Raw genomic sequence first — 57029 nt, 5'->3', positions numbered from 1 at the left:
GCTGAATCGCACCGGTTTCGTTATTGGCCCACATGCAGGTGGCAAGATCGGCAGGTTTCGCGAAGGCGCCCCCATCGCTGATATGCCCGCTGCGGTCCACGGGGAGCAGGTCCACGGTGGCGCCGGCTTGGGCAAGCTTGCTCACGGTATCGCGCACGGCTGGGTGCTCAATATCCGTCGAGATGATGCGGTTGGTATTGCCTACAGCATAAAGGCCCTGGATAGCGATATTATCCGCCTCGGTGCCAGAGGAGGTAAAGACGACCTCGATGGGTTCGCACCCAAGGAGGGAGGCGACTTTCTCGCGGGCATCGTCAAGCACGGAGCGTGCCCTGCGGCCAGAGGCGTACTGGGCGCTGGAGTTGAGCGAGCCGGAGGCGGCAACCCATGCGTCGATGGCGGATTGGCGCATCGGCTGGGTTGCTGCGTAGTCGAAATAGTGCGGCATTACTGGCGCGCCTTCAATTCCTCGGTCAGGGCTGGGGCGATTTCATGCAGGTCACCGACGACGCCGAGATCTGCGATCTGGAAGAACGGCTCATCCTGGTCTTGGTTGACCACCACGATGGTGCCGGAGGTCTGCATGCCCGAGGTGTGCTGAATGGCACCGGAAATGCCCAAGCCAATGTAGAGATCTGGCGACACGGTCACGCCAGTCTGGCCCACCTGGTGGGTAGCGTCGTAGAAGCCTTCATCGACGGCGTCGCGGGTGGCACCGACGGCGCCACCGAGGGCATCGGCAAGCGGCTCGACGATCTCGGCGAAGTTATCGCCGACGCCGCGGCCGCCGGAGACCACGACCTTGGCTGCGGTGAGCTCGGGGCGGGCGGACTTCTCAGCGGGAGTAAAGGAATTAACCTTGACGTCTTTCTCGGTTGCCGCAGGCAGCGGCATGGGGGCCGGCTGGGCTTCCACCTGCTGGGGCTCCGCCGCAACGGAACCAGGCTGCAGGGTATAGATCGGGCAGCTGCCGGAAGCCTGCGAGGTGGTCTCGTAGGTGCCACCGAAAATGGTCATGGTTGCAGAGCCATCCGCCTTGATGGAATCCACATTCGCGAGCGCGCCGGAAGCCAAGCGGGCAGACAGGCGGCCCGCAATCTCGTTATTCGTCGGGCTGGCGGCCAGGACGATGGGCGCCGGATTGGCTGCGCCCAGGGCGTGCAAGGCATCAACCTCAGGGGTCACCAGGCGCTGGTCATAATCCTCCGCCGTTGCCTGCACCACCTGGGCGGCGCCGAGGGCAGCTAGCTCTGCATCGAAGGCATCTGCCTGCTTGCCGACGACCACCGCAGACACCGTACCCAATTCGCGTGCGGCGGTAATGAGCTCACCGGTGACGGGGAGAATGCTGTCTGCATCGTGTTCAACAAGTACGTAAACGTGAGACATTTTTACTCCTAAATCAAGTTCTTTGCGGCTAGGAAGTCAGCAATCTTCTTCGCAGCATCCTGCGGCTGCGGCTCCGAGATAACCTCGCCGGCCGTGCGCGGCGGGCGCTTGGAAGATTCGGTAACGGTCGTGGTGGGCGCAATGGCTTCGATGCCTAGGTCCGCCACGTTCAAAGTGGTGATCTCTGCCTTCTTTGCAGCCATAAGTCCCTTGAAGTTGGGGAAACGCGGCTTATCCGCCTTATCGGTGACGGAAATAATCGCTGGAAGGGCTGCCTCGAGCTCCCAGGTTCCGCGGGCGTCTTCGCGGCTGCCTTTTACCGTGCTGCCCGAAAGCTCCACCTGGTGCAGCTCGGTCAATGCGGGCAGTTGGCGGTATTCAGCGAGCAGTCCCGCGAGCGTTCCGGTGGAGGCATCGGAAGCCTCATTGCCCAAGGTGATCAATTGGACATCCTCTAGCGTGTTAATTGCTGCGTTCAGGGTCCACGCGGTAGACAGTGCATCGGCGCCGGCTAGGGCGTCATCGGATACGAGGACCGCGTCATCTGCACCCATCGCAAGCGCCTTGCGGAGGGCCTCATCTGCTTGTGCGGGGCCCATCGTTAAAGCGACAACACGGTAGTTTTCATCCGGATTTTCATCGCGCAGGCGTAGCGCCTGTTCCACGGAGTATTCATTAATTTCATCAATGATGTTGTCCACGGAGGTGCGATCCAGGGTGTGGTCATCCTCCAAAGATTTGGTGGACCACGTATCCGGTACATGCTTGACCAGAGCCACAATCGTTGGCATTGGGGGCACTCACCTTTCCGATAGATTTATCTTGCGTAATTATCTTCGGACGATAATACTCGGGGTTGGCAGAGCAAAGCGATACCCTGTGAGCCAATTCGCGTAATGATGACCGCGAAAGGCCGCGATCCCTTCAACTTCATCTGTTTTCTTAGCTGGTCAGGGTCAACATCGACGCCGCGCACAAGGATTTCTAGGCTGCCTGCACCATAGGCCTTTAGGACAGATTTTAGGCGCTTTAGGGGGACCTTTTCTATGAATGGAAATCCCGATGTTCCCTGCGGAATGCGCTCGCCCGTCAGGTACGCAATTCGCGGATCGATCTGCCACAAGCCCTCGCGCGCCGCATAGTGCTGCACGAGTCCAGCGCGCACCACTGCCCCATCTGGATCAATGAGGTAGGTTCCGATGTCGCCAGCCTCTGGCAGGTTCTGCTCTTCATCCGTGAGGACGTCAACTGACTCGCCCTGAATCATCACTGCCTGCTTGCCCGTTCCGAGGCCTGGTGTGTAGAGGCACGCTTCCTTAACTGCCCCATCGACGCTGCTGACGGTGACCAATCCTTCCCAGTCACTGAAATCAAGGCCGGGTGCGCACTTAATGGCCACGTGTGTGTCCCTGTGCGCGGCGATTAGATCCGGTAGCGGTGGCAGCAGATCTTCCGGGCGGGAGATACGACGCCCCGCCTTCCTACGGGCGGGATCGGCGATAATGACGTCCGCCGTGGTGGTCGTAGTGAGTGCATCTGCTTGAAAGAAAACGTTAGAAGCCAAATTGTGCCGGGCCATGGCAAGGCGCGAAGCATCGATATCGGAGCCGAAGTAGTCAAGGCTCGTTCCATAGCCTTCGGTACCGATGGAGCACGTGACATCGTGCACGGTGCGCATTCCCCGCTGCCGCAAGAACTCGGACCTATAGCGCGCAACCGACAGCGGGGTGGCTTGCTGGGCGGAATCGGCATCCATAAGCCAGGTCTCAGGCAGTTTTCCTCCCCGCCGGGCAGTAAGTAGCTCCATGGCGCAGCGCGCATAATCGCCGTAGGCGGCTTTCAGCTTTTCTAGATCCTTCAGCTGCGAAGCCTTGCTCAGATCCAAGTCCAAGCTAGCCAGTTCAGCGTTGTGCTCGCTTAAGAAACGGACTTCATCGAGGTTAAAACTCATATGCGCTCTGTAGGGGTGGTGGCGAAATATTCCGCATACTGCGGGTCATCGCGGGGATCGCCGATGACGGGGCGAAGGTCGGACGAGGAGGCATCATCAAGCACCTCCTGGACGGTGGAGTACTTGCATAACCGTTGCATTTGCGCCCATGTAGGAACTACGAGGCGGACGAGTCCGGCCCGCCAGCCCTCCAAGATCAGCTGCGGCGAAAACCATCCGGCATCATCTGCTTCGTGAGTGTCCCCGTCCGGCTCCTGCCCGCTCGGAAGCAGGCCAACGAAGAAAAAAGTATCAAACCAATGGTTTTTGCTTTGCCCCACCCACCGGGCCCATGGGAGGAGCATATCGGCATCGACGCGCATCCCGTTATTGCTAAGGAACTCGGTGAAGGAGATGGTGTGGCTTTCCAAGAGACGTCTCTCTCGGTGATACCGGCGCGCATTAGAAATCGTGCCGTCATCCCGGATCGCAAACAAGGTACCAGATTCCTCGAAGAGCTCGCGGGCCGCGGCGAAGACGAGGGCGTGGGCCTTGTATTTGGTGACTCCCATCCGCCGAGCCATAGCCACAACGGACTTTCCGGCCCACAAATCACCGGAATCCCACGAACGCGGTGGGAAATCGCGCGGGTCTACCCCACCGCCAGGAAATACGGCATGGCCTGGGTAGTTGCGCATGGTGCTCACGCGTTCTTGCACCCAGACCTCGAGCCCGTCGGGGCCATCGCGAAGCAAGAGCACAGTCGCTGCCATGCGCCCACCGTTAAACCCGGTGGTATCGCTGGCGTCGATCGCATCGAGCCGGTCATGAATCTCGTTGTTCATTAAGATATCCGGCGGGCAAAGTATCGCTGCCCAATGCGATCTACCTGAATGGGCTGGTGGAAGGCCTGGGATAGATTCTCCGAGGTCAGCACGGAGTTAATGAGACCCTTTGCTACCACTTCTCCTTCATCCAGAAGCATCGCGTGGGTAAAGCCGTACGGGATTTCTTCCACATGGTGGGTAATCATGACGATGGCTGGGGCGTCCGGATCCATCGCGAGATCGCCCAAGTATCCCACGAGGTCCTCGCGCCCGCCGAGGTCCATGCCGGCCGAAGGCTCATCGAGGATGAGCAGCTCCGGATTGGACATCAAAGCGCGGGCGAGGATGACGCGCTTCTTCTCGCCTTCCGAAAGCGTCGTCCACGTGCGATCCTTTAAGTGGCTGGCGCCGACCTGGGCCAAGATGTCATCGGCGCGGGAAAAGTCCATGTCTTGGTATTCTTCGCGCCACCGGCCCAAGACCGCGTAACCGGCAGAAATGACGAGGTCATAGACCCGCTCATCCGCGGGAATGCGCGATTGCACGGCGGCGGAGGAAAGACCAATCAGCGCGCGCAGATCACGCATATCGGTCTTGCCAATTTGCTCGCCCATCAAAAAGGCCGTGCCCTTGGAGGGAAATTCCTCCGCGGCCGCCATGCGCACCAGGGAGGTCTTTCCGGCACCGTTCGGCCCGATGATGACCCAGCGTTCATCGAGCTCGACCTGCCAGTCCACGGGCCCTACCAAGTTCTTGCCACCGCGGCGAAGCTCCACGCCACGGAAGTCGATGAGCCAGTCTTGATCAGTTGGGGTTACGTCGTTCACGCCTTCCATTGTGACTGATCTATTCACCGCCCGCAGTAATTGACACAGCTCTGCGGGCTTTAATACAAAGCGCTCGCCAGCTTCGTGCGCGCCTCAAGAACGCGCGGATCATTGCCGGCAAAGAGGCCGAAGAGCTCGAGCAGGCGTTCCCTGAGCTGCGCCTTCTCATCGCCGGCGGTGACTTTCATGGCCTCGATGAGGCGGTCAAAGGCCTTTTCAGGGGCGCCTGCCACCACTTCGGCATCGGCGGCACGCATTTGCTTGCCGATGTCCCCCTTATCCCCATCCGCAGCAGCAATCGGGTCCTCGGTTTGATTGGCCGGGTCCAGCCGCTTGAGAAGCTTCGTTGTGTCCCGCGCCTGCTTAATCTGCGTATTATCCGGTTCCGCTTCCAAGATGGATTCGTAGACCTTGATCGCGCCATCGAAATCGCCGGAGTTCAGGAAGGATTCTGCCTCCTGCAGGCGAGGGTCGTCCTCTTCTTCCTCCTCCGCTGCGGCCGGTGCAGCCTCGAGCCCCTTCAGCTGCGGTCCGACGTTTTCTACCAAGCTATCCAGCCACTGCTTGAGGGCCTCCTTCGGCTGCGCTCCCTCGAAATTGGTCAGCGGTTGGCCTGCGCCAATGGCTACCACGGTGGGCAGGTTCTTCACGCCGAAGGCCTGCGCGACCTGTGGAGTGGCATCCGCATCCACGTAGCCTACGAGGAAGCTTAGGTTTCCCGCCGCAGCTAATTCCTGCAGGTCCTGCTTCAGCTGGTCGGATTGGGTAGAGCGCGAGGTGCCAATGAGGACGACGACCGGCACCTCAGTGGAGCGGCGCACCACCTCGGTCTCGAAATTCGCCTCGGTGACGGTAAAAAATGGCTGGACTCCGTTAGACTGCGGCTGCTCTTGCGCCTGCTGGCGGGCTTCCGCACGGGCCTTGACCTGGCTGAGATCGAGGGCGCCGCCTACATAAGCATTATTCGCAGAAGTCATTAATCCTCCTTAGCTAAACGACGATTCACGGCGTCTACTTTATCTGTCAACTGATTCGTCACGCCTTCGCGGATATCGGCCTTAATAACCAACGAGGTGCGCGGCGATACCGCACGTACCGCTTCGGTGGCCTTCTTAATCGTGCCGAAAACCTCGTCCCACTCGCCTTCTACAAGGGTAAACATGGCGTTGGTTTCATTAGGCAGGCCGGATTCCCGCACCACGCGGACCGCCTCCGCCACGGCATCGGCCATCTCGCCGGAGTCATTATCCACCACTGCGGGTGCTACTGAAAATGCAACAATCATGCCCGTAAGTCTACCTTCGCTCCCAGCAATGCCGGTGCCAATGACGGCGGTCATCGCCCTGCCTGCCGGTATCGCGCGGCCAGGCGACGATGTGGGCAACCCCAGGCGGAATATTTTGGTTACACCCCGGGCAAATATAGAATTTTTGCGCCCGCGCTGAACCGATGTGCCGCATGATATACGGCTCCCCGTGCGTCCAGCTGGGGCCCTCGACCGTCTGCGAACCAAGGAAGGTAGAGCCGTCCTTGGGCAGCGGCCGGAATTCCTGTGGTTTCCGCCTATTTCGCCGTGGCATTAAAACAACCGCAATTCTTTCGACTCGAGCCCGCGCAGCTCTTGGTAATCCAAGACCACGCAGCGGATCCCGCGGTCTTCGGCAAGCGTTCGAGCTTGCGGCTTAATCTCTTGCGCAGCAAAAATGCCAGATACCGGAGCGATTAGTTCATCGCGGTTCAATAGCTCAAGGTAGCGGGTTAATTGCTCTACGCCGTCGATGCCACCGCGCCGCTTGACCTCCACGGCAACATTCCGGTTATCAGCATCTTTAGCCATGATGTCCACTGGGCCAATAGCCGTGGGGTACTCGCGGCGCACAAGGGTGAAATTGGAGCCCAAGGTGTCGATCTTTTCGGCCAAAAGCTCCTGTAGGTGCGCCTCCACGCCGTCCTTTACCAGGCCGGGGTCTTCGCCCATCTCGTAGGAGATATCCTCGTGGATTTCCGCGATAGTGATGCGCAATTGCTCACCTTTTGGGTTTTCCACTAGCCACAAGACCTCGCCGGTGTCATTGCCATCCACGTCCTCGATGACGGATTCACTCACCGTACACGGCGGCGTCATCCAATTGAGGGGCTTATACGCGCGGTCATCGGCATGCACCGATACCGAGCCGTCTGCTTTGACGATGAGCAGGCGGTCCGCCAAGGGCAGGTGGGCGTCGAGCCGTCCCACGTAATCAACTGAACAACGGGCGATTACTAAGCGCATGGCTACTACCCTAGCCTGTTGCTATTGGCGCTTGGACTGCCGGGTGGCTCGCTCCCGCAACTGCTTGTAATCAAAGCGCTGTTGCCGCTTGGACGGCGCAGCCTCAACCCAGGCTTCGAAGGCCATGATCCCTCGGGCATCGGAAGCCAGCTCGTATTCCGCATCCCCGGTGCTAAAGTGCACTACCTCGGTGGCATCAGACATGAAAGAAGCCTCGTCATCATCCAAAGAACGGGAGTTCAAAATGGTGATGTCGAGGCGATTAAACCACAGGTTATAGCGCGGAAATACAGAGCGCAGTTTGAAATATTCAACAACTTCTCCGGTATAGCGCAGCACGCCATGGCGCCAAGAAAAGCTATCCTTCGCCGGCATTGAGCGCAACAACACCGCGGTTCCGCGCGAGCGCAGAGTAAAAAATCGCAGGGCCGCCAGCAGAACTACTAGCAATACCACCAACGCTAAGGCCCACAGGACCACCGAGATAACCGTTGAATTCATGGGCTCCACACGCCATCCTTGGTTAGTGAAAGAACAATTATTTGGATTGTAGCGCCTGATTCCGCCTCCGCGCCAATAAGAAAAGGCAAAGAAAACGTGAAAAGCGCACCGGATACATTCCAGTGCGCTTTTCTGAGAGCAGGAAGGGCGGCTATTGCTGCCCTCTCCTACCAATCCAAGGTTTATTCAGCCTTTGCTGCGCGGCGAAGTGCACGCAATGCAGCCTCACCGCGGGACTTGGTGAGCTCATGAGCCGAAGAGGAATCCTCTTCCGCCTGGGCCTCATCCACCTCATCGGACCAGATGGCCCAATCAGCGAGGACGGTAATCTTGTCCTGGGTAACGGAGAGGAAGCCACCCTGGACGGCGGCAACGCGCCGCGCGCCATCAACTGGGTGGATGGTCACTACGCCATTGTCGATCAACTGACCGATCACAGGCTCGTGACCGGGAAGCACGCCGATCTCACCCTCGGTGGTCTCAGCCGTCACTATGGAGGCCTGACCAGACCACAATGAGCGCTCGACGGAAACCAATTCGGCGGTGATGTCAGCCATGTGCCTCTCCCTACTTCTCGTTCAACTTCTTGTATGCAGCTTCGACGTCGTCCAAGCCACCCAAGCCGTTGAAGGCCTGCTCTGGGTAGTGGTCAAACTCACCGTTGCAGATGCGCTCGAAGGCATCGATGGTGTCCTGCAGCGGCACGTAGGACCCCTCCAGACCAGTGAACTTCTGCGCGACGAAGAAGTTCTGGCCCAGGAAGCGCTCGATACGGCGGGCACGCTGCACGGTCACCTTGTCTTCTTCAGACAGCTCGTCCATACCAAGGATGGCGATGATGTCCTGCAGTTCCTTGTTCTTCTGCAGAATACCGATGACGCGCTGTGCTACCTCGTAGTGCTTCTCGCCCACAATGCCTGGCTCGAGGATACGAGAGGTAGAGGTCAGCGGGTTCACTGCCGGGTAAATACCCTTAGAAGCAATGGCACGGTCCAGCTCGGTCGTCGCATCCAAGTGGGCGAAGGTCGTGGCTGGGGCCGGGTCAGTGTAGTCATCGGCAGGCACGTAAACGGCCTGCAGAGAGGTAATGGAACGACCCTTGGTGGAGGTAATGCGCTCCTGCAACACACCCATCTCATCAGCCAAGGTTGGCTGGTAACCCACGGCGGAAGGCATGCGCCCCAGCAGGGTGGATACCTCGGAGCCGGCCTGGGTGAAACGGAAGATGTTGTCAATGAACAGCAGCACGTCCTGGTTCTGCACATCGCGGAAGTACTCCGCCATGGTCAGGCCGGACAGGGCCACGCGCATACGAACTCCTGGTGGCTCGTCCATCTGGCCGAAGACAAGGGCGGTATCCTGCAGAACGCCCATCTCTTCCATTTCCAGGAAGAGGTCGGTGCCCTCACGGGTGCGCTCGCCGACGCCGGCGAAGACCGACGTACCGGAGAACTCGCGGGCAATACGGGTAATCATTTCCTGAATCAGGACCGTCTTACCCACACCTGCACCACCGAAGAGGCCAATCTTGCCACCCTTAACGTAAGGGGTCAGCAGGTCAATGACCTTAATACCGGTCTCAAGAATCTCGGTCTTGCCCTCGAGCTGGTCGAACGCTGGTGGCTCGCGGTGGATACCCCACTGCTCGCCATCGCGGCCGAGGCCTGGCTCATCGAGGCAGTCACCGAGGGCATTAAAGACGTGGCCCTTGACGACGTCGCCGACCGGAACGGAGATAGGCTCTCCGGAGTCGACTACCTCGGCGCCACGGACGAGGCCATCGGTAGGTGCCATGGACACGGTACGAACGAGGTTGTCACCGAGGTGCTGAGCGACCTCGAGGGTGACGGTCTTTGCCACAGCTTCGAGCTTAATCTCGACGTGGAGTGCGTTGTACAGGGCCGGAAGTGCCTCGCGTGGGAATTCCACGTCCACCACCGGACCGATGACGCGCACGACACGACCGGCGACTGCCGAAGACTGTGCATTCTGCTCTTGCAGAGCTGTAGTCATAATCTAGTCACTTTCTGCGCTGTCAGATAGCGCGCCAGCGCCACCGACGATCTCTGAAATTTCCTGGGTAATCTGCGCCTGACGGGCCTGGTTGGCCACGCGAGACAGGTCATTGACCATCTCGGTTGCGTTGTCAGTAGCAGATTTCATAGCTGTACGGCGTGCAGCGGACTCGGAAGCCGAAGCCTCCAAGAACATAGCAAACAGGATACGCGAGACGTACTGCGGAAGCAGCGCTTCCATCAGGGTATCCGCGTCCGGTTCGAACTCGAAGTCCGCGGAAATGTTTTCCGTCGGCTCCGGATCTTCCAGTGCGGAGTCACCCATCTCGTACTCCTCGCCCTGCACGACAGGCTCAACAGGCAAAAGCTGCTGCGCACGCGCGGTTTGAGTCAGCATGGATTCAAACTCGGTGTAGACGACGTGTACCTGGTCGAAACCGGTAACACCTGCGCCTTCACCTTCCGCATGCAGGCCCTCGCGGCCCTTGGTAGTGCCCTTCGAACCAGCAACGAAGCCATCGATCATGTGGCGACGCACATCGTGGGTGCCCTCCCAGGTTGGATCCTGAGAGAAACCATCCCAGCTGCCTGCTACCTCTTCCTCGCGGAAGTTGTAGTGGCCGATGCCCTTGCTGCCGGTGACGTAGCGAACTACCTCGTAGCCCTTGCTTTCGAGGAGGGCCTTGAGCTGGGCTGCCTTCTTGAAGACGTTGTTGTTGTAGCCACCGCACATGCCTCGGTCAGAGGTGATTACGAGAATCGCGGCGACGTTGCCGTCTTCACGCTCGCGCAACATAGGGTGCTCTAGCGTCGACGCTGCAGCCAACCTGTTCATGACATTGGTCAGCTCAGTCGCGTACGGCTGAGAGGCTTCCACCCGAGCCTGCGCTTTGGTAATGCGCGAGGTAGCAATGAGCTCCTGGGCTTTAGTGATCTTCTTAGTCGAGTTCACGGACCGAATGCGGTCGCGCAATTCGCGAAGATTAGCCATCGTTTCTCCTCCCTTCTTTCATATAGACGGTTAATTACGAGAGCTGAACTCTACTTAGCCGTCTTCCGGGAGACGTTGAGCTCGGTGCTTTTCACGTCATTTTCGTCCAAAGGATCTACAGGCTCTTCGGTACCCAAGTTGTGGCCCTCGGAGGTGCGGAACGTAGGAGCGAACTCCTTGGCTGCGGCCTCGAGTGCTTCCTTGGACTCATCGCTGAGCGCCTTGCCGCCGGCGATCTGCTCAAAGACCTCTGGAGTATTGGCGTTGAGGTACTCGTGCACCTCGGCCTCGAAGCGGCGAACGTCTTCGACGGGAACGACGTCGAAGATGCCTGCCTCGGCGAGGTAGATGGATACCATCTGGTATTCCACCGGCTGCGGCGAGGATTCGGACTGCTTCAGCAGCTCGACCAAGCGAGAGCCGCGCTCCAGCTGTGCCTTGGAGGCAGCGTCCAGGTCGGATGCGAAGGCAGCGAATGCCTGCAGGTCACGGTATGCAGCCAGGTCAAGACGGAGGTTACCGGCAACCTTCTTCATACCCTTGGTCTGTGCCGCACCACCAACACGGGAGACGGACACACCGACGTTAATAGCCGGGCGAACACCCTGGTTGAAGAGGTCGGACTCCAAGAAGACCTGACCGTCAGTAATGGAAATGACGTTGGTCGGAATGAAGGCACTGACGTCATTAGCCTTGGTCTCGATGATGGGCAGTGCGGTCATGGAGCCGGCACCCATGTCATCGGAAAGCTTGGCAGCGCGCTCCAGCAAGCGGGAGTGCAGGTAGAAGACGTCGCCTGGGTAAGCCTCACGTCCCGGCGGGCGGCGCAGCAACAGCGAAATTGCGCGGTATGCCTCAGCCTGCTTGGTCAGGTCATCGTAGATAACCAGGACGTGGTTGCCCTGGTACATCCACTGCTGGCCCAATGCAGCACCGGAGAACGGTGCCAGCCACTTGTAGCCGGCGGAATCAGAAGCTGGGGCCGCCACGATGGTGGTGTAATCCAGCGCGCCGTGCTCCTCAAGGGTGCGGCGCACGCTGGCGATGGTCGAGCCCTTCTGGCCGATGGCGACGTAAATACAACGGACCTGCTTGTCCTTGTCGCCGGACTCCCAGTTAGCCTTCTGGTTCAAAATGGTATCGATGGTAACCGCGGTCTTACCGGTCTTACGGTCACCAATGATCAGCTGACGCTGACCACGGCCGATCGGGGTCATCGCATCGATAGCCTTGATGCCGGTCTGCATTGGCTCTTCAACCGGTTGGCGCTGCAGCACCGAAGGTGCCTGCAACTCGAGGACGCGCTCCTCTTCGCTTTCGATTGGGCCCAAGCCGTCGATGGGCTGGCCCAGTGGGTTAATAACGCGGCCGAGGAAGTCCTCGCCCACGGGGATGGAAAGGACCTCTCCGGTCCTCTTAACCTCGTCGCCCTCCTTGAGGGACTCGTAGTTACCCAGGACCACGACACCAATGGAATTGGTGTCAAGGTTCTGTGCGACGCCAATTACGCCGCCGGGGAACTCGAGCAGCTCATTCGCCATAACGGATGGCAGGCCAGAAACCTGCGCAATACCGTCAGCTGCCGAAATGACCACGCCGACCTCCTCACGGGAGGCCTCCGCGGAGTAGCTCGAGGTGTAGTTCGCAATCGCACTACGGATCTCGTCGGAGGAGATCGTCAGCTCCGCCATGTTCTTCCTGCTCTCGGTAGTATCTTCCAGCACTTACTTAAATCGTTTCTGTCGTTTCGGCTACACCATCTGGGCACGGAAGCGGGCAATCTTGCCTGCCGTCGAGCCGTCAATGATTTCATCGCCGACGCGGATGCGCATGCCACCGAGGAGGCTGGTGTCAACCTCAGAGTGAATGGACATCGCACGACCATAAATTTTGCCCAGCTTCTCAGCGAGTACTGCCTGCTGGCCTTCATTCAATTCACCCGCAGCGACAACGCGCGCGATGGTGCGATCCTGCAGGGCTGCTGCAGTATCGGCCAATCCGGCTACGTCATCAATCGGGTTTTGCTCTGGGCGGCTGATGGCCTGCAGCGCGAGCGCCTCAGTAAACATCGTTACCTTGCCGTAGAGCACGTTTGCCAGCAATCCGCGCTTGCGTGCGGATTCAGCAGTTCGATCGGAAAGCAGCTGGGTAAGCTCGCCCTCGCGGTCCAGAATCTGCGCCAAGCGGAAAAGCTCGTCTTCGACCTGGCCCAATTGGCCCTGCGCCTCGGCGGCGCGCAGCAATGCGCGGCGGCCCAAGGATACAAGCCCGTTGACGAAGTCCTTCGGCGAAGACCATTGGTTCGCCGCAGCTTCCTGCAGGATGCTCAGTGCACCGGCAGAAATCTTGGAGCCAAAGAGATTCTCGGCCAAGGACTTGCGTGCTTCAGCCGGGGCTGCAACGTCGATGAAGGATACGCGCAATTCGCGGTCCCCATCCAAAACGTCGACGACCTCGAAGATATCCAGGCCCGCTTGGACTGCACTAGCGACATTCTTATCGCCAGCGAGGATTTCATCCACACGGGATTGTGAGTTCGCGAGTGCTTCGCGGCTAGCTGCCTTCATAGTTGCCTACTTTCCGGCCGGTGCCACAGAGTCGAGCTCGGACAAAAAGCCATCGATGGTAGAGGACTTCTTGGAAGCGTCAGAAAGCTCGCCGCCCAGAATCTTTTCTGCCAGGTTGATGGAGTTCTGTCCCATTTCGGAACGCAGCTCAGTAACAACCTGCGCACGAGAAGCTTCCAACTGCTTTTCGCCATTGGCGACGATGCGGCGGGATTCCTCTTCCGCTTGGCTCTTCGCGTCAGCCTCGATCTGCTTGCCGCGCTCGCGCGCCTGCTCGCGGATCTCGGCTGCCTCTGCGCGGGCATCAGCCAGCTGAGCATTGTACTTTTCTAGAGCAGCCTTGGCCTCGGCCTGCTGGGCCTCAGCGCGCTTCATGCCGCCCTCAATCCGGTCTTCACGCTCTTCGAGCAACTTGGTGTAACGAGGAAGCACGAACTTCCAGAACAACCAGAGAATTACGATGAAGCACAGCAAAGACCAGAAAATGTCATAGTTCTTGGGCAGAAGAACGGAGAAGCTACCCGAACCTGGGTTCTCCTCGCCCTCTGCTGCAAGCATATAAACGACGTTATTCATAGGTCTCCCGTCTTAAAAGTTTCGGTTTGGAAAACTCGTACTTTTAGAACAGGAAGCCGGCAACCAGGCCGATAAGGGCCAGGGCCTCGGTGAAGGCGATACCAAGGAACATGGTGGTACGCAGCTGGCCGGCCATCTCCGGCTGGCGAGCCATAGCCTCAACGGTCTTGCCGGCGACGATGCCGATACCGATACCTGGGCCGATAGCAGCCAGGCCGTAGCCGATGGTGCCGAAGCCTTCGAACGTCGTAGCAGCATCCTGTGCCAGAATGATTTCGTTCATGGTGAAAGTCGTTCCCTTTCGTAAAAATCTTCAGTCCGAACCGGACCGAATGTCAGTGTTGTGTAATTAGGTGGATTACTCGGTCGCGCTCGTCGACCTCGTCCTTAGTGCGAATCAGCGTGCAAGGACAACTCGATGTACACCGCCGTCAACAAAGCGAAGATGTACGCCTGCAAGAAGATAACCAGAATCTCGAACAGGCTCATAGCCAAGCCCAAGACCACGGTCAGCCCAGACAGGACGGTCCAACCATTTAGCTGCCAGAAGAAGAAGTTCGTAGCAGAGAAGAGAAGAACCAGGATGATGTGTCCAGCAAGGAAGTTCGCCATGAGACGAATTGCAAGGGTAACCGGTCGCAGAATGAACGTAGAGAAGAACTCAATCGGTACCACCAAAAGGTGCAATGCCGGTGGCAAGTTCGGAATCACTACGGAGGAGCGAATGAACTTACCAAAGCCGTAGCGCTTGGCGCCGGCGTAAATCATGACGATGTACGAAACGGCTGCCAACACAATTGGCATACCAATACGACCGTTGGGCGAGACGTTAAGTCCCGGGATAACGGTCGCGACGTTCATAAACAGAACCGCGAAGAAGATGCTAGCGATAATTGGCAGGAATCGCTTTCCCTCCTTCTTACCCAAAATGTCCTCGGCGATGTGGACGCGGACGAAGTCGACCGCGTTCTCGCCCACATTCTGAATGCCAGAAGGAACCAACTTAGGGTTCTTAAAGGCAGCCCAGAAAAGGATCACCACAATTAGCGTCATCAAAATGCGAATCAGCATCAGGCGATCAAGCGCGAACCATCCGTCGGCGAAGTCACCGAAAAACAGATGGTCGGCATCAATTTGCCCCGGGAAGAATTCTTCACCTAGATCGGGCGTATGGAAGTGCCCTTTCATAGCCAATGTTGTAACGCTCAGCGTTCTCTCCCGTGTTCGGGCCACACAGCCAATAGCTGGCTTCTGTGGTGCGATGGACGTCTCAAACTCTCTGCCTTGAACACGGACTCCGTCGCACATCAGCGTGAACAAGACAGGGATTTACCGTGCAGGATAAAAGCGCAACACTTAACCCCGCGGTAACCCGAAGCAAATCGTATCAGCTGGATCAACAGTTTTCGCACGTGGGGGCCCCATAAGCCACACCCGATACCGCCATATCCGCCTTTTGGCAGACAAAACCGCGCTATTCCTGCCTAATTCACAAACGTGCAGTTGATCACACCCCTAAGCCAACACACCTCCTCGGGGGTGGTCACCTTCCATTAATGCCAGCATGCAGGCACAAAAAGGCCGTCGCGCACCACCCCAGTGCGCGACGGCTAAGCCCTAATGTGGGCGCGAGCTAGGACACGTAGGTGACCCGAGAGGTGACCACGGCCCAGACTTCGGAGCCTAAGGTAACGATGAGCGCGACGACGACGGTAAGAAAGAGCGCCCACGTGTCATAGAAATCCATGTCCCGGATAATGGCCAGCACGCCGATAAGCACGATCAGCTTGATAAGCCAGCCGCCCAATACCACCGCGATGGTGGTTGAGGGCGTCGAGTTCGCGGTAAAGAGGACCGACAGCGCGGTAAACAAGACAAAGCCGCCGCCGAGGGCAGCGCCGACGATAACGCCCCAGAGCCCGGCGACACCTTGTGCCCCTCCCCAGACGGCGAGGGAAATGATGGTAAAGATGCCGAGGGCGGTAGCCCCCTTCTTTACGGCGCGCTGCAGCGGCACGCGCGGGTCATCGAAATTAGCATTTTCCGTTGTGTCACTCACGGACATTCACCCTACATCACGCGCTCGCAGAGTCATGCAATACGCAATCATCCGATGACCGGAGGCCAATCTTGCCCTGCCGCAGTGGAATCAAGGTCGTGCCAAAGGCAACCAATAATGCCGTGATGGACAAGCCGACCGCTACCGGGGCCGGCACGATGGAAAAGGACACCGCACCGAAGGCCACCGCGGATACCCAGAGGTACAGCACGAGCACAGTGCGCCGGTGCGTATGCCCCAACGACAACAGGCGGTGGTGGATATGCGCCTTATCCGCAGAAAATGGCGAACGGCCCTGGGATAGGCGGCGAATAACCGCCCAGACAAGGTCTAAGACTGGAATAAACACCGCTGCGATCACCACGAGGATGGGCGACATTAGCGCCACCATGTCCACGGTGCCGTAGAGAGACATATTGATCTTGCCCGAGGCCGAAGTAGAAGCCGCGGCGAGCAAGAGCCCGATAAGCATGGAGCCGGAATCGCCCATAAAGATTCGCGAGGGTTCAAAGTTATGGGGCAAAAAGCCCGCACACATCCCCACCAGAGCGGCGCTGATAATAGCGGGTGGATAGGCCGATACCGCCCCGCCCTGGTCATGCAGGACGGTGAGCGAAAAGACTAAGATGGCGCCACCGGCGATGAGGCCAAGTCCTGCTGCGAGGCCATCGAGGCCGTCGACGAAGTTGATGGCATTGATAAGGAGCACGGTGAAAAACGCGGTAAGCAACGTGCTTTGAATCTGGTCGAGCACTACCGTGGTGCCGCCGCCGAAGGGGATGAAAAGCAGCGTCCACGTCAGGCCCAGGCCACTCATGAGCGCGGCGGCAAAGAGCTGCCCGAAAAGCTTGATGAGGGCGCCGAGTTCCAAGTAGTCATCGGCAACCCCGACAAGCACGATGGCCAGCGCCGCCCACATCACCGCGCTCATCTCCGGGGTGACGGGCATAAACCCGCGAGTCAAGGCTGGAAGCTGGGCTGCGAGGAATATCGCCGCGCCAAAACCGGTAAACATGGCGAGCCCGCCCATGCGGGGCGTGGGCTGGGAGTGGGAATCACGCAGGCGAATTTCTGCCACCCGGCCCGTGCGGACCAAAAAGGATCGCACCACTCCGGTGGTCAGGTAGGTAAATGTCGCTGCTACGAGGATGACCAAGGCCAACTCGCGCAGCGGTACGCCAGTGCCGCTCACGCGAAATGCTCCTTCTATCCTTGGGGCCGGGTCCGCAGGGAATCAGCGGAGACGCCGAGGACCTCACCGATTTCCTCCGCGGATAATGCACCCTCGCGCAGTAGGTATGGATGATCACCGGAGAGATCGATAATGGTCGAGGGCTTGCCGATGTCCGTTTCTCCCCCATCCAAGTACACGGTGACGGCCTTGCCCAATTGGTCCTTGGCCATTTGCACGGTCGTCGGCGGTTGGTGTCCGGAGATATTGGCAGATGAAACCGCCATCGGTCCTACCTCGCGCAAGAGCTCGATGGCAATCGGGTGAAGGGGCATCCGCAGCATGACGGTGCCGCGGGTATCGCCTAAATTCCATGGCAAGGAGGGCGCCTGCGGCACGACGATGGATAGCCCGCCTGGCCAAAAGGCCTCGACGAGGTCGCGGGTGGAATCGGAGTACGAGGCGACGAGTCCGCGCACGGTATTCCACGAGCCAACGAGCACGGGAACCGGCATATCCGGCCCGCGCTGCTTGGTGGCGAGCAGGTTGGCTACCGCGTCATTATCGAAGGCATCGCAGCCCAAACCGTACAGCGTATCGGTGGGCATGACCACGAGCCGCCCAGACTTGGCGGCCTTGGTGGCGATGCTCACGCCTTCCTCACGCTCGGTGTCATCGGCGCAATTATAAATTTTTCCTTGCATCAATTATCCCCTTCTTGCCCGACGGTGATGCCTTAGTCTACCGCGCGCTGTGCAGTAATAAAGCGCGGCGTGCCTGTTAAGTCCTTAAGCGGAGCGATATGGGAAAAGCCGCCGTGGCCACGCACCGCATCGCGCACGGCATCGCCAGTCGTATCGTCGTGTTCAATCGCCATGACCCCGCCCGGGCGCAAAAGCCTGGCGATGGTGGGAATCAACCCGCGGATTACTCCCATGCCGTCATCGCCACCGAAGACGGCCACGTGCGGATCGTGATACACCTCCAGTTGCAGGTTCGGATCTTCCGGTACATAAGGCGGGTTGGTCACTACGAGATCGACCGTGCCATTCCAGTCCGCCAGAGTCTGACTGTCGGTGGCGTCCGCCTGCACCACCTCTACCCCGGTGCCGAGAGTATTGGCGCGGGTGAACTCGAGGGCGGCATCGGAAAGCTCTACTGCCTTAACCTCCGCCTGCGGTACGTAATGCTGCAGGTAGAGCGCCAGCGCGCCCGAACCCGAGCACAAATCCACCATGCGCGGGCCTGGTGCGTGGTGGACCGCCCAGTCCGCCATCACCTCCGTTTCCGGGCGCGGAATGAACACGCCTGGGCCCACCTTTAGGTCTAGGGGCCCAAACCACGCCGTACCCAGCACGTATTGCAGCGGCTCGCGCTGTTCCCGCCTGCGCAAAAGCGCCTCAAAAGCCACCTCGAAGCCGGGCATGGGTGGCTCGTGCAGCGGGATATCCAAATGCCCGCAGTGAATGAGGTGGGAGATGAGGATCCGCGTATCCCACTCGGGACTTCCTACTCCAGCAACGCGAAGGCGCTGCACCCCATGGCGCAGCGCCTCACCGTACGATTCCATCGACCGCGATTACCCCTCGGCCTCAAGGCGCTCGGCGCGCTCCTGGTCCTGCAGGGCCTTGATGAGATCCTGCATATCGCCGTTTAGCACGGAATCCAGGTTATTGGCCTTGTAGCCAATGCGGTGATCCGTGATGCGGTTTTCGGGCCAGTTATAAGTGCGCACGCGCTCGGAGCGATCCATGGTGCGCACCTGGGAGGCGCGCTGCTCGCCAGCCTCGGCCTCGCGGGCCTCGCGCTCCATCTGGTCCAGGCGAGCCTGCAGCACCTGCAGGGCGCGGGCCTTGTTCTGGATCTGCGAACGTTCCTTCTGGCAGGTAACAATCAACCCCGTGGGCAGGTGGGTAATGCGCACCGCGGAGTCGGTGGTGTTCACGCCCTGACCACCCTTACCGGAGGAGCGGTACACATCGACGCGGATATCCTTGTCATCGATATTGACCGATTCCACCTCTTCGGGCTCCGGGTACACCAGCACGCCAGCAGCGGAGGTCTGGATGCGGCCCTGCGATTCCGTGACCGGCACGCGCTGCACGCGGTGCACGCCGCCCTCGAATTTGAAGACGGACCACGCGCCATCGCGCGTCGGAGACTTAGCGCGGAAGGAAATGGTCATGTCCTTTACGCCGCCCAAATCGGACTCGTTAAGGCCCAAGACCTCCCACTTAAAGTCGATCTTATCGGCAAAACGCTCGTACATGCGGGCCAAGTCGCCGGCAAAGAGCGCGGCCTCTTCGCCGCCGGCGCCGGCCTTGATCTCCATGATGATATCTTCCGAGTCCTGCTCATCGCGCGGGGCGAGCAGGTCAGCCAGCTTTTCTTCCAGCTCTTCCACCGACGCTGCTAGGCGGTCCGCTTCTTCCTGGAAGTCGTGGTCTTCATAAGCCATCTCCTTGGCGTCCGCGAGATCCTCGCGCGCCTGGGTCAGCTCCTCGTTGACCTTGATGATGGGGCGCAGCTCCGCGTACCGCTTGGATAGCTTGCGAAAAGCCTGCTGATCGCCGGCGATTTCTGGGTCGCCCATCTGCATTTCAATGCCCTGGTATTCCGACACAATGTCATCAACCATGGAAACTTGATTAGACATAGTCTTCCTCGTCCTTATCCGCAGCCATCGGTGCAGAAGAAGCCACCTGCATGAGGAACTCGCCATTCGAGCGGGTCTTCTTAAGCTGCTTGATCAACAGGTCAATTGCCTGGTGGGAATCCAGGGCCGACAGGATGCGGCGCAGTTTGGTCATAATGCGCGCCTCTTCAGGCACCAGCAGGAGCTCGTCCTTGCGGGTTCCGGAGGGGTTGACATCCACAGCTGGGAATACGCGGCGTTCCGAGATCCCGCGGTCCAGCTTCAATTCCGCGTTGCCCGTGCCTTTGAATTCCTCGAAGATGACGGTATCGCCGGTCGAACCGGTCTCCACCATCGCGGTGGCGATGATGGTGAGCGAACCGCCCTCTTCGATATTGCGGGCAGCGCCCAAGAAGCGCTTTGGCGGGTAGAGCGCATTGGAATCCACACCACCGGACAGGATGCGGCCCGATGCCGGGGAGGAGTTGTTGTACGCACGGCCCAAGCGGGTGATGGAATCCAGCAGCACCACAACATCCTTGCCCTGCTCCACCAGACGCTTTGCGCGTTCGATGGCCAGCTCGGAAACGGAGGTGTGCTCTGATGGCGGGCGGTCAAAGGTCGAAGAAATGACCTCACCCTTCACGGAGCGCTGCATGTCCGTGACCTCTTCAGGGCGCTCATCCACCAGCACCACCATGAGGTAGCACTCAGGGTTATTGGTGGCAATCGCATTCGCGATATTTTGCAAAATCGTGGTCTTACCGGCCTTTGGCGGCGAGACGATGAGCGCGCGCTGGCCCTTACCAATCGGCATGATCAGGTCGATGACGCGGGTGGTGAGGATCTTTGGATCCGTTTCCAAGCGCAGGCGCTGGTTGGGATACAGCGGCGTGAGCTTATTAAAGTGCGGGCGCTGCTTGGCCTCTTCTGGATCGATCCCATTGACGGTATCGACCTGCACCAACTGGTTGTACTTGCGGCGGTTGCGGCCATTGCCGTGGGTGTGGGTAGGTCCAGCCACCTTCACCTGACCAGTAATGGCATCGCCAGAGCGCAGGCCCAGCCGGCGCACGATGTTTTTATTAACAAAGACGTCCGCATCGCCCGCGCGGTACCCGGTGGTGCGCAGGAAGGAGACGTTATTGTCTACAACATCCAAGATGCCGCCGACTGCCTGCAGCTCATCGCCCTCGCGCACCTGCAGGTCATTGCCGCCGCCGTGGTTATCATTATTACCCCGGCCACCCCGGCGATTCCGGCGGTTGCGACGGCCACGGCGGTTACCGCGGTCAAAATTATTATCGTCATTGCGATTATTGCGGTGATTATTATCGCCGTTCTTCTCGCCCTGCTTGTCTCCCTGATTATCGGAGCCATCCTGGGAGTCATCGCGGCGATCCTGGTGGCGATTCTGGTTCTGGTTGTGCGCGTCGCCCCGGTTGTTGTCACTCCGGTTATTCTCGCCCCGGTTATTATCGTCCTGCTCTAGACGCTCCTGGCGGCGGGCGCGGTTGCGGCGGGCACGGCGGGCCTGCGACCGCGATTCATAGCGCTGGTCGTCGCTGTTGTCCTTGCGGTCTTTGCCGCGATTGTCCTGTTGGTCGCCGGACTTGCCGTTATCGCTCTCGCCGCGATCGTCCTTCTTAGACGGCTTATCTTTCTGCTTGGCAGGCGCCGCATCCTTAGCGGATTTCTCGGCCTTTTCTGCCTGCTCTATTTTTGCCTTCGCCTTTGGGGGAACCTGACCGGTCTTAATGGCGGTGATGAGATCCCCTTTGCGCAGGGCAGAGACGCCGCGAAGGCCGCGCTCAGCGGCCATTTTGCGCAATTCCGGCAGCTTCAGGGATGCGAGATCCTGTGCCGCGGTGTTGTCCGTATCGCTCACGGATATCCTTTCGTTGCTTGACCAGGTCCATAGTTGGGATCCGCCCTCCCCCTCTTCAGGGAAGCTTGGGCGGGTGCACTGGAAGCCGATGTGTATTTTTCTTATCTTTTCGCCCTCGTGCCAAGGCGCTAGCGCACCCTGCCGGGCAATAAGCATGAGGCCTCTTCCGGTTACCGTATGGGAATTCCCCCTTGTAGCTCGTACGCGGGGGCGGAAGAATTCAAGAAACGACTGTGGGCAATGTTTAACGATGGGACCTGTCACTGGGCCCGATTGCATAGGATTGGGAAGATTTCCCGCTTTCCTATCAGTCGATGGCAAGTATAGCGCATTCGCTACACCGTGAGTACTTGGACACCGCTACAGTGGAAGCATGCTTTCCACGATGATGGATATTCCCCTGTCTTTAACCCGTATTTTGGAATACGGCGCGTCGGTGCATGGCAATACCACTGTTACCACCTGGCACGGTGAGGGCACCGGATCCGAGTTTGGCCCCGCAGAAAAGGTCACCTTCCGCGATATCGCCGCCCGCGCGGCGGCCTTTGCCCATATTTTACACGATGACCTTGGCATTACCGGTGATCAGCGCGTGGGCAGCTTCATGTGGAATTGCGCCGAGCACCTCGAGGTCATGTTTGGCTCCGCCTGCAAGGGCGCGGTTTTTACCCCGCTGAATAAGCAGTTGATGAATGACCAGATCCGGCACATCATTAGCCACGCTGAGGTCTCCGTCATCGTGTGTGATCCCCGCCTCGCCCCGCAATTGGGCACGGTTTTAAACGGCGCGCCGTCCGTGCATTCTGTGATTTTTACCGGATCCCAATCGCCGCAGCGCTTTGCCCACCATTTCCCGCGCGGCATCGAGTTTTATTCCTACGAGGCCCTGCTGGATGGCCGCTCCACCATCTACGATTGGCCCGAGCTCGATGAGCGCACCGCCGCCGCACTGTGCTATTCCACCGGCACCACCGGCGCACCGAAGGGCGTTTTATATTCCCACCGCTCGCTCTACCTCGAGGCCATGCAGCTGCGTTCCTCGGATTCGCTGTGCATTACCCACGGCGAGACCTTCCTGTGCTGCATTCCCATCTATCACGTACTGAGCTGGGGCGTTCCCTTTACCTGTTTCATGACGGGCACCCCGCTCGTGCTTCCCGATGCCGATGTCTCCGCCCCCACGCTTGCCAAGGTCATTGCGGCCACATCGCCGCGTGTGGCCCATGGCGTGCCCACCATCTGGATCCAGCTTTTCGTGCACTACATGCACAATCCGCCAGAGCGCATGACGCTGACGGAGATTTTCGCTGGCGGCTCACCTGTGCCGCCGCAGCTTATTAAGATGTGGGAGGAACATTACGGCGTCGACGTCGTGCACGTCTGGGGCATGGTGGAAACCTCGACGGTCGGCAGCGTTGCCCGCCCGCCGCAGGGTGCCTCCGGCGATACCCGCTGGGCTTATCGCATCTCCCAGGGCAAGATCGCTGCCTCGCTGCAGTACCGCGTGGTTAATGACGGCCAAGTGGTATCCAAGACCGACCGCAATGCCGGTGAGCTCCAGGTGCGCGGCAACCTCGTGACCGGTTCTTATTATCATTCGCCCACCGCCGAGCCGGGCGAGGTGGCCTCCGAGTTCCGCGGCAAGCCGGTCGAGGCCGCGGAATCCAAGTTCACCGCGGATGGTTGGTTGCGCACCGGCGATGTCGGTTCCGTGACGAAGGACGGCTTTCTTACCGTTGAGGACCGCGCCCGCGATGTCATCCGCTCCGGCGGCGAGTGGATCTATTCGGTACAGCTGGAAAACCTCATCATGGCCAATTCCGATGTGGTGGAGGCCGCGGTGATCGGCTACCCCGATAAGCAATGGGTGGAACGCCCCCTTGCCGTCACCGTCTTGGGCGAGCAGGCCTCGCCCACCATCGAGACCGCCGAAAAGTTGCGCCAGAGCCTGCGCAAGGAATTGCCCAGCTGGATGCTGCCGGAGTACTGGACCTTCGTAAAATCTATCGATAAGACGTCAGTGGGCAAGTTCGATAAGAAGGATTTGCGCGCCCACTTGGCCGAAGGCGATTACAACATCATCCGCCTCAAGGGCCCGGGTGAAGCCCAGCGCCTTGACGATATCGACGAAAGCGATTTTAACCGGGAAAACGAGGAATAATCCCCGGCCAGGTGGCGTTGTAGCTTGGTGTACCTTGTTCCCCACTCTTAGACTGGCAGCAATGACTTCACCAACGCCTTCTTCTTCAGCGGTCTCCCTGCCCCTGCCCACCGTGGGCCGGTCGCAGCCGCCGGAGGACTTACCTGCCGCAGCAAGCGACGGCACCCGCGCCTTGGTTGATCGCTACGGCCGCAGGGCCCGCGACCTGCGCGTGTCGCTTACGGATCGCTGCAACCTGCGCTGCACGTACTGCATGCCGGCCGAAGGCTTAGAGTGGATGCCCACGCAGCAAACGCTATCCGATGAAGAAACCATCCGGCTTATCCGCCTCGGCGTGGAAAAGCTCGGCATCCGCCAGGTGCGCTTTACCGGCGGCGAACCGCTGTTGCGCAAATCCTTGGCAGATATCATCGCCGCCACCAAGGAACTCACCACGGATGAAGGCATCGCACCGTCCACGGCGCTGACTACCAATGGGTTGGGTCTGGAAAAGCGCGCCGCAAAGCTTGCCGCCGCGGGGCTCGACCGCATCAATATCTCGCTGGATACCATCGATCCTCAGCGCTATGCCGCACTCACCCGCCGCGACCGCCTATCCCACGTGCTCGAGGCCATCGCCGCTGCGGCCGATGCCGGATTGAATCCCGTCAAGATCAATGCCGTGGTCATGCCCGGCGTCAACGAGGAAGATATCGTCCCGCTGGCGGACTATGCCCTGCACCAGGGCGCCCAGCTGCGCTTTATCGAGCAGATGCCGCTCGGCCCGCGCGAAAAGTGGCGCCGCCAAGACATGGTCACCGCCGATGATATTTTGCTCAGGCTCCAGGACCACTTTTCCATGCGCCCGGCGCGGGAGCCGCGCGGATCGGCCCCGGCCGCGTTGTGGGATGCTATCGCCCCCGATGGCACCGCCGGCAAGCTGGGCATTATCGCCTCGGTAACCCATCCCTTCTGTGGCGACTGCGACCGCACCCGGCTTACCACCGATGGCGCCGTGCGCAACTGCCTTTTTGGCAATTCCGAAACCCAATTGCGGGATCTCATGCGCTCTGGCGCGAGCGACGAGGAGTTGATGGAGGCATGGGCCGGGGAAATGTGGACGAAGAAACCCGGCCACGGCATTGATGATGAAGGCTTTTTGCAGCCGGATCGTCCCATGTCAGCCATTGGCGGCTAATCTAATTATTTATGTCCGCATCGCGTTCCATTTCTGAGCACCTTTCCGCGGTTCTGGCGCTGGCGCCGGCCCCGCGCGCAGAGTCCGTTCCCGTGGGCCCAGCGCTGCGCGGCCGAGTATTAGCAGAGGATGCCACCGCGCGTTTTCCCGTCCCGCCGTTTGCTAATTCCGCCATGGATGGATTCCTCGTCCGCGCCACTGATATTTCGGGCACGGGCCCGTGGACGCTGCCGGTCGCAGGCGATGTCCCCGCCGGTGCAACCGCTCAGGCAGTTCCCGCCGGCCAGGCCGTTCGAATCATGACCGGTGCGCCGGTGGATGATACCGCTGGCCTGCTCGTCGTCCCAGTAGAAAACACCACCGTCCCGCCCGGGCCTACGGAGCTGCCGCGCAGGGTCACCATCACCGAAGCGCCCGCAAAAACGCATATCCGCCCCGCCGGCGAAGATATACGGCCAGGCACCGTCGTTGCTACGGCCGGGACCACCGCGAATGCCGCGGTTATTGCAGCGCTTATATCCACCGGCATCTATTCGGTGCAGGCCTACCGGCGCCCACACATTGCGGTGATTTCTTCCGGCAATGAGCTTTCTTCGTATCCAGACGAGCTTTCCCCAGGGCGCCTGCCAGATTCCAATGGGCCGATGCTCGCCTCCCTCGCCCACACGGAGTCCTACTTCCACGTCGGCGACGACCCCGCGGAGTTATCCAGATTGCTCGATGAGCTCAGCGCATCCCACGATCTCATCATTACCTCCGGCGGGGTATCGGCCGGCGCCTTCGATGTGGTGCACGGGGTGCTGGGCACGGGCGATAATTCGTGGTTCGGGCACGTTCACCAGCGGCCCGGCGCGCCGCAGGGCATCGGCACGTGGCGGGGTGTTCCAGTGCTTGCGCTGCCGGGCAATCCGGTGGCGGCTTTCGTTGGTTTCCAGCTTTATGCCCGCCCGCTTATCGCCGCCTTATCGGGCCAGCCACATCCGCGCGAGACCGTGCAGGTGCGTGCGGAGGTGGCGGTGCCACTGCCACCCGCAAGCACGCGCCCCTTCATCGTTCCTGTAACCGTAAGTTTTGCGGGAAAGCCCAGGATAACTGGCGCGTTAAGCCGCGGCAGCCACCGCGTGGTCTCGCTGGCAGGTACGAATGGGTATTGCATCATCGATGGACCTGCCCCCGCCGCGGGCGAAGAAACCACCGTCTATCTGTACTAACGAGGAGAATTTTTCATGGAGTTTACCCACCTCAATTCCGCCGGCACCGCCTACATGGTCGATGTGACCGAGAAGAAACCGACCGTGCGCACCGCCACCGCTGAGGGCGAGGTCGCCTGTTCCCCGGAGGTCATGACCGCGCTGCGCGAGGGCACCGTGCCCAAGGGCGACGTGCTGGCGGTCGCGCGCATCGCCGGCATTTCCGCGGCGAAGAAGGTCCCAGAGCTCCTGCCGCTCGCGCACACCATCGGCGTGCATGGCTGCGCGGTGGATCTCGAGCTTGCCGATGCCCACGTGAAGATCACCGCCACCGTGCGCACCGCCGACCGCACCGGCGTGGAAATGGAGGCACTGACCGCGGTCAACGTTGCCGCCTTAGCGCTCATTGACATGGTCAAGGGCGTCGATCGCTCTGCTTTTATTCGCCGCTGTGGCATCGTGGCGAAATCGGGCGGGCGCTCCGGCGATTGGTCTAGGACCCTCCCGGAGGCTTAATGGATGGCGCGATCATTTTGGCCGGCGGGCAATCGCGCCGCATGGGCGGGGCCGATAAGGCGCAGGTGCGCGCTTTTGGCCTGCGCCTGGTGGACCGCCTGCGGCGCCAGCTTCCCTATGGCATGCCGTCTATCGTTATTTCCCCGCATTACCTCGGTATGCCGCAGGTCTGCGAGTCGCCGCTTTTTGGTGGCCCCGTCGCCGGCATCGAGGCAGGTGCGCGCGCTTTGTCGCATTGTGACCGCCTGGCACTCTTCGCGGTGGATGCTCCCGATTCCCCGCAACTGCTCCCACACCTGAACGGAGCGTTGCATGCCGCGCCCACCGCCGGTGCCGCGATTACCCGCGCCGCGGACGGGTATTTACAACCCCTGTGTTCGCTGTGGCATACCGATGCGCTCTTTGGGTGCCTAGGTGCGTTGGAGTCCACCCGCAATGTCTCCGTGCGAAGGCTGGTTCGCGGCGCCGATTTCGTCGAGGTGGCCGGCACCGGCGCCGAGCGCGATTATGATACCCCGGCCGAATTGCAGGACATTCCGCCGCACCCCTCCCTTCGCGCTCACCGGCACGGCTAATCTAGCCACACTCCCCTCTCCCCGTGAGCGCGAAGGGAGGGCTACGGGGAGGGGTGAGGAGGAGATTATTCGCCGCGGGAGCGGAAGACATCGGCAAGCAGCGGCGCAATAACCCCAAGGGCATCTGCCACGGCGCCGGTGGATGAGGCGCAATTGATGATGAGGCTGCCGCCGCCGTGCTCGGTCATGCCGATGATCCCGCGAGACAGGCCAGCCTTGGGCGAGGACTCGAGCCCGCGCAGGAGCACCTGGGTCTCTAGGCCATAGAGGCGGGCCTTGATATAGCGCTCGGTGACCTCTGGGGTCAGGTTCGTCGCCCCGATGCCGGTACCACCGATGACCACGACGATATCGGTGCCCGTGCCTACGGCGGTGCGCAGCGCGTCGTCGACGGGCGTAAAGCCCTCCGGCACGATGCTGGGTGGTGCCACATCGATGTCATGCGCGCGCAGGATTTCTGCCGCTTTCTCCCCGGCGCGGTTCGATTTTTCACCGGCCAGGATGCGGTCCGAGCTGACGATTATCTGCGCCTTTCTTTGGGACATGAGTCTCATTCCTTCCCCACTATAGAGTGTGGTTAATATCACATTATTCTGTTTTCGATACCAACACACCTGGGGCACGGGGCTAACCAGCAACATCGGAATCGATCAAGAATTATGCAACATTTGTGTGTCGTAATTAGATACGGATTTTATCGGTTTTATTTACCTTTTTGAGCATAGTCGCCGGTAGATTAAAGAGTTGAACAACCTACTATCTGTGAGGAAATCATGACTGCTCTTGATACCTCAGGCAAAGTCATCCAAGGTTGGGATCCAGAAGATTCTGACCACTGGGACTCTAAAATTGCCTGGCGCACGCTGTGGATCTCCACATTCGTCCTTATCATTGGCTTTGCCACCTGGTACCTCGTATCGGCAATTGCCCCACAGTTGAACCAGATCGGTTTCGACTTATCCCGCAGCCAGCTCTACTGGCTGACCGCCATCCCCGGATTGGCGTGCGGTATCTTCCGCCTCATCTTCATGTTCCTGCCGCCCATCCTCGGCACGCGCAAGCTCGTCTTCAGCTCCTCGCTGCTGTTTATCATCCCCATGCTGGGCTGGTTCTTCGCGGTACAGGACTCCTCCACCCCGTACTGGTGGCTGATGACCCTCGCCTTCCTCTCCGGCATCGGCGGCGGCGTGTTCTCCGGCTTCATGCCCTCGACCGGCTACTTCTTCCCCAAGCGCCTGTCCGGTACCGCGCTGGGTATCCAGGCCGGCATCGGTAACTTCGGTATCTCCTTTATCCAGCTGGTTGCCCCATGGCTCATGGGCTTTACCCTGTTGGGTGTAGGTTTTGTTGCCCCGCAGCGCACCGATGACGGCGAAATCTTTGTCCACAACCCCGCCATCTTCTTGGTCCCGTGGGCCATCGTCGGCGCATTCCTCGCATGGACCCTGCTCAAGGACGTTCCCGTGAAGGCGAATTTCCGCCAGCAGATGGACATCTTTGGCAATAAGAACACCTGGATTCTTACTGTCGTCTACTTCATGACCTTCGGCGCATTTTCCGGCTTCGCGGCACAAACCGCGCTGCTTATTAACCAAATCTTCGGCGAAGGCTCCGAATTTGCCGGCACCTACGACAACCTTCCTGCCGGCGCGAGCTACGCCTTCCTCGGACCACTCATCGGCGCGCTCGTCCGCGCGCTGTGGGGTCCACTGTGCGATAAGTTCGGCGGCGCCATCTGGACCTTCATTGGCTGCCTGGGCATGACCATCTTTACCGTCGTGGCCACCTTCTTCCTCACCCCGGACGAGCCGGATGAGGTCTGGTGGTTCCTGGGCACCATGCTCATATTCTTCTTCTTCACTGGCCTGGGCAATGCCGGCACGTTTAAGCAAATGCCCATGATTTTGCCCAAGCGCCAAGCAGGCGGCGTTATCGGTTGGACCGGTGCCATCGGCGCCTTCGGCCCGTTTGTCGCAGGTGTCTTGCTCTCCATGATGTCTGCACCGACGTTCTTCTGGGGCTGCGCCGTCTACTTCGCCATCACCACCGTGCTGGTGTGGATCTACTACGCCCGCCCCAACGCCCCATTCCCCGGATAATTAGGAGCTTTCATTCCCCATGACTGCATACTTCGCGCCCGAACAAGGCAACTCAAATCCACTCTTTAAGCTTGGCGCCTACCTGCGCAAAGGCGAAGCTACCGATTCCGGCCAGCAGCTTTTCTTAAAAGGCGGCCGCCAGGCAGACGTCTTCTACCGCAACCGCTGGGCCTTCGACAAGATGGTGCGCTCCACCCACGGCGTGAACTGCACCGGTTCATGCTCGTGGAAGGTCTACGTCAAAGACGGCGTCATCACCTGGGAATCCCAGGCGGTGGATTACCCCACCACCGGCAATGACATGCCAGAGTACGAGCCCCGCGGCTGCCCGCGCGGTGCATCCTTTTCCTGGTACACCTACTCTCCTACCCGCGTGCGCTACCCGTACGCCCGCGGCGTGTTAGTGGATATGTTCCGCGAGGAAAAGGCAAAGCACGGCGATTCCGTCCTGGCATGGCGCGCCATCCAAGAGGACCCAGAAAAGCGCAAGGCGTATATCTCCCAGCGCGGCAAGGGCGGGCTTATCCGCATCTCCTATGAAGAGGCCATCGATATCGCCTCGGCCGCGCACGTCTACACCATCCGCAAGTACGGGCCGGACCGCATCAACGGCTTTACCGTGATCCCGGCCATGTCCCAGATCTCCTATGGTGCCGGCATGCGCTTCCTGCAGACCATCGGCGGCGTCGCGCTCTCCTTCTATGACTGGTACGCCGACCTTCCCCCGGCATCGCCGCAGACCTTCGGCGACCAGACCGATGTCCCCGAATCCGGTGACTGGTACAACTCTTCCTACCTCATGATGTGGGGCTCGAATATCCCGGTTACCCGCACCCCGGACGCCCACTTCATGGTGGAGTCGCGCTACAAGGGCACCAAGGTCGTCGTGGTCTCGCCCGACTTTGCGGATAACACCAAATTCGCCGATGAATGGGCCCGCATCGAGCCCGGCACCGACGCCGCCCTCGCCTTTGCCATGGGCCACGTCATTTTGAAGACCTTCCACGTGGACCGCCAGGAACCGTACTTCCTGAACTACATGCGCAAATACACCGACTCGCCCTTCCTGGTATCCCTGGAAGACCGCGGCGACGGTACCTACACACCGGGCAAGTTCCTCACCGCCTCGCAGCTTGCCGATGCCACCTTGAACTCCTCCCCCAACGCCACCCACCGTGGCCTGGTAATGGAGGAAGACGGGCGCATCGTTGACCCAGGCGGCACCGTGGCAGACCGCTGGGATAACGAAAGCGCCAAGTGGAACCTGGCGCTGGACAACGCCGATCCGGTCATGTCCATCGCAGAAACCGATAGCTTTGACACCGCCGAGGTGCTCTTCCCCCGCTTTGACCTCGATACCAACCCAGAGGACGTGGGAACCGATAAGCCGATTGGCGCGGGCATCGTCCACCGCGGCGTCCCCGTCCGCGAGGTCGACGGCAAGCTCGTTACCACCGTCTTCGACATCATGCTCGCCCACTACGGCGTCAACCGCGAGGACCTCCACCTGCCGGGTAGCTGGCCGAAGGACTTCCACGACTCCAGCGAAGTCGGCACCCCCGCTTGGCAGGAAGAGCTCACGGGCGTGGCCGCCGATACCGCCATCCGCATCGGCCGCGAATTCGCGCAAAACGCCGCGGATTCTAAGGGCCGCTCACAGATCATCATGGGCGCTGGCGTCAACCACTACTTCCACGCCGATAATATCTACCGCACCTTCTTGGCGCTGACCTCCATGTGCGGCACCCAGGGCGTTAACGGCGGCGGTTGGGCGCACTACGTGGGCCAGGAAAAGCTGCGCCCGATCAACGGCTGGACCCAGTGGGCCATGGCCGCCGACTGGCAGCGCCCGCCGCGCCACATGATTTCCACCGGCTTCTACTACTTCGCCACCGAACAGTACCGCTACGATAATTCGCGCGCCTCTCACTTGGGTTCGCCGCTTGCTAGCCACGGCTCCATTGGGGACAAGATGGTCTCCGATACCATGGCGGAATCCATGCGCCGCGGCTGGATGCCGGCCTACCCGCAGTTCAACCGCAACTCCCTCTTCCTTGCCGATGAAGCCGATGAGGCCGGCATGGACATCAACGACTACGTGGTCCAAGAGCTAGAAAATGGCCGCCTGGAATTCTCCTATGACAACCCGTCCGCCGAGGAAAACTGGCCGCGCATCCTGCTCAACTGGCGCACCAACCTGCTCGGCTCGTCCGCCAAAGGCACCGAGTTCTTCCTGCGCCACCTCTTGGGCATCGACTCGGATGCCACCGCGGAAGAACTAGCCCCCGAAGACCGCCCGCGCAGCATCAAGTGGGTGGATAAGGCACCGGAGGGCAAGTTGGATCTGATGATGACCACGGACTTCCGCAATACCTCCACCACGCTGGTCTCGGACCTCATCTTCCCGGCCGCTACCTGGTACGAAAAGCACGATATGTCCTCTACCGACATGCACCCGTACCTGCACTCGTTTAACGCGGCGATTAACCCGCCGTGGGAGGCGCGCTCGGACTACGAGGTCTTCCGGGACTTGGCCGCAGCGCTCTCCGATAAAGCCACCAAGTGGCTCGGTGTGCAACGCGATGTCATTACCCAGCCGAGCCACCACGACAGCCCGGACGAGCTCGGCATGCCCAACGGCATCGTCCCCGACCCCGAAGAACAGGGCCTTATCCCTGGGGTCACAATGCCGAAGCTGCATGTGGTCGAGCGCGATTACACCAAGGTCTACGAAAAGTGGGCTCACTTAGGCCCGCTTCCCGCCAAGGCCGGCACCGGCGTGCACGGCACCAAGTTCAACGTGGAAAAGCAGGTCAAGGAGCTCGAGCTCATCTGCGGCACCACGGAGACCTCCATGGGCGAGCTGGTGGATCTGTCCAAGGACACCAAAGTCATCGACGCCATCTTGCACCTGTCTGGTGTCTCCAACGGTGAGCTAGCCAAGCAAGGTTTTGAGTTCCTATCCTCACGCACCGGCAAGGATCTGACGCCACTGGGCACTCCCGATGAAGACGTACGCATCACCTGGGATGACATCAAGGAACGCCCGAAGGAGGTCATCACCTCTCCCGAGTGGACCGCCGATAAGCGTAATAAGCGCCGCTACACCGCCTTTTCCATCAACGTCGAGTTTGATAAGCCCTGGCACACGCTGACCGGCCGCATGCAGTACTACATCGACCACGACTGGTTCATGGATTACGGCGAATCGCTGCCGATTTTCCGCCCGCCGCTCGATCACGTCCACATGCACGGCGAATTCGCGCCGGGCACGGAATTGACCAATGACCGCGGCGAGGCTGAAGTCACGCTGCGTTACTTGACCACGCACAATAAGTGGTCCATCCACTCGCAGTACTTCGACAACCTGCACGTGCTCTCCATCTCGCGCGGTGGCCAGGTGGTCTGGATGTCCAATAAGGACGCCGAGAAAATCGGCGTCACGGACAACGACTGGGTTGAGGTATATAACCGCAACGGCGTCGTCTCCGCCCGCGCCATCGTCTCCCACCGCATTCCGGAGGGAACCATGCTGTGCAACCACGCGCAGGAGCGCACCGTGGGCACTCCGATCAACGAGCACACCGGCCGCCGCGGCGGCACGCACAACTCGCTGACCCGCATTTCCATCAAACCGGTGCACATCGCTGGCGGCTATGGCCAGCTGACCTACCACTTCAACTACATCGGCCCTACCGGCAATAACCGCGATGAAGTCACCCGCGTACGCCGCCGTTCCCAGGAGGTATCCTACTAATGAAAGTCATGGCCCAAATCTCCATGATCATGAACCTGGACAAGTGCATTGGTTGCCACACGTGTTCAGTTACCTGTAAGCAGGCATGGACCAACCGCGAAGGCACCGAGTACATCTGGTTCAATAACGTCGAAACCCGCCCCGGCCTCGGCTACCCGCGCACCTGGGAGGACCAAGAAAAGTGGAAGGGCGGCTGGGAGCGCACGACATCCGGCAAGATCAAGCCCAAGGCTGGCGGGCGCCTCAAGAAGCTTGCCACTCTCTTCCACAACCCCAACCTGCCCACCATCCAGGATTACTACGAGCCCTGGACCTACCAGTACGAGGACCTGATGGGCGCCGAGGCGGGTCAGAAGACCCAGCCCACCGCCAAGCCGGTCTCCCAGATCGATGGCCGGGACATCGGCAAGATCGAATGGTCTTCCAACTGGGACGATAACCTGGGTGGCTCTACTGCCACGCTTGACGATGACCCCGTGCTCCACAACATGAACCTCGAGGTCAAGAAGGAAATCGAGGACTCGTTCATGTTCTACCTGCCGCGCATTTGCGAGCACTGCATGAACCCGACCTGCGTATCCTCCTGCCCCTCTGGCGCGATGTACAAGCGCACCGAAGACGGCATCGTCCTGGTGGACCAAGACCGCTGCCGCGGCTGGCGCATGTGCGTATCCGGCTGCCCGTATAAGAAGGTCTACTTCAACCACAAGACCGGCAAGGCCGAAAAGTGCACGCTGTGCTACCCGCGTCTCGAGGTGGGACAGCCCACCGTGTGCTCCGAGACCTGCGTGGGCCGCCTGCGCTACTTGGGCGTCATCCTCTACGATGCCGACCGCGTCGCCGAGGCCGCCTCCACCGAGAATGAGCAGGACCTTTTCGAGGCCCAAAAGTCGATCATGCTCGACCCCCACGATCCAGAGGTAGTCCGCGCGGCCCAAGCCGAGGGCATCCCGCACTCCTGGATCGATGCCGCGCAGCAGTCGCCGATCTACGACCTCATCTTCAAGTACGGCGTCGCTCTGCCGCTGCACCCGGAGTACCGCACGCTGCCGATGGTTTGGTACATCCCGCCGCTGTCGCCCATCGTTGACAAGGTGACCGCAACCGGCAACGACGGTGAGGACCACAAGATCCTCTTCTCGGCGCTATCGAATATGCGCATTCCTCTGGAATACTTGGCGGGCCTATTTACCGCCGGCGATACCGTCCCGGTGGAAAAGTCCCTGCGCAGGCTCGTCGCCATGCGCTCGTATATGCGCGATATCAACCTGGGCAATGAGCCGCAGGAGGAGATCGCGCAGGCAGTCGGCATGACGGGCAGGGACATGGAAGGCATGTACCGTCTGTTGTCCATCGCTAAATACGATGACCGCTACGTCATCCCCACCGCCTCGCCGGAATCCCCGCGCGGCATTACCGACTTGGACCCGTTTGGCGATGTGGACCCGGCCAAGGCCTCCGAGGACGTCTTCCACGACCTAGGCATGGGTGCGCCCGAGGCCTGTACCCACGGCGCGGAACCACAGGGCAAGGTCTCGCTGCTCTCCTGGAGCGGCGACCGGCCCGATGCCATGTTCCCGCCGCGGAAGTAGGTTAAGCCGTGAATATCTTCGATAAACTCCGCAAACGCCAGGAATCCCTGCAGCGGCAATCGGCCCAGCAGGGTGGCGATGCCCCCGTGGCAGGATTCGGAACACCCGCCGGCATCGGTTCCATGGGCGGTGCCAATGACGTCGAAAAAACGCTGCGCACCCACACCGGTCAGGTCCCTAACGAATTCGTCACGCCGGTCGAGGTCACCGAAGACCAGCGGCGAATCGTCGCCATGGCCGTGTCCGTGCTGCTTAATTACCCCGGCGAAGACATCTTTGACCGCCTCTCAGTGGTCGAAGACCAGGTAGATGACCTGCCGCTGGCCATTGCCACCGACTTCATCAACTTCGCCGAATGGGCCCGCAGCATCGGCCCCCGCGGCTTGGAAGAGCACTACGTCGAGACCTTTGACCAGCGCCGCCGCTGCGCGCTGTACCTGTCCTACTTTGCTGTTGGCGATACCCGCCAGCGCGGGATGGCTATTTTGTCCTTCCGCCAGCAATTGGAGTCGCTCGGCTTCGAAATTTCGGATGAAGAACTACCGGATCACCTCTGCGTCGTCCTCGAAGCCCTCGCCATGAGCGAGGGGGACACGCACGAGCGCGCCGTTGAATTGGTGGCCAGCTACCGCGAAGGAATCGAGGTGCTGCGCGCTGCCCTCGCTCACGAGCGCTCGCCGTATGTCAGCTTGATCGTCGCGCTGTGCAAGGCCCTTCCAGAAGTCGATTCTGATACCGCGCAAAAGTACGTCGATCTCATCCGCACCGGCCCACCCGCCGAGATGGTCGGCATTGCAGACCTTCCCTTCCCCACTACCCAACCAGACCTCGTCTAGGAGCCACATCATGTTTGATAACTTCCTCTGGGGTGCCTTCCCGTGGTTAGCCATCGCGGCATTCTTCGTGGGCATCTTCTGGCGTTGGCGTTCCGACCAATTCGGCTGGACCACCCACTCCTCCCAAATCTATGAATCCAAGCTGCTGCGTTTATCCTCGCCGCTTTTCCACTGGGGCATGGTCTTCGTCGTCATCGGCCACCTGATGGGCTTGGCATTCCCCAAGTCTTGGACCCAGGCCGTTGGCATCAGCGACCACGCCTACCACCTCCTGGCCACCATCCCAGGATCCATTGCTGCGCTGGCGGTCCTGCTGGGCTTTGCCGGGTTGCTGTACCGCAGGCTAAAGAACCGCTCCGTATTCTTGTCCACGTCCACCTCGGATAAGGTCATGTACGCGCTGCTCGGTCTCGCGCTGGTATCGGGTTCCTTTGCCACCTTTACCCTGCAGCTTTTTGACCTCGCCGGCACCGGCGGATACGACTACCGCGAAACCATTTCCCCGTGGCTGCGCCAGCTGTTGATCTTCAACATCCAGCCCGATCTCATGGCCAGTGCCCCGTGGCAATTTAAGGTCCACGTCCTCTGCGGTTTCACCATCATCGCCGTGTGGCCCTTTACCCGCCTGGTCCATGCCTTCTCGGCGCCGGTCGGCTACGTTACCCGCCCGTACGTGGTCTACCGTTCCCGCGATGAGCGCACCACCCCGATGCGCTCCAATACCGCGTGGGAGCCTATCCGCTCCAACCGGAAGCAATTGGAAGGAGAAACCCCGGGCCACGGTGCCTAGGTAGTTCCTCGGTCCTTTCACCGCTGCGCGCTGTCCAATATTTGGATGGCCCGCGGCGGTTTCCTTATGTCTACGTTTACTCCGGCGCTCCCCATGCACCCACCACTCGCCCTTCACGCTCACCGGCACAGCGGTACGACCGCAATCACAGCCGCCCTGTGAGCGCCAAGGGAGGTGGGCAATAAAGAACCCCCGCCCTTCGCGCTCACCGGCAAGGCGGTGCGCCCGTAGATACTTCCACCCAGTGAGCGCCAAGGGGAGGAAGCGATCGAAGAACCCACCCGCCCTTCGCGCTCACGGTAAGAGGTGGAACTACCTCTCGGCAGTGCCCTGGTGAGCGCGAAGGGCGGGGGTGGGGACGGGAAACTAAGGCCGCTTTATTCGGTGACGACGAACTTGCCGTGCTGTCCCTTCTCGGCGTTGGTCATGATGTGGTTGACAAAGGAATAGGTTCCGGGCTCGTTGAAGGTCATTTCCACAAACCCGCCTTGCGCGGGAAGCAGGTCGAAGGCCTGCGAGCCGGTCTTTTCCTCGTCCTTGATGAGATAGGCGCCTTCCTTGTAGGCGGTATCGAATTGCTCGCCCACCACGTGGAAGCTAAGCGGCTGATCGGGGCCCACGTTCAGGATCCACAGGCGAACGGTATCGCCTACCTTGGCCTTGATGGGATCGACGTCGTACTGGCTGGGGTAGTAATTAAAGGCCATGAGGTCGAACTCGCCATCGGCCACGCGCTGGGCGTCGGCGCCGGTCTTTTCCTCACCGAGGAAGACATCGTTGGCGATGAAGTTGTACTCGGCATCCACGTCCTTAAGATCTGGTGGATCGATAATGACGTTGCCGGCCATGCCGTTGGCGATGTGCAGGGACATCGGGGCAGTTGAGCAGTGGTACATCCAGATTCCGGCGCGATTTGCGGTGAACTCGTAGGTCAGTTCTTCCCCGGGCTGGATGGACTTCATGTTTTCATCGGGGCTGACCTCACCGGCGTGGAAGTCGATGGAATGGGCCATGCTGCCCTCGTTCTTGATGGTGATCTTGAACTTATCGCCCACCTTGCCGCGCAGCGTCGGCCCGGGCGCTTGGCCGTTAAAGAGCCATTGCATCTGCTTGACGCCGGGGGCTACCTCAACGATTTCCTCGGTCATAGACCAGGTTTCTTCATGCGTGGTGGTATTGGCCGCTGGCGCGAGGGAGGCGTCATGGGCTTTAAAACCTTCGCGGGAGGCGCCAAGCTCGGCGGCGCTGGGCACATCAACGTGCGGGTTGGATGCGCCTGCCACGGCGTGATGGTGGTGATCGTGCCCGCCGGTGCTTGGCGCGGAGTCGCCCACGTTGACGTCAAAGGTCATGCCTTGCAGGCGGTGACCAGCGATGGTGCAGTAGCCTTCGATGCTGGATTCGATCACACCGGCATCAAGCTGCACGGTATCGCCGGGATCGACGCGGCCGGTTTCGGCATCGCCAATCTTGAGATCGTGGACTTGGTCCCCGGTATTGGTGAAGTTAACCACCAAGTGAGTGCCGGGATCCACATCGACGTGGTTGGGGACGAAGGCCATGCCATCGACTTCCACGTCAATGGTGTGGGTTTCGCCTTCGGCCACAGAGCTCGACGGCTGGGAGTCCTTAGAGGTGGTATTGACTAGGGCCAGTGCGATAACCGCGGCAAGCGCGATGCCGATGAGCAACCACGAGGCCCACTGGGAGTTACCGGACTCCGGCGGCTTATCCTGTGGCTGTGGGGAAGAAACACTAAGCATTTAATTCTCCAGATTCTGTTGTTGGTAAACGGCGCGGCCCACGGCAAGCACGTTTAATGCTAAGCCTATCCCCATGAGGATAAGCCCGGCAGCCAGGGCATTGACAAGGCTCAGCAAGGCGCCGAGGTTGATGAGGACGAGTCGGGCAAAACCCGCGCGGTCCGCGGTAGCCCGGCCGTGGTGCACCTTGGCAGAACCGCCTCCCACCAGCGTGGGCAAGAGGTGGTGCAATACGCCCGTGACCATTTGCAAGACTCCACCACCGATGAAGGCCGGGACCAAAAATAGCGTGATGACGCGCGGATAGGCACCAAGCGCTGCGGCCACGGCATCCCCGGCACACAGGGCCACCATCCATAGCAGCCCCGCGATGACGGAAACCGATGCAGTGGTCAGCCGGGGGTTGCGCCCCAGCACGGTGGCCAGTACCGGTTGGATGATCATGATGGCGGCGAGCACGACGAGCAGCTGGGCGATGCCCGCCGCGCGCGTCCACCCCACCGCGCCGCAGACCATGGTCAGTGCCAGCCCGGCGCAGTGGACGATGAGCCCGCGCGTGCACCTGGTGCGCGCGGTGGGCGAAATCGCGGTGCTGGACAAGGTGGGAAGCAGCGTCACGATGGTGCCCACGATGGTCAGCCATGCAAATCCCCACACCATGCCGCGCGAATGGGCGGCCACCAAAAAGGAATAGTTGCCCACGCCATTGCCGCTTAAGATCACGAGCACCACGGAGGCGATCATGAAGATGGACGCGGCCGCGTAAAACGGCACCGTGACCGCGAAGGACCCGGAAAGCGATCCGCGCAAACGCGTGTAAGTGAAGGCGAGCTGCCAGGCAAGGGCGGCGATGATGAGGAGGGAGGCGGCATCGGCAAGCAGGCCCCAGTCATACCCCGCGCGATCGATAATGAGCAGGATAAGGCCCACCTGGATGAGCGCCACGCGCGCGCCCACGCCGCGGTAACCGTTATTGGCGGTGCGGGTAAGCGCCTCGGTGAAGTGGGTGGAAAATACGAGAATGGCCGTGGTCAGCGCGCCGATGGTCAGCGGGTGGATGAGATCCCACCACACCACGGGCGCACCCAGGTGACCCGCCACGTTGATACCGATGCCGATGAGCACCCACGCGCCGATAAGCGCAGCGGTCACGATGTGCCAGCGGCTGCGGGCGGCCAGGGAGATGTCATTAATGTGCACGGTGGGCCTCCTTCACCGACAAACTAATCCCGCAGGCGAGGAAAACCAAGACGGCGGCGATGGTAACCAGACCGCCCACCTGGTAGGCGACGGTATGGCGGGCGACATCGGCAAGAATGCGCAGCGCCAGCCCGCCGTGCAGGACCGCTACGGGAAGGAAGAGCACCGGATGGTAGGGCAAGTGGCGGCGGATGACGGAGGTAATGATGATGGGGGCATGGGCGAAAATCATGGATATGACAAAGCCCAAAAAGATGGCGTGCACCGAGGCGTCGTAGGCAAAGCCGGAGCTTTCCCCGTAGAGCAGCCAGAAATATCCGCCGAGGGCCAGCCAGAAATACCCGGCGAGCATGCACGCGGCGGAATAGCGCGGCAGCCCGCGCGAGCGCACCAGGTTTTTCGCCACATCCACGCGCACGGTGGAAACCGCAACGCCAATAAGCGCCACGCCCATGGCCCGATAGCCCACTGCCGGGGAGAGGATATAGACCACGCTGAGCGTCCCCAACCCCAAAACCCACAGCGTAATCCGCTTTTCTGCCTGGGTACCGGCCATAGTGATGCGGGCTAGCTCCATGCGCTCGCCGATGATCGTCGCTACCACGTAGAGCACGCACAGCGGCATCGCGGTAGAAAACCCCGGCGCTATGGCCCACAGCAGGGCCGCCGCTACCCCGCCGATGACGCCGGTGGCCTGCACGATGATGGACAAGGCGGGCTGGCGCCGGTGGATGGTGGCATAGATAAAGCCCAGCACGATGAAGCCGGCGGCAAAACACAAAGCCGGGACCTGCCGCGGCAGGCCCGCCACGATGCCCACGAAGCCGGAGACGTGGAAAATGGGGCCTACCCATGCCCACCGCGTGCGCACGGCGACGGCGCGCTCCAACCCGATGGCGCCGCCGACAAAGCCGAATACCATCAAGGGGCCATGATCCGCAGCCAGAGAAGCTGCCGGTGAGAATCCCACGCCGAGCAGGGATGCCCCGGCGGCGAGCCCAACCAACAAGGACAGCCCGGCGCAAGCAAGGAAGAAGAAGCGGTGCGCGAGCCTATTATTTATCACGGCTTTAATCGTACTAATATTGGTGGCAAGGTAAAACCCTCACCCCACCTCCGAAAGGATGACTCTCCCCCATGGAACTTCCCATCACCGATGCCTCTCAGCAGAACTCCATTCCCACCCTCAACGCCACTGAAATTCCACACGCCGTGCGCCACGGCGCCATCCACGGCGCTTTGGGCACGCTGAACGTGGGCCAAGCCATGATCCTCATTGCCCCGCACAACCCACTCCCTCTACTCAAGGAAGTGGAAGAGCGCGCGGAGGAATTTGAGCTGTCTTACCTCAAGGAAGAAGAAAACGACTATCACATCAAGTTCACGCGAATTTCGTAGTGTATTCCCGTGCTAATCGATAGGCTAAGTGGTGATAACTCTATCTCTCGTACATAGTTGTCTACATAACACGGAGCATTCACTATGAATAAGAAATTTGCCGCAGCCGCCGTGGCTGCGACCGGCCTGGCGCTCTCCGCCTGCTCTCCCGATACCTCCACCACCTCCGATGCAGAGCAGACCAGCTTGAACTTGCTGGCTGCATCGTCCACCCGCGTCATCAACGATGAGCTGGAAAAGCGCGCTTCCGAGTTCGACACCCCGGTTGACCTCGAGTTCCAAAATGGCGGCTCTTCCGACTTGGTCAATAAGCTGAGCGAGGGCGCTCCTGCAGACCTGCTGCTCACCGCGTCCAAGAAGACCATGGACAAGGCAATCAATGACGGAACCGTCAAGGACCCGAAGGTGCTTGCCACCAACGTCATGGTGATGGTTGTACCGAAGGGCAACCCGGGCAATATCCACTCCATCGAGGATCTGCAGAACGAAGACCGCTTCGTCATCTGTGACCCACAGGTTCCATGTGGCGATATCTCTTCCCAGATCATCGAAGAAAACAACCTGGACGTAAAGCCTGCCTCCCAGGAGCAGCAGGTCGCTGACGTTTTGGGCAAGGTTGTCTCCGGTGAGGCCAATGCCGGCTGGGTCTACTCCACCGACGCTGCAGCCGCTGGCGATGACGTAGAGGTCATCGAGATTCCGGATGCTGATAAGTTCGCCAACCAGATCCTGGGCGCCGTTTCCGCCGAGGCTGAGCACCCAGAAGAGGCGCAAAAAGTCCTCGACCTGTTGGCCGATGACTTTGATAAGACCTGGGAAGAGTACGGCTTTAACCCAGCAGATTAATAAATGACCCCTCCCCAGCCCATACGCCTTAAATCTCCCCTCGTTATCGGCCTTATCGGCCTCATCGCGGTCGTTGTCATCCTCGTTCCCGTAGCCTCCCTGGGGCTGCGCGTACCGTGGAACCGCATCGGCGAATACCTCGCCAAACCGGAGATTTGGGACATGCTCAAGCTGTCCCTTACCGCGGCATTCCAATCAATGCTGCTGGCGATGGTGCTGGGGACCGGTCTTGCCTTTTGGGTCCAACAGCTCGGCCGAGGCAGCGGCGTTATCCGCCTGTTCATTTATTTGCCCCTGGCCATGCCGCCCGTGGTGGGCGGCCTCGCGCTTACCGCAGCCATTGGCCGCAGGGGCTACTTGGCCCCGTTTCTTGACGCCATAGACTTCCATTTTGCTTTTGCTTTTCCCGGCGTCATCGCCGCGCAGTGCTTCGTCGCCTTGCCCTTCGTCGTGGTGGCGGTCGATTCCGCCCTGCGCCAATTGGATCAAGAGATCTTGGCCTCTGCCGCCAGCGTGGGACTTTCCCGCTGGGAGGTACTGCGAAAAATCACCATCCCCTCCATCGCCCCCGCCCTGGCCACCGGCGCCGGCCTTGCGTTTGCGCGCTCCCTTGGCGAGTTCGGTACCACGCTGACCTTTGCGGGCTCCCAGCCGGGCGTGACCCGCACGATGCCGCTCGGCATTTACTTGGAGCGCGAGGTCGATACCGATGGTGCCTATGTGCTCTCCGCCATCCTCATTGCGATGGCTATCCTCTGCCTCGCCCTCGCCGGGCTTCCCTCTCTCCTCCAGCGTTCCTACCGAGCGCAGGCCCGCGAGCTACACAGCATGGACTATGAGAAGCTCAGCGCCCTGACGGCCCCAGAAAAGGCCCCCACCCTAAACGTCACGGCGGATGGAGAGACCACGGAATTTACCCCGCGCGCGATCACGGCCATCGTCGGTTCCAATGGCTCGGGCAAGACCACACTCATGGGGCGCATCGCCGGGCGGCTGACCGGCGCGGAGATTACCGCCGACCCAGATGAGATCGTCCTGCTTACCCAGCGCCCCGGCCTGCCGCCGCGGGCCACCGCCAACCAGGCCATTGCGATGGTCACCCGCGATAAGCAGCGCGCCACGGAGTTGCTGGAGGCGGCGGGCTTGTGTGAGCTTAACGATGTCCCCGTGCCCGCCCTTTCCGGCGGCCAGGCCGCCCAAGTGGCCCTCGTCCGCGCGCTCGCCGCGCGGCCCACCATCCTGATTTTGGATGAGCCCTTGGCGGCCATCGACGTGGAATCCGCCAGCAAGTGGCGCCGCTTCCTGCGCGCTACCCGCCATGACCGCACCACCTTGCTGGTGACCCATAATGCGTTGGATATTGCCGGGCTTGCCGATGACATGGTGGTCATGAATTCCGGCCGCGTCACCGCCCACGGACCTGCCGCAGACCTCCTCGATGTCCCACCCACCGGCTTTGTGGCTAATATTGCAGGGCTCAACCGCGTGGAAGGCACCGTTTCAGAGGCCACCGCTGCCGAAACCGTCGTTACCTGTGGAAACACTACCGTCACCGGCGGGCCCGCCGAACTCCGCGCCGGCGATAAGGCAGCGGTCACGTTTAAGCCAAGCGACGTGCACCTGACGTCCGACGAGGCTACCGGGGTTAATCACTGGTCCACCAAGGTCATCGCGGTGGAAGCAGCCAGCATGGCGGATGCCCGGTTGAGCCTGAATATGGACGGCCACACCATTACCGTGCCGGTAAGCAGGCAGGTGGCTTTAGGTATTGATACGGGCGATACCGTATCCTATAGCGTGGCTAAAGATAAGATTTCTGTTAATCAAGCCCCTCATCAGCACTCAGAGATACGAAGTTAATCGCATGCCCAATTCGCTCCCCCGCCCCAGCTCCGATCTTTTCCCGGAAGCGCTCAAGCTATCGCCTAAGCAACGCGAGGTACTCACGCAGCTGCAGCATTATCCACGGGGAGCGCGCGCTGCAGAGGTAGCAAAAGATTTAGGCATGCACGTCAATACCGCGCGCGGGCACATCGATGAGCTCATTCAGGTCGGCGCCATTACCGCCGTTCCAGAACACAGCTCTGGGCGCGGGCGCCCTTCCCTAGTGTACCAGGCCCGCGTGCCGGATAACCGTGCCATCGCAGAGGAATACGTCAGCCTCATTAGCGTGCTGACCTCCATGCTCGCGGGCAAGGAAGAGCTCGATGATTTCTCTTCCCCACAGGCACGGGAATTGGGGCGGCAGTGGGCGCGCGCCACGGGCGCGGATATCCAGAGCGGCGCGCTCGATACCCTTTTTGCCACCCTGCGCGATATGGGTTTTGATCCCTCGCAGGGCGCGGATCCTTCCGAAATCGAGTTGAATGCCTGCCCGTTCGTCTCCTCCGGAACCACCCCGAGCCCCTTTGTCTGTGCCATACACGCTGGCTTTTTGCAAGAAGCCAGCGGTACGGACACGGACATCGCCTTAACGCCGATGCAGCGCCCCGAAGTGTGCCAAATCGAGATTAAGCCTGTGTAACTTCCACGCGGACCGGGCCCGCGACCTTGAGATCGAAGACGCGCAGGCCCTGCTCGCGGGCATCATCAAGAATGCTCTCGTCGATGTCCTCCGTGTGCAGCACCATCACCGTCGGCCCCGCCCCGGAAAGATAGGCGGCGTACCCGCGGTTGCGCAGGCGGTTCACCCACTCCGCGGTCACGGGAAGCACGTCGGCGCGATACGGCTGGTGCAAGCGGTCGCGGGTGCCTTCCCACAAAAGCTCTGGGTAGTTCTGCAATGCGGCTACCTGGACTGCGGTGCGGGAGACGTTAAAGGCGGCATCGGAATGCGTCACGTGCGAGGGCAGGACGCGGCGCACCGCCTGGGTGGAGGCATGGGAATCCGGCACCAGCGCGGTGGCCCGGATATCGGGATGCACGTTGATGGTAGCGGCCTTGTATTCCGGCAAGGAGCGGCCATCGACGGGCACCGTCGTCCACGAGACCACGGCGCTGCCCAGTACCGAGGCCGCGGCATTATCCGGGTGGCCCTCAAACGCCGAGGACAATTGCACGAGCTGATCTTGGGTCAGCGGGCTGCCCGCCAAGGCATTGCCCGCGGCAACGCCGGCGACCGCTGTAGACGCCGAAGAACCCAGACCGCGCGATTGGGGAATCGTATTATGCGAGACCACGCGCAGCCCTGGCACCGTAGCTTCGGCAGCAGATAGTGCGGACCGGATGGCCTTGACCATCAGGTGCGATCCATCGCGCGGAAGGTCATCTGCCCCCTCGCCAAAAATCTCCACCTCGAGGCCGGAGGGAATGACCTCCACCTCGGCGGTGTCGTACATGCTCAGTGACATGCCCAGGGTGTCATATCCCGGCCCCAAATTCGCCGTGGAGGCGGGGACGGTGACTATCGCTTTGGTGCCGACTTCAACTTCGATGCTCATGGTGACTAATATATCGAACCGTTTTAGCTGCCCAGGCGGATGACCGAGTGAACGGTTTTGACCTCATCGAGCTCGCCCAAGGCGGAGACGATGTTTTCCAGAGTTGCTTCCTTGGCTGCGTGGGTAACCACGATAAGGCGCGCGGTGTCCTCGCCGTCTTCTTGGCGCACGGTGCGCAGGGATACCCCATGCTGTGCGAAAAGCGCGGAAATGGCTTCCAAAACGCCGGCGCGGTCTTGGACCTCCATATCAATGTGGAAGCGGGTATCGACCTCGCCGAAGTCCGCAATCGGCAGGTTGGCGTAGGTATTCTCGCCAGGCGCGCGGCCGCCGTGGACGATATTGCGGGCGGCACCGACGACATCGCCAAGCACGGCCGAAGCGGTAGGGTTGCCGCCGGCACCATTGCCGTAAAACATGAGCGAGCCGGCTGCCTCTGCCTCGACGAAAATGGCGTTATAGGACTCGCTGACGGTAGCCAGCGGGTGCTCCTTGGCCACCAAGGTCGGGTGCACACGCGCGTTGACCACTTCGGATCCGTCCTCGCGGCGCAGGCGCTCACAAATGGCCAGCAGCTTGATGGAATAGCCGGCATCGTTTGCCGCGGCGATATCGTCTGCGGTGATATCGGTAATGCCCTCGCAGTGCACGTCCTCGAACTTCACGCGGGTGTGGAAGCCGATGGAGGCCATGATGGCGGCCTTCGATGCGGCATCGTGGCCCTCTACGTCCGCGGTGGGATCCGCCTCGGCGTAGCCCAAGCGGGTGGCTTCCGCTAAGGCCTCATCATAGGAAGCACCGGTGGATTCCATGGCGTCCAGGATGTAGTTGGTCGTGCCATTGACGATGCCGGAGATGCGCTCGATCTGGTCGCCAGCCAAAGAGCGGCGCAGCATGCCCACAACCGGAATGGCGGCAGCCACGGCCGCTTCAAAGTAGAGGTCAACCCCGGAGCGTTCCGCAGCCTCGGCCAATTCATCAGCGTGCGCGGCAACCAGCGCCTTATTCGCCGTCACCACGGACTTGGCGGAATTAAGCGCGGTCAAAACCAGCTCGCGCGGGAAATCGATCCCGCCGATGACCTCCACCACCAAGTCAATATCATCGCGGGAGATCAGGGCCTTGGCATCATCAGTCAGCAACTCGCTGGGCACGCCCGGGCGCAGCTTGTTCTTATTCTGGATAGCGATGCCGCGGATCTCTGCCGGCCCACCGATGCGATGAGCAAAGGCATCCGCATTCTCATCTAAGAGGCGGAAAACTTCCGCTCCCACGGTGCCGAATCCAAGCAGCGCAATGCCAACGGTTTCGCCTTCGCCCTTGCCGGTACGCGAATGTAGCTGTAGCTGACTGTTTGAAGCATCCATAGTCCGTCTCCATGTCGATTTAGTGGTGGAAAATGTCCCCCGCTTTACGCGGCTACAGGACACTATACAGAACGAGCTGTCTATATTGCGACATGCGGGGGATAATATTCGTTCAGCTACAGAAAACCCCCGCCGCACGGGCCGAATGCGGTCCCTGCGTTACGGGGGTAGTACTGGGCTTAATCCACTTCCAAGGACAAGAGGTCCTCGATAGTTTCGCGCCGCAACATGGGCTTGGTATTTCCCACGCGCGTTGCCACCACAGCCGGGCGCACCGCGCCGTTATACCGAGAAGACATCATGTACTGATACCCGCCGGTGGCCGCGAAAGCGAGCAAGTCCCCCGGCTGGATGTCATTGGGCAATTCGCCTTCTTCTAACAAGATATCGCCGGATTCGCAGTGGAAGCCCACGATGCGCGAGGGCACCATTTCGCCGTCACTAAAGCGGTTCACCAGGCGCACATCGTATTCAGAACCATAGAGCGCGGGGCGAATATTATCGGACATTCCCCCATCGATGGAGATATAACGGCGCACCGGCAAATCGGCCTTGCCGGTTTCCACGTCCTTGACCGTACCCACGCGGTAGACGGTCACGGCAGAACCCGCTACCAAGGAACGCCCCGGCTCCACGAGGAGGAACGGCGCCTTAATATCGAGATCTTCCGCGGTCTGGTCCACGGCGCGCAGCATGTCCTTTGCCACGCGGTCAATATCCAGCGCTTCCTCATAGGGCATATACGGAATACCAAAACCGCCGCCCAAGTCCAGCTCGGCTAGGTCAACGCCCAGCTCGGTGTGGATTTGGCGGTAGAGCTCCAGCACGCGCTCGGCGGCGAGTTTAAAACCCTCGGCATTGAAAACCTGAGAACCCACGTGGCAGTGCAAGCCACTCAAGTGGAGGTTTTCCACCTCAAGGCAGCGCTTCGCGGCGGCAAAAGCCGCACCGGTAGCCAGGGAAATACCGAATTTCTGGTCCTCGTGCGAGGTAGCAACGAACTCGTGCGTATGCGCATCCACACCCGGCTTAACGCGAATCATTACCGGCTGCACCACGCCAGCCTCGCCGGCGATGCGGTTGAGCTCTTCGAGCTCCTGCTCATTATCAATGACCACGTGGCCCACGCCTGCATCCACGCACAGGCGCAGGTATTCCTCGTCCTTATTATTGCCGTGCGCAGTAATGCGCGCGGCTGGGAACTCGGCGGCGAGAGCAATCTTTAGCTCATTGAGCGCGGCGGCATCGAGACACAGGCCCTCTTCGTTGACCCACTGCACGACCTTTTTGGAAATAAACGCTTTGGAGGCATAGTGCACGTGATCCGGCCCGCCGAAGGCACGCGCCATGTCTTGGCAGCGCGAGCGGAAGTCATCTTCATCGAAGACGTAGAGCGGGGTCTGGAATTCCTCTGCCAAATCCGGCAAAGGCACCTCAGCCACGGTGACGACGCCGTCTTCTTGGCGGCTCGCATTCCGCGGCCACACGTGGGCGGGAAGCTCATTGAAATCAGTCATTTACATCTTCTCCGGTGAGCTCACGCCAACCATGGTCAATGCATTGGACAGGACGACGCGGGAGGCTTCCGCCAATGCGAGGCGTGCGCTGTGAATGGGCTGCTCTTCCTCCCCTGCCTTGGGCAATACCTGGCAGGTGTCGTAGAAACGGTGGAATACGCCAGCCAACTCTTCGGCATAGCGCGCCACTCGGTGCGGCTCGCGCAGTTCCGCGGCATCTGCCACTACGGCAGGGAACTCACCCAGGGTGCGGATGAGGTCGCCTTCGCGCTCATGCTCCAGCAGGGAGAGGTCCGCACCCTCGGAGCTCACTCCTAGCTCGGCGGCCTTGCGCCCAATCGAGCACAGCCGCGCATGGCCGTATTGCACGTAGTAGACCGGATTATCCGAAGACTGCGACTCCCACAGGCCCAGGTCGATATCGATGGACTGATCCGCGGACGAGCGCACCAGCGAATACCGCGATGCATCGATACCGATGGCGGCGACCAAATCCTCAATGGTGATCACGGTGCCCGCGCGCTTAGACATGCGCACCGGCTTGCCATCGCGCAGCAGGTTGACCATCTGGCCAATGAGCACCTCGACGCCATCGGCGTCATAGCCCAGGGCGGCTGCTGCCGCCTTCAAGCGCGGTACATAACCGTGGTGGTCAGCGCCCAACATGTAGATATTGAGATCGTGACCGCGGTCGAATTTATCGGCCACATAGGCGATATCGCCGGCGATATAGGCCGCATTGCCGTCTGATTTCACCACGACGCGATCCTTAGAATCGCCATAATCAGTGGACTTGAGCCACCACGCATTGTCCGCCTCATAGAGGTGGCCTTCAGACTTCAGGGTCTCAAGCGCCTTATCTACTGCGCCAGATTCAAAGAGCGAGTTTTCGTGGAAGTAGACATCAAAGTCCACGCCAAATTCGTGCAGGGACTGCTTGATCTGGGCAAACATCATCTCCACGCCATCGGCGCGGAAGGTCTCCTGCACCTGCGCAGCATCACCCTCGAGCGCGCTGGGGTTCTTTTCCACCACCGCGCTGGCGATGTCGTGGATATAATCTCCGCCGTAGCCGTCCTCCGGCGTGGGCTCGCCCTTTGCGGCAGCAACCAAGGAGCGCGAGAAGCGGTCGATCTGGCCGCCGTGATCGTTGAAGTAGTACTCGCGGGTGACTTCTGCGCCGGAAGCCGTGAGCACCCTACCCAGCGAATCGCCGACGGCGGCCCACCGCGTACCACCCAGGTGAATCGGGCCGGTGGGGTTGGCGGATACAAATTCCAGGTTAATTTTCTTGCCCGCAAAGGAATCATTGGAACCGTAGCCCGCGCCTGCCTGCAGAATCTGGGCGACGATCTCACCCTGGGCAGCGGCGGCCAAGCGGATATTAATAAAGCCAGGGCCAGCAATATCGGCCTCTGCGATGGCGTCATGCTGGGCCAATTTTTCCGCTAACCAGGCACCGAATTCGCGCGGATTCGCGCCGGCCTTCTTGGCCACCTGCAGTGCGAGGTTGGTGGCATAGTCACCGTGTTCTGGGTTGCGGGGGCGCTCAACCGTGACAGAGTCCGGCAATACGGACGCGTCTAGGTCATGTTCTGTCATGACCGCGGTGGCGGATTCTTTAACTAAGGTGGCCAAATCAGCTGGAGTCATGTGGCAAGAGTCTAGTTCACTGCCCCGACACGTGCGAAAAGAAGCACTGACTAACTTTTCCGAGGGCGGAAATTGGTCATTTTCTAGACCTCTTAGGCAAACCTATATTGCGATATATATTACAAAATATATGCTGATAGAAGGAAAATTGCCCTACTTTTCACATAGTGACTGTGTAGAGTTAATTACACCTCCATGACTTAAAAAACTAATAAGGAGCACCGTATGCGCATTGCGCTTTTTTCTACTTGCATTGGTGACACCCTTTTTCCGGACGTCCAAAAGGCGACGGCATTGGTCCTTTCCCGGTTAGGTCACGAAGTTGTCCTTCCGGAAGAGCAAACCTGCTGCGGCCAGATGCACATCAACACCGGCTATCAGAAAGAAACTCTGGGGATGATTCGCTCTTATGCGGATGCCTTCGCGGATCCTTCCATTGACTACGTCGTGGCCGCCTCCGGCTCCTGCGTGGCAGCAGTTCGCGACCGCCACGAGAGCATCGCCGACCGCTACGGCACTTCCGCCGATGTCGATGGCGCGCAGAAGACCGCGGAAAAGACCTACGATCTCACGGAATTTTTGGTCGATATTGAAGGCGTGACCAACGTCGGCGCCTTCTTCCCGCACCGCGTGACCTACCACTCCGCCTGCCACGGCCTGCGCTTCCTCAAGCTGGAAGACCGCCCCTACAAGCTTTTGCAAGAAGTCGAGGGCATCGACTTGGCACCGCTGGCCAATAGCGAGGAATGCTGCGGCTTCGGCGGAACCTTTGCCCTGAAGAATCCGGAGGTCTCCCAGGCCATGGTCTCCGATAAGACCCGCCACATTAAAGACACCAAGGCCGAGTACGTGACCGCCGGCGACTCCTCCTGCCTGATGAATATCGGCGGCGCCCTGCACCGCCAGCGCTCCGGCATTCGCGCCCTGCACATGGCAGAGATTTTGGCCTCCACTAAGGAACACCCGTGGCAGCCTGACTCCGCCGCTTACTCCAAGGAGACGATGCTCTAATGACCTCTTTCCTCGACACCACCCCGCCACGCGCTCCTGAAGGCTACGGCAATCTGCGCGGTAGCAAGGCCTTCGTTCCGCTCGCGCACGTCGGGCTGAATAACGCCACCCAGCGCCACAACCTGCAGCACGCGACCACGACCATCCGCCAAAAGCGCGCCAACACCGTGCAGGAAGTAGATGACTGGCAGCAGCTCCGCAACGCCGGTTCTGCCCTTAAAGAAGACGTCGCCGCCCGCATGCCGGAGCTGCTCGAGCAGTTTGAAAAGGCCGTGTCTGACCGCGGCGGCATCGTCCACTGGGCACGCGATGCCAAGGAAGCCAACGAGATCATTGAAGGGCTCATCCGTGAAACGGGCGAGACCGATGTGGTCAAGGTGAAATCCATGGCCACCCAGGAAATCGGTTTGAACGAACACCTCGAAGAGGCCGGCATCCACGCCCAGGAAACCGACTTGGCAGAGCTCATCGTCCAGCTTGGTGACGATAAGCCATCGCACATTTTGGTGCCCGCAATCCACCGCAACCGCGCGGAGATACGCGATATCTTTGTCAATAAGATGCCCAATACGGATGACTCGCTAAAGGCTGAGCCCGCCGAATTGGCCGAGGCATCCCGTAAGTTCCTGCGCCAGCAGTTCATGAAGGCCAAGGTCGCCATTTCCGGCGCCAACTTCGGCGTTGCTGAAACCGGCACCGTAAACGTCGTGGAATCTGAGGGCAATGGCCGCATGTGCCTGACGCTGCCGGAAACGCTGATTACCGTCATGGGCATCGAAAAGCTCGTGCCCACCTTCCAGGACCTGGAAGTCTTCCTGCAGCTACTCCCCCGTTCCTCCACCGCGGAGCGCATGAACCCCTATACCTCCATGTGGTCCGGCGTGACAGAGGGCGATGGCCCGCAGAACTTCCACATCGTTCTGCTGGACAATGGGCGCACCGCTGCGCTGTCCTCGCCGATTGGCCACCAGGCGCTGAAGTGCATCCGTTGCTCGGCCTGCCTGAACGTCTGCCCCGTGTACGAGCGCGCCGGCGGTCACGCCTACGGCTCCGTGTACCCAGGCCCTATCGGCATCTCGCTAACGCCGCAGCTCACTGGCATGAAGGACCACAACGATCCATCGGCAAGCCTGCCGTATGCCTGCTCGCTGTGCGGACGCTGCGACGACGTGTGCCCGGTAAAGATTCCGCTTTCTGATGTCATCGTGGAAAACCGCCACCAGAAGGTCACCCACGCTGCCTCCCCGATCGAGCCGAAGCTCTTCAAGACGGTGCAGCTGCTCTGGGATAACCCGAAGATGTGGGATAAGGTCACCCACCTCGTAGCATTTGGCCGAGTGATGGGCGGATTCAATGGCACCATCGAATCTCTGCCGCTATTTTTGTCCGGTTGGTCCGATGGCCGCGATACCGCGATTCCACCGAAGAAATCCTTCCGCCAATGGTTCGACTCCGAAGAAGGCAAAGAGCTGCTGACCAATGCCCGTAAGGAGGCCAACAAGTGAGCGCCAAGCAAGACATCCTAAACCGCATTCGCTCGGCACAGAAGCAGGCTGGGCTCGCGGATCACGTCGATGTGCCGCGCGAATATCAGCGCAAAGGCACTCTAAACGATGATGAGCTGCGCGAGATGCTGGTCGATCGCCTCGAGGATTACAAGGCGGAAGTCCACGTCACGGAGGAAAGCGATCTCAAAAAGACGCTGGATACGATCGTCAACGATCGAAACTGTAAGGACATCCGCTACGCCCCGGGCATGAATGCCGATCTTTTTGACGGCCTTCCGGCCCGCCCGGACGACGAGGACGCGGATCCGCGCGAGCTTGACGATGCCGATGCCGTCGTCACCGAGTCCTTCGTGTCTTCCGCACAGACCGGCACCATCGTATTGCAGTCCGATTCCCGCTGCGGCCGCCGCGCGTTGACGCTGGTACCGGACCGCCACATCTGCATCGTCCGCCGCGACGAGGTGGTCTACGGTATCCCCGAGGTTATCTCCCGGATGGACCCCGACAAGCCCGCAACGTGGATTTCTGGCCCCTCCGCCACCTCCGATATCGAGCTCTCGCGCGTCGAGGGAGTGCACGGCCCGCGCGATCTCATTGTGATTATTGTGAAGTAGCGTGGTTAGGGTGCCGAGTTAGGGCACCCGCCGCGTGGAAATCACTGCTACGAACCTGAAAAAGCATAAGCTGACTCTGACGAACGCTATAGAAGTCGGAGCTTTAGCTTATGCTTTCTTTTTCTAGAAAAATTTCTACCGTAGTATGCGCCAGCGCCCTCGCACTGGGCGTGGCAGCCCCCACCGCCGCGGCGGCGGAGCCGGACATTACCTGGGAGGATTGCCCCGCTCAGGTGAACCTAGATGGCGCCGAATGCGGCCGGGTAGAGGTACCTACCTACTACGAAAACCCCGAGGCCGGTACCATTAGCGTCGGTTTCGTTCGCGTGCCCGCGGCACAGCCAGATGCGCGCCGCGGCGCGCTCTTTACCAACCCAGGCGGCCCCGGCGGTGACGCTTATTCTTGGGCTGGAAACGATGCCGTCGAGTGGCCCGAGGAGATCCGCAACGAGTGGGATCTGATCGGCGTCCAGCCGCGCGGCCTGCCTGGTTCCACCCCGGTGGATTGCGCTACCACCCCGAACTTCAATCCCATCGAGGCCACTACGCAGATCGGCAAGGCCACCCGCGATGCCTGCGAGCAGAATACCCCTGGATATACCAACTCTTTGACCACCGCCAACACCGCCCAAGACTGGGAAATGGTGCGCCAAGCGCTGGGTGAGGACGTCATTGACATCGCCGGCGTTTCCTACGGCACTTACCTTGGCTCGGCTTATGCCACCAAGTATCCGCAGCACACCGGCAAGGTGCTGCTTGATTCCGGCATGAGCCCGCAGCTGGCATGGAACGGCATCTTCGCCTCGCAGCAACAGGGATATGAAAATGCGCTGCAGGATCTTTTCCAATTCATCGCGGACAATGACGCCACCTACCACTTGGGTACTACCCCACTCCAGGTCTATGAAAAGTGGTCGCAGAAAGTCGCCATGGAAGCCGGCGCCCGCCCCACCGTATTGCCACCGGATGCGAAAATCGGTGACCTTCCACCAGGGCTCGAGTTCGCCGGCCAACCGGGCGCGGACATCATGACCGCCACGGGTGAGCTGCGCGTGCAGGCGGAATTCCTCGCCCACAAGGCGCTTAACCCGCAAGCAGATCAGAGGGCCTCTGTAACCTTGGGCAAGACCCGCGAAGTAGTCCCCATGCCCTCGCACTGGGACGAGTTTGCCAAGTACTTAAATGGCAGCGAGCCCCTCGAGGTCGTCGATGATCCGGAGCTTGCCCGCGCGGTGCAACAGCAAACTATCCAGATGATGAATATGCAAAACCTCATCGTCTGCAACGAGAACACCGTCGCCGGCAACCCGTGGCTCTTCCCCACCTACTTGTGGTCCAACTTCGTCACCGGCGATATCTTCTCCCTAGTTAATTCCATGTATGGATCTGGCGCCGGGTGCGGCGGCCGCGGACCCGTGACCGGCGGTGTCTCACTCGATGGCTCGCACCTTGCCACCAAGCCCCTGCAGATCCAAGGCACGGGCGATCCGCAGACCCCGTACCAGTATCACGAGGCACTCTCCCAGCCCATGCAATCGCGCGTCGTCACCGTCCACGGTCCCGGCCACGGGCACTTTGCGCTGGGCAATAAGGCCGTCGATGAAATTGGCGTGCACTATCTACGCACCGGTGAGGTAACCACCTCTGACGCACCGGGCCTGATTTAGTTCCGCGGCAGCCAATGCGCTAGAATCACATCGTTGGGAATTTTCCCAGCGATGTCTCCGTAGCTCAGCGGATTAGAGCATCGGTTTCCGGTACCGAAGGTCGCAGGTTCGATCCCTGTCGGGGACACAAAATTTTTAGCCCCCTCGCTCTTTGCCAGCGAGGGGGCTTCACTATAGCCCCGTTTTCGGATTAAGTAGCCACCGGCGGTTCAGGAAGCTCGTACCATCCTGAACCCCGAGGCTACCCCTCCAATACTAAACGAAAGGACAAAATCGTGAGCGCACGAACTCTCTACTTCATCGCCCTAGCCCTACTGGCCATATCCCTGACCATCAACGTCATCAACGGGTTCACTACCTCCAGCACCATTCTCACCGGTATGGCGGTGGTTGTACTTGGCTGTGCCACCTACAAGAAAGTATGGAAAAATAAGCCCGCGAATCACGGACGCAAAAGCCGAGCGAAAATTGTGAGACGGGGCTAGGGCCAGCGCGTGGCAGGTGTCGCGGGCTCCTCTTTAATGTGAGTAAAGATCCCCATATTTAGTCTCTATCCATAGAACGTAGAAAATTCCACCGTCTTTCCAGCCAACGAATGGAAGGTTCTCTTGGTGCCGGAACACGCGGAATTTGGTTAGCTCTTGGAACTGCCTAGGGATTTGAGCTTTGATTTCGTTTTTTGGGATAAATTCCGAGCCGAGCCCGTGCCTGTGGTGATTAACGAGATCTCTCCAAGAAATTAGTGAGCGTTTGTGCCATTTATCGAGGAACTCGCGGCGCATCCTATCGGTCATTTGCCCGAATCCCCATCCGCTCTGCAGAAACCTAGTGGACAGGAGCGGGTATTCGTTTGATGCTGCTCTTATGGCACTCAAGACGCTTGTATCGGCACCACTGTGACTCTTTGAGGCAGGCCGAGTGCCACGTCTCTTACTTTTCTTTCCCATATCTAGTCGAAGTACTCTTTGAGGTCTGCATCGGAAATCTCGAGCCCCCGTTCTTCTTCAACGAAGTTTTTCTTCCAAGGCGACTCCGTGTGGGTTTTATTACGTAAAGCCCATGCGGAATAGGGCCCGTACTTATTCCATACTTCAATCAAGGTATCTTCCACAGGCCGGTAATCGTCCCAGTTGAAGTCATCAGAAATAAACGTATCGGGGTCGATGGGGCTCTTGCCGTACTTTTTAAGCTCGTGGTAGATGCCTACAACGACAGGTCCGTGGGCCCATGCTTCCATCCGTTCATTGAAGAGAGGAACCCCTCCGGAGGCTCGCATGTAAAGCCCCTTTGCATAGTAGAGGAGCTTTTGAATTTTCAGCGGTGTGAGCTCGGCTTCTTCGGTTTCTTCAGCCCAAGCTACGAGCCATTCTGCGATTTGATGAGCAGTGTATTGCTTCATTGTGCACCTCCTTCCTGCTTGTTTTAAACGCTACAGCACGTGGAGAGCACTTTCTATTCCTACCTACTCGGTGGGGGCTTGCCCCATGCAACCTGGCTTTCAATGGATTCCATAGCCAAACTGTTAGGTTTATGAAATACTAAGGTATCTAGAACCACGAAAGTTATGCAGTATAGGCGCGCCATGGAGGATACCCCTTGCCCACCTTAGAAATCGACCATCTCAATAAATCTTTCGGCAGCGTCCGCGCGCTGCGGGATATGACCTTTAGCGTGCAGGAGGGCGAAATCTTCGGCTTCGTCGGTTCCAATGGTGCGGGAAAGTCCACCACCATGCGCATCGCACTGGGCGTGCTCGCGAAAGACTCCGGCGAAGTTTATTTCGATGGCTCCCCCATTAATGACGATAACCGCCGCCGCATTGGCTATATGCCCGAAGAGCGCGGGCTCTACGGCAAGGAACCGCTGCTTAGCCAGCTGACGTTCCTGGGCACCCTGCACGGCATGAACAAGCAGGCCGCCCAGAAATCCGGCTCGGAGCTGCTGGAACAGCTAGGGCTGGGAGAGCGCCAGGACGACAAGCTGGATGACTTGTCCTTGGGCAACCAGCAGCGCGTGCAGCTGGCCGCCTCCCTCATCCATGACCCCGATATGTTGATTTTGGATGAGCCCTTTTCCGGCTTGGACCCCGTTGCGGTCAATGTCATGTCAGACATGCTGCGCGAGCGCGCCGCCCGCGGTGTGCCGGTCATCTTTTCTTCCCACCAACTGGACTTGGTGCAGCGCCTGTGCGATCACGTGGGCATCGTCACGCAAGGCCGCATGGTGGCAGAGGGCACGGTAGACGAGCTGCGTACCCAGGGAGCTTCGCGCTATGCGGTGGAAACCCCTGCGCGCGGGTGGTACCCGGAGGGCACCCACCTAGTAGAGGAAACAGATAAGGGCGTTGTGCTCGAGCCCGATGATGGCACCGATGACCAAGCCATCTTGCGCGCTGCCATGGCCGCTGGCCCCGTCCACTCCTTCGGTCTCAAGGTCCCAGACCTTACCGAGCTTTTCCAAGACGTCGTCACCAGCACCACCACCGAGGAGGCCTAGCCCATGCAGTATTCGGCAATGAAGACCATAGGGACCGTCGCCAAGCGCGAAATGGCGGTTGCCCTCAAGACCAAATCCGTTGTCATCATGATGCTGCTGCTTATCATCGGTGCCATCGCCACCCCCATTATCATTGACTTGCTCTCCGGTGGTGACGATGAACCAGATTCCGTCGCCGTGGTGGGCATGGAGGCAGACGCATTCGCTG

55 protein-coding genes and 1 tRNA gene (2 of these 56 running past the window's edge) are annotated in these 57029 nt (G+C 60.1%); 22 read left to right on the top strand and 34 right to left on the bottom strand.

All coding sequences use genetic code 11. The features are described 5' to 3' along the window. The 25 genes from ACP8IT_RS05285 to rho form a co-directional block, all read right to left on the bottom strand. Positions 1-448, bottom strand: the 5' end (the start) of a protein-coding gene (locus tag ACP8IT_RS05285) for a cysteine desulfurase family protein (RefSeq protein ID WP_490290533.1). The gene continues 668 nt to the left of window position 1, outside the view; 448 of the gene's 1116 nt are visible here — the first part of the coding sequence; it begins with the start codon at positions 446-448; its stop codon lies off the left edge, out of view. Further along, the gene (locus ACP8IT_RS05280) at positions 448-1389 is read right to left on the bottom strand and encodes an electron transfer flavoprotein subunit alpha/FixB family protein (RefSeq protein ID WP_284610395.1); all 942 of its coding nucleotides are present in this window, start codon (positions 1387-1389) and stop codon (positions 448-450) included. Before ACP8IT_RS05280 ends, ACP8IT_RS05285 begins: the two co-directional genes overlap by 1 nt. 8 nt (positions 1390-1397) lie before the next feature. Next, complete coding sequence (locus ACP8IT_RS05275) at positions 1398-2180, bottom strand: electron transfer flavoprotein subunit beta/FixA family protein (protein ID WP_005282437.1); 783 nt, start codon at positions 2178-2180, stop codon at positions 1398-1400. A gap of 26 nt (positions 2181-2206) precedes the next feature. Then, the gene (locus ACP8IT_RS05270; protein WP_284642005.1) at positions 2207-3340 is read right to left on the bottom strand and encodes a THUMP-like domain-containing protein; all 1134 of its coding nucleotides are present in this window, start codon (positions 3338-3340) and stop codon (positions 2207-2209) included. Then, positions 3337-4164, bottom strand: a complete 828-nt coding sequence (locus tag ACP8IT_RS05265) for an NUDIX hydrolase (RefSeq protein ID WP_237799706.1) — start codon at positions 4162-4164, stop codon at positions 3337-3339. The genes ACP8IT_RS05270 and ACP8IT_RS05265 overlap by 4 nt, the downstream gene beginning before the upstream one ends. After that, positions 4164-4982 carry an ABC transporter ATP-binding protein gene (locus ACP8IT_RS05260; protein WP_005280209.1) on the bottom strand — a complete coding sequence of 273 codons (819 nt, stop codon included), beginning with the start codon at positions 4980-4982 and terminating at the stop codon, positions 4164-4166. The genes ACP8IT_RS05265 and ACP8IT_RS05260 overlap by 1 nt, the downstream gene beginning before the upstream one ends. A gap of 50 nt (positions 4983-5032) precedes the next feature. After that, on the bottom strand, positions 5033-5950 hold the full coding sequence (locus ACP8IT_RS05255) for a tetratricopeptide repeat protein (protein WP_005282433.1): 918 nt from the start codon (positions 5948-5950) through the stop codon (positions 5033-5035). Beyond that, on the bottom strand, positions 5950-6258 hold the full coding sequence (locus ACP8IT_RS05250) for a thiamine-binding protein (protein ID WP_034653892.1): 309 nt from the start codon (positions 6256-6258) through the stop codon (positions 5950-5952). The genes ACP8IT_RS05255 and ACP8IT_RS05250 overlap by 1 nt, the downstream gene beginning before the upstream one ends. A 10-nt stretch (positions 6259-6268) precedes the next feature. Next, positions 6269-6553 carry an Rv1322 family protein gene (locus ACP8IT_RS05245; RefSeq protein WP_081445490.1) on the bottom strand — a complete coding sequence of 95 codons (285 nt, stop codon included), beginning with the start codon at positions 6551-6553 and terminating at the stop codon, positions 6269-6271. Then, positions 6553-7245 (bottom strand): endonuclease NucS, encoded by a 693-nt coding sequence (nucS, locus tag ACP8IT_RS05240; RefSeq protein WP_005280206.1) that lies wholly within the window; start codon positions 7243-7245, stop codon positions 6553-6555. The genes ACP8IT_RS05245 and nucS overlap by 1 nt, the downstream gene beginning before the upstream one ends. Before the next feature lie 21 nt (positions 7246-7266). Then, complete coding sequence (locus ACP8IT_RS05235; RefSeq protein ID WP_005280203.1) at positions 7267-7746, bottom strand: DUF2550 domain-containing protein; 480 nt, start codon at positions 7744-7746, stop codon at positions 7267-7269. A 182-nt stretch (positions 7747-7928) separates the two neighbouring features. After that, a complete protein-coding gene (locus ACP8IT_RS05230; protein ID WP_005280202.1) occupies positions 7929-8303 on the bottom strand; it encodes a F0F1 ATP synthase subunit epsilon in 375 nt (124 codons plus the stop codon). A 10-nt stretch (positions 8304-8313) separates the two neighbouring features. Next, positions 8314-9759: a F0F1 ATP synthase subunit beta gene (gene atpD, locus ACP8IT_RS05225; protein ID WP_005280201.1), complete on the bottom strand. Its 1446-nt coding sequence runs from the start codon at positions 9757-9759 to the stop codon at positions 8314-8316. 3 nt (positions 9760-9762) lie between these two features. Then, positions 9763-10752, bottom strand: a complete 990-nt coding sequence (locus tag ACP8IT_RS05220) for a F0F1 ATP synthase subunit gamma (RefSeq protein WP_005280200.1) — start codon at positions 10750-10752, stop codon at positions 9763-9765. Positions 10753-10802: 50 nt separating this feature from the next. Further along, positions 10803-12443 carry a F0F1 ATP synthase subunit alpha gene (gene atpA, locus ACP8IT_RS05215; RefSeq protein ID WP_023017789.1) on the bottom strand — a complete coding sequence of 547 codons (1641 nt, stop codon included), beginning with the start codon at positions 12441-12443 and terminating at the stop codon, positions 10803-10805. Positions 12444-12503: 60 nt separating this feature from the next. Beyond that, positions 12504-13319, bottom strand: a complete 816-nt coding sequence (locus ACP8IT_RS05210) for a F0F1 ATP synthase subunit delta (RefSeq protein ID WP_005280198.1) — start codon at positions 13317-13319, stop codon at positions 12504-12506. A gap of 6 nt (positions 13320-13325) precedes the next feature. Beyond that, positions 13326-13895, bottom strand: a complete 570-nt coding sequence (locus ACP8IT_RS05205; RefSeq protein ID WP_005280197.1) for a F0F1 ATP synthase subunit B — start codon at positions 13893-13895, stop codon at positions 13326-13328. Positions 13896-13938: 43 nt separating this feature from the next. Next, on the bottom strand, positions 13939-14178 hold the full coding sequence (locus tag ACP8IT_RS05200; RefSeq protein ID WP_005280196.1) for an ATP synthase F0 subunit C: 240 nt from the start codon (positions 14176-14178) through the stop codon (positions 13939-13941). 104 nt (positions 14179-14282) lie between these two features. Further along, complete coding sequence (gene atpB, locus ACP8IT_RS05195) at positions 14283-15083, bottom strand: F0F1 ATP synthase subunit A (protein ID WP_005280195.1); 801 nt, start codon at positions 15081-15083, stop codon at positions 14283-14285. Between the two features lie 445 nt (positions 15084-15528). Further along, positions 15529-15960 (bottom strand): Cg1360 family ATP-synthase-associated protein, encoded by a 432-nt coding sequence (locus ACP8IT_RS05190; protein WP_005280194.1) that lies wholly within the window; start codon positions 15958-15960, stop codon positions 15529-15531. A 10-nt stretch (positions 15961-15970) separates the two neighbouring features. Continuing rightward, positions 15971-17146, bottom strand: a complete 1176-nt coding sequence (locus ACP8IT_RS05185) for an MraY family glycosyltransferase (protein ID WP_023017787.1) — start codon at positions 17144-17146, stop codon at positions 15971-15973. Positions 17147-17160: 14 nt separating this feature from the next. Beyond that, the gene (locus ACP8IT_RS05180; RefSeq protein WP_490290532.1) at positions 17161-17829 is read right to left on the bottom strand and encodes an L-threonylcarbamoyladenylate synthase; all 669 of its coding nucleotides are present in this window, start codon (positions 17827-17829) and stop codon (positions 17161-17163) included. 32 nt (positions 17830-17861) lie between these two features. Further along, positions 17862-18695: a peptide chain release factor N(5)-glutamine methyltransferase gene (gene prmC / locus ACP8IT_RS05175; protein WP_237799705.1), complete on the bottom strand. Its 834-nt coding sequence runs from the start codon at positions 18693-18695 to the stop codon at positions 17862-17864. A 9-nt stretch (positions 18696-18704) separates the two neighbouring features. Next, positions 18705-19781 (bottom strand): peptide chain release factor 1, encoded by a 1077-nt coding sequence (gene prfA, locus ACP8IT_RS05170; protein ID WP_005282411.1) that lies wholly within the window; start codon positions 19779-19781, stop codon positions 18705-18707. Next, positions 19774-21648 (bottom strand): transcription termination factor Rho, encoded by a 1875-nt coding sequence (gene rho / locus ACP8IT_RS05165; protein WP_490290531.1) that lies wholly within the window; start codon positions 21646-21648, stop codon positions 19774-19776. Before rho ends, prfA begins: the two co-directional genes overlap by 8 nt. A 373-nt stretch (positions 21649-22021) precedes the next feature. Here rho and ACP8IT_RS05160 point away from each other — a divergent pair, with 373 nt between their 5' ends. The 5 genes from ACP8IT_RS05160 to mobA all read left to right on the top strand — a co-directional run bounded on the left by ACP8IT_RS05160 (position 22022) and on the right by mobA (position 27267). Further along, positions 22022-23809, top strand: coding sequence for a long-chain fatty-acid--CoA ligase (locus ACP8IT_RS05160; RefSeq protein ID WP_490290530.1), 1788 nt, complete (start codon positions 22022-22024; stop codon positions 23807-23809). Positions 23810-23870: 61 nt separating this feature from the next. Further along, positions 23871-24986 (top strand): GTP 3',8-cyclase MoaA, encoded by a 1116-nt coding sequence (moaA, locus tag ACP8IT_RS05155; protein ID WP_023031042.1) that lies wholly within the window; start codon positions 23871-23873, stop codon positions 24984-24986. An 11-nt stretch (positions 24987-24997) separates the two neighbouring features. Next, positions 24998-26197, top strand: coding sequence for a molybdopterin molybdotransferase MoeA (locus ACP8IT_RS05150; RefSeq protein WP_237801047.1), 1200 nt, complete (start codon positions 24998-25000; stop codon positions 26195-26197). Positions 26198-26212: 15 nt separating this feature from the next. Further along, on the top strand, positions 26213-26692 hold the full coding sequence (moaC, locus tag ACP8IT_RS05145) for a cyclic pyranopterin monophosphate synthase MoaC (protein WP_237801046.1): 480 nt from the start codon (positions 26213-26215) through the stop codon (positions 26690-26692). Then, complete coding sequence (gene mobA / locus ACP8IT_RS05140) at positions 26692-27267, top strand: molybdenum cofactor guanylyltransferase (RefSeq protein WP_237801045.1); 576 nt, start codon at positions 26692-26694, stop codon at positions 27265-27267. The genes moaC and mobA overlap by 1 nt, the downstream gene beginning before the upstream one ends. 65 nt (positions 27268-27332) lie before the next feature. Here the strand turns inward: mobA and ACP8IT_RS05135 are convergent, their stop codons facing one another. Continuing rightward, on the bottom strand, positions 27333-27812 hold the full coding sequence (locus ACP8IT_RS05135) for a molybdopterin-binding protein (RefSeq protein ID WP_237801044.1): 480 nt from the start codon (positions 27810-27812) through the stop codon (positions 27333-27335). 228 nt (positions 27813-28040) lie between these two features. Here ACP8IT_RS05135 and ACP8IT_RS05130 point away from each other — a divergent pair, with 228 nt between their 5' ends. The 5 genes from ACP8IT_RS05130 to narI are packed head-to-tail and all read left to right on the top strand — an operon-like array spanning position 28041 to position 36341. After that, positions 28041-29366, top strand: coding sequence for a nitrate/nitrite transporter (locus ACP8IT_RS05130; RefSeq protein ID WP_023017778.1), 1326 nt, complete (start codon positions 28041-28043; stop codon positions 29364-29366). 19 nt (positions 29367-29385) lie between these two features. Further along, a complete protein-coding gene (locus ACP8IT_RS05125) occupies positions 29386-33123 on the top strand; it encodes a nitrate reductase subunit alpha (protein ID WP_481971563.1) in 3738 nt (1245 codons plus the stop codon). Beyond that, complete coding sequence (gene narH / locus ACP8IT_RS05120; RefSeq protein ID WP_005280180.1) at positions 33123-34715, top strand: nitrate reductase subunit beta; 1593 nt, start codon at positions 33123-33125, stop codon at positions 34713-34715. The genes ACP8IT_RS05125 and narH overlap by 1 nt, the downstream gene beginning before the upstream one ends. 8 nt (positions 34716-34723) lie before the next feature. Then, entirely contained in the window at positions 34724-35551 is an 828-nt protein-coding gene (gene narJ / locus ACP8IT_RS05115) for a nitrate reductase molybdenum cofactor assembly chaperone (protein WP_490290529.1), read from the top strand. A gap of 10 nt (positions 35552-35561) precedes the next feature. After that, positions 35562-36341, top strand: a complete 780-nt coding sequence (gene narI / locus ACP8IT_RS05110) for a respiratory nitrate reductase subunit gamma (protein WP_005280178.1) — start codon at positions 35562-35564, stop codon at positions 36339-36341. 377 nt (positions 36342-36718) lie between these two features. Here narI and ACP8IT_RS05105 read toward each other — a convergent pair whose 3' ends face one another. From ACP8IT_RS05105 to ACP8IT_RS05095, 3 genes are read right to left on the bottom strand one after another with little or no spacing between them, the layout of a single operon-like run. After that, positions 36719-38104 carry a multicopper oxidase domain-containing protein gene (locus ACP8IT_RS05105; protein WP_474901677.1) on the bottom strand — a complete coding sequence of 462 codons (1386 nt, stop codon included), beginning with the start codon at positions 38102-38104 and terminating at the stop codon, positions 36719-36721. Further along, the gene (locus ACP8IT_RS05100; RefSeq protein WP_490293072.1) at positions 38105-39304 is read right to left on the bottom strand and encodes a beta-carotene 15,15'-monooxygenase; all 1200 of its coding nucleotides are present in this window, start codon (positions 39302-39304) and stop codon (positions 38105-38107) included. After that, positions 39294-40370, bottom strand: a complete 1077-nt coding sequence (locus ACP8IT_RS05095) for a DUF8744 domain-containing protein (RefSeq protein WP_490290527.1) — start codon at positions 40368-40370, stop codon at positions 39294-39296. Before ACP8IT_RS05095 ends, ACP8IT_RS05100 begins: the two co-directional genes overlap by 11 nt. A gap of 71 nt (positions 40371-40441) precedes the next feature. On the opposite strand from ACP8IT_RS05095, the gene ACP8IT_RS05090 reads away from it, so the two are divergent. The 4 genes from ACP8IT_RS05090 (at position 40442) to ACP8IT_RS05075 (ending at position 44072) form a co-directional block, all read left to right on the top strand. Further along, positions 40442-40702 carry a DUF2249 domain-containing protein gene (locus tag ACP8IT_RS05090; RefSeq protein ID WP_278722630.1) on the top strand — a complete coding sequence of 87 codons (261 nt, stop codon included), beginning with the start codon at positions 40442-40444 and terminating at the stop codon, positions 40700-40702. Positions 40703-40786: 84 nt separating this feature from the next. Further along, positions 40787-41548, top strand: a complete 762-nt coding sequence (modA, locus tag ACP8IT_RS05085) for a molybdate ABC transporter substrate-binding protein (protein ID WP_005280173.1) — start codon at positions 40787-40789, stop codon at positions 41546-41548. Positions 41549-41551: 3 nt separating this feature from the next. Beyond that, positions 41552-43408: an ATP-binding cassette domain-containing protein gene (locus ACP8IT_RS05080; RefSeq protein WP_005280172.1), complete on the top strand. Its 1857-nt coding sequence runs from the start codon at positions 41552-41554 to the stop codon at positions 43406-43408. 4 nt (positions 43409-43412) lie between these two features. Continuing rightward, positions 43413-44072 (top strand): helix-turn-helix transcriptional regulator, encoded by a 660-nt coding sequence (locus ACP8IT_RS05075; RefSeq protein WP_005280171.1) that lies wholly within the window; start codon positions 43413-43415, stop codon positions 44070-44072. On the opposite strand, the gene thrB is transcribed toward ACP8IT_RS05075, so the two are convergent. The 4 genes from thrB to argS form a co-directional block, all read right to left on the bottom strand. Beyond that, a complete protein-coding gene (gene thrB, locus ACP8IT_RS05070) occupies positions 44059-44988 on the bottom strand; it encodes a homoserine kinase (protein ID WP_005280170.1) in 930 nt (309 codons plus the stop codon). The genes ACP8IT_RS05075 and thrB overlap by 14 nt on opposite strands. A 23-nt stretch (positions 44989-45011) precedes the next feature. Further along, entirely contained in the window at positions 45012-46355 is a 1344-nt protein-coding gene (locus ACP8IT_RS05065) for a homoserine dehydrogenase (protein WP_474896854.1), read from the bottom strand. 179 nt (positions 46356-46534) lie between these two features. After that, positions 46535-47872 (bottom strand): diaminopimelate decarboxylase, encoded by a 1338-nt coding sequence (gene lysA, locus ACP8IT_RS05060; protein ID WP_023017770.1) that lies wholly within the window; start codon positions 47870-47872, stop codon positions 46535-46537. Continuing rightward, positions 47873-49525: an arginine--tRNA ligase gene (gene argS / locus ACP8IT_RS05055; RefSeq protein ID WP_490290526.1), complete on the bottom strand. Its 1653-nt coding sequence runs from the start codon at positions 49523-49525 to the stop codon at positions 47873-47875. Between the two features lie 225 nt (positions 49526-49750). On the opposite strand from argS, the gene ACP8IT_RS05050 reads away from it, so the two are divergent. From ACP8IT_RS05050 to ACP8IT_RS05025, 6 genes are all read left to right on the top strand, one after another. Continuing rightward, a complete protein-coding gene (locus ACP8IT_RS05050) occupies positions 49751-50536 on the top strand; it encodes a (Fe-S)-binding protein (RefSeq protein WP_490290525.1) in 786 nt (261 codons plus the stop codon). Next, the gene (locus ACP8IT_RS05045) at positions 50536-52041 is read left to right on the top strand and encodes a lactate utilization protein B (RefSeq protein ID WP_490290524.1); all 1506 of its coding nucleotides are present in this window, start codon (positions 50536-50538) and stop codon (positions 52039-52041) included. Before ACP8IT_RS05050 ends, ACP8IT_RS05045 begins: the two co-directional genes overlap by 1 nt. Next, on the top strand, positions 52038-52658 hold the full coding sequence (locus ACP8IT_RS05040) for a LutC/YkgG family protein (RefSeq protein WP_023031022.1): 621 nt from the start codon (positions 52038-52040) through the stop codon (positions 52656-52658). The genes ACP8IT_RS05045 and ACP8IT_RS05040 overlap by 4 nt, the downstream gene beginning before the upstream one ends. Positions 52659-52768: 110 nt before the next feature. After that, a complete protein-coding gene (locus ACP8IT_RS05035; RefSeq protein WP_490290523.1) occupies positions 52769-54325 on the top strand; it encodes an alpha/beta fold hydrolase in 1557 nt (518 codons plus the stop codon). Positions 54326-54378: 53 nt separating this feature from the next. Further along, a tRNA-Arg gene (locus tag ACP8IT_RS05030) sits at positions 54379-54452 on the top strand. A 148-nt stretch (positions 54453-54600) separates the two neighbouring features. Further along, positions 54601-54810 (top strand): hypothetical protein, encoded by a 210-nt coding sequence (locus ACP8IT_RS05025; protein ID WP_284624281.1) that lies wholly within the window; start codon positions 54601-54603, stop codon positions 54808-54810. Positions 54811-55274: 464 nt separating this feature from the next. Here ACP8IT_RS05025 and ACP8IT_RS05020 read toward each other — a convergent pair whose 3' ends face one another. Continuing rightward, a complete protein-coding gene (locus tag ACP8IT_RS05020) occupies positions 55275-55724 on the bottom strand; it encodes a Panacea domain-containing protein (RefSeq protein ID WP_490290522.1) in 450 nt (149 codons plus the stop codon). 197 nt (positions 55725-55921) lie between these two features. On the opposite strand from ACP8IT_RS05020, the gene ACP8IT_RS05015 reads away from it, so the two are divergent. Both ACP8IT_RS05015 and ACP8IT_RS05010 read left to right on the top strand, forming a co-directional pair. Continuing rightward, positions 55922-56821 carry an ABC transporter ATP-binding protein gene (locus ACP8IT_RS05015; protein WP_490290521.1) on the top strand — a complete coding sequence of 300 codons (900 nt, stop codon included), beginning with the start codon at positions 55922-55924 and terminating at the stop codon, positions 56819-56821. A gap of 3 nt (positions 56822-56824) precedes the next feature. Beyond that, a protein-coding gene (locus ACP8IT_RS05010) for an ABC transporter permease (RefSeq protein WP_490290520.1) crosses the window boundary here: on the top strand, positions 56825-57029 show its 5' end (the start). Its footprint extends 965 nt past the window's final position; the window shows 205 of its 1170 coding nt (coding positions 1-205); it begins with the start codon at positions 56825-56827; the stop codon falls past the right edge of the window.

The organism is Corynebacterium sp. LaCa_23, assembly GCF_058182375.1.
This window is presented reverse-complemented; position numbering and strand designations above follow the sequence as displayed.

What these genes read in the sequence shown, in the direction of transcription:
- ACP8IT_RS05280 (WP_284610395.1), bottom strand. Translation starts at nt 1,389, where the DNA reads ATGTCTCACGTTTACGTACTTGTTGAACACGATGCAGACAGCATTCTC.
- ACP8IT_RS05275 (WP_005282437.1), bottom strand. Translation starts at nt 2,180, where the DNA reads ATGCCAACGATTGTGGCTCTGGTCAAGCATGTACCGGATACGTGGTCC.
- ACP8IT_RS05270 (WP_284642005.1), bottom strand. Translation starts at nt 3,340, where the DNA reads ATGAGTTTTAACCTCGATGAAGTCCGTTTCTTAAGCGAGCACAACGCT.
- ACP8IT_RS05265 (WP_237799706.1), bottom strand. Translation starts at nt 4,164, where the DNA reads ATGAACAACGAGATTCATGACCGGCTCGATGCGATCGACGCCAGCGAT.
- ACP8IT_RS05260 (WP_005280209.1), bottom strand. Translation starts at nt 4,982, where the DNA reads ATGGAAGGCGTGAACGACGTAACCCCAACTGATCAAGACTGGCTCATC.
- ACP8IT_RS05255 (WP_005282433.1), bottom strand. Translation starts at nt 5,950, where the DNA reads ATGACTTCTGCGAATAATGCTTATGTAGGCGGCGCCCTCGATCTCAGC.
- ACP8IT_RS05250 (WP_034653892.1), bottom strand. Translation starts at nt 6,258, where the DNA reads ATGATTGTTGCATTTTCAGTAGCACCCGCAGTGGTGGATAATGACTCC.
- ACP8IT_RS05245 (WP_081445490.1), bottom strand. Translation starts at nt 6,553, where the DNA reads ATGCCACGGCGAAATAGGCGGAAACCACAGGAATTCCGGCCGCTGCCC.
- nucS (WP_005280206.1), bottom strand. Translation starts at nt 7,245, where the DNA reads ATGCGCTTAGTAATCGCCCGTTGTTCAGTTGATTACGTGGGACGGCTC.
- ACP8IT_RS05235 (WP_005280203.1), bottom strand. Translation starts at nt 7,746, where the DNA reads ATGAATTCAACGGTTATCTCGGTGGTCCTGTGGGCCTTAGCGTTGGTG.
- ACP8IT_RS05230 (WP_005280202.1), bottom strand. Translation starts at nt 8,303, where the DNA reads ATGGCTGACATCACCGCCGAATTGGTTTCCGTCGAGCGCTCATTGTGG.
- atpD (WP_005280201.1), bottom strand. Translation starts at nt 9,759, where the DNA reads ATGACTACAGCTCTGCAAGAGCAGAATGCACAGTCTTCGGCAGTCGCC.
- ACP8IT_RS05220 (WP_005280200.1), bottom strand. Translation starts at nt 10,752, where the DNA reads ATGGCTAATCTTCGCGAATTGCGCGACCGCATTCGGTCCGTGAACTCG.
- atpA (WP_023017789.1), bottom strand. Translation starts at nt 12,443, where the DNA reads ATGGCGGAGCTGACGATCTCCTCCGACGAGATCCGTAGTGCGATTGCG.
- ACP8IT_RS05210 (WP_005280198.1), bottom strand. Translation starts at nt 13,319, where the DNA reads ATGAAGGCAGCTAGCCGCGAAGCACTCGCGAACTCACAATCCCGTGTG.
- ACP8IT_RS05205 (WP_005280197.1), bottom strand. Translation starts at nt 13,895, where the DNA reads ATGAATAACGTCGTTTATATGCTTGCAGCAGAGGGCGAGGAGAACCCA.
- ACP8IT_RS05200 (WP_005280196.1), bottom strand. Translation starts at nt 14,178, where the DNA reads ATGAACGAAATCATTCTGGCACAGGATGCTGCTACGACGTTCGAAGGC.
- atpB (WP_005280195.1), bottom strand. Translation starts at nt 15,083, where the DNA reads ATGAAAGGGCACTTCCATACGCCCGATCTAGGTGAAGAATTCTTCCCG.
- ACP8IT_RS05190 (WP_005280194.1), bottom strand. Translation starts at nt 15,960, where the DNA reads ATGTCCGTGAGTGACACAACGGAAAATGCTAATTTCGATGACCCGCGC.
- ACP8IT_RS05180 (WP_490290532.1), bottom strand. Translation starts at nt 17,829, where the DNA reads ATGCAAGGAAAAATTTATAATTGCGCCGATGACACCGAGCGTGAGGAA.
- prmC (WP_237799705.1), bottom strand. Translation starts at nt 18,695, where the DNA reads ATGGAATCGTACGGTGAGGCGCTGCGCCATGGGGTGCAGCGCCTTCGC.
- prfA (WP_005282411.1), bottom strand. Translation starts at nt 19,781, where the DNA reads ATGTCTAATCAAGTTTCCATGGTTGATGACATTGTGTCGGAATACCAG.
- ACP8IT_RS05160 (WP_490290530.1), top strand. Translation starts at nt 22,022, where the DNA reads ATGCTTTCCACGATGATGGATATTCCCCTGTCTTTAACCCGTATTTTG.
- moaA (WP_023031042.1), top strand. Translation starts at nt 23,871, where the DNA reads ATGACTTCACCAACGCCTTCTTCTTCAGCGGTCTCCCTGCCCCTGCCC.
- ACP8IT_RS05150 (WP_237801047.1), top strand. Translation starts at nt 24,998, where the DNA reads ATGTCCGCATCGCGTTCCATTTCTGAGCACCTTTCCGCGGTTCTGGCG.
- moaC (WP_237801046.1), top strand. Translation starts at nt 26,213, where the DNA reads ATGGAGTTTACCCACCTCAATTCCGCCGGCACCGCCTACATGGTCGAT.
- mobA (WP_237801045.1), top strand. Translation starts at nt 26,692, where the DNA reads ATGGATGGCGCGATCATTTTGGCCGGCGGGCAATCGCGCCGCATGGGC.
- ACP8IT_RS05135 (WP_237801044.1), bottom strand. Translation starts at nt 27,812, where the DNA reads ATGTCCCAAAGAAAGGCGCAGATAATCGTCAGCTCGGACCGCATCCTG.
- ACP8IT_RS05130 (WP_023017778.1), top strand. Translation starts at nt 28,041, where the DNA reads ATGACTGCTCTTGATACCTCAGGCAAAGTCATCCAAGGTTGGGATCCA.
- ACP8IT_RS05125 (WP_481971563.1), top strand. Translation starts at nt 29,386, where the DNA reads ATGACTGCATACTTCGCGCCCGAACAAGGCAACTCAAATCCACTCTTT.
- narH (WP_005280180.1), top strand. Translation starts at nt 33,123, where the DNA reads ATGAAAGTCATGGCCCAAATCTCCATGATCATGAACCTGGACAAGTGC.
- narI (WP_005280178.1), top strand. Translation starts at nt 35,562, where the DNA reads ATGTTTGATAACTTCCTCTGGGGTGCCTTCCCGTGGTTAGCCATCGCG.
- ACP8IT_RS05105 (WP_474901677.1), bottom strand. Translation starts at nt 38,104, where the DNA reads ATGCTTAGTGTTTCTTCCCCACAGCCACAGGATAAGCCGCCGGAGTCC.
- ACP8IT_RS05090 (WP_278722630.1), top strand. Translation starts at nt 40,442, where the DNA reads ATGGAACTTCCCATCACCGATGCCTCTCAGCAGAACTCCATTCCCACC.
- modA (WP_005280173.1), top strand. Translation starts at nt 40,787, where the DNA reads ATGAATAAGAAATTTGCCGCAGCCGCCGTGGCTGCGACCGGCCTGGCG.
- ACP8IT_RS05080 (WP_005280172.1), top strand. Translation starts at nt 41,552, where the DNA reads ATGACCCCTCCCCAGCCCATACGCCTTAAATCTCCCCTCGTTATCGGC.
- ACP8IT_RS05075 (WP_005280171.1), top strand. Translation starts at nt 43,413, where the DNA reads ATGCCCAATTCGCTCCCCCGCCCCAGCTCCGATCTTTTCCCGGAAGCG.
- thrB (WP_005280170.1), bottom strand. Translation starts at nt 44,988, where the DNA reads ATGAGCATCGAAGTTGAAGTCGGCACCAAAGCGATAGTCACCGTCCCC.
- ACP8IT_RS05065 (WP_474896854.1), bottom strand. Translation starts at nt 46,355, where the DNA reads ATGGATGCTTCAAACAGTCAGCTACAGCTACATTCGCGTACCGGCAAG.
- lysA (WP_023017770.1), bottom strand. Translation starts at nt 47,872, where the DNA reads ATGACTGATTTCAATGAGCTTCCCGCCCACGTGTGGCCGCGGAATGCG.
- argS (WP_490290526.1), bottom strand. Translation starts at nt 49,525, where the DNA reads ATGACTCCAGCTGATTTGGCCACCTTAGTTAAAGAATCCGCCACCGCG.
- ACP8IT_RS05050 (WP_490290525.1), top strand. Translation starts at nt 49,751, where the DNA reads ATGCGCATTGCGCTTTTTTCTACTTGCATTGGTGACACCCTTTTTCCG.
- ACP8IT_RS05045 (WP_490290524.1), top strand. Translation starts at nt 50,536, where the DNA reads ATGACCTCTTTCCTCGACACCACCCCGCCACGCGCTCCTGAAGGCTAC.
- ACP8IT_RS05035 (WP_490290523.1), top strand. Translation starts at nt 52,769, where the DNA reads ATGCTTTCTTTTTCTAGAAAAATTTCTACCGTAGTATGCGCCAGCGCC.
- ACP8IT_RS05020 (WP_490290522.1), bottom strand. Translation starts at nt 55,724, where the DNA reads ATGAAGCAATACACTGCTCATCAAATCGCAGAATGGCTCGTAGCTTGG.